At 68.7% G+C, this 54,697-nt stretch carries 58 protein-coding genes (2 of these 58 cut by a window edge); 23 read left to right on the top strand and 35 right to left on the bottom strand.

Annotation, left to right across the window (positions count from 1 at the left end; all coding sequences use genetic code 11):
- The 4 genes in view from E7T09_RS11260 to mqnE are tightly spaced (at most 2 nt apart) and all read right to left on the bottom strand, a layout consistent with a single transcriptional unit that may run on beyond the window.
- Positions 1-234: the start of a menaquinone biosynthetic enzyme MqnA/MqnD family protein gene (locus E7T09_RS11260; protein ID WP_136389272.1), read on the bottom strand. The gene continues 621 nt to the left of window position 1, outside the view; the window shows 234 of its 855 coding nt (coding positions 1-234); its start codon is at positions 232-234; its stop codon lies beyond the left edge, outside the window.
- Positions 231-806 (bottom strand): uridine kinase, encoded by a 576-nt coding sequence (locus tag E7T09_RS11255; protein WP_168734812.1) that lies wholly within the window; start codon positions 804-806, stop codon positions 231-233. Before E7T09_RS11255 ends, E7T09_RS11260 begins: the two co-directional genes overlap by 4 nt.
- Positions 803-1,195 (bottom strand): nuclear transport factor 2 family protein, encoded by a 393-nt coding sequence (locus E7T09_RS11250; protein ID WP_136389270.1) that lies wholly within the window; start codon positions 1,193-1,195, stop codon positions 803-805. The genes E7T09_RS11255 and E7T09_RS11250 overlap by 4 nt, the downstream gene beginning before the upstream one ends.
- 2 nt (positions 1,196-1,197) lie before the next feature.
- The gene (gene mqnE, locus E7T09_RS11245) at positions 1,198-2,340 is read right to left on the bottom strand and encodes an aminofutalosine synthase MqnE (RefSeq protein ID WP_136389269.1); all 1,143 of its coding nucleotides are present in this window, start codon (positions 2,338-2,340) and stop codon (positions 1,198-1,200) included.
- A gap of 415 nt (positions 2,341-2,755) precedes the next feature.
- On the opposite strand from mqnE, the gene E7T09_RS11240 reads away from it, so the two are divergent.
- The gene (locus tag E7T09_RS11240) at positions 2,756-3,382 is read left to right on the top strand and encodes a DUF1684 domain-containing protein (protein WP_136389268.1); all 627 of its coding nucleotides are present in this window, start codon (positions 2,756-2,758) and stop codon (positions 3,380-3,382) included.
- Between the two features lie 77 nt (positions 3,383-3,459).
- Here the strand turns inward: E7T09_RS11240 and E7T09_RS11235 are convergent, their stop codons facing one another.
- The 3 genes from E7T09_RS11235 to E7T09_RS11225 are packed head-to-tail and all read right to left on the bottom strand — an operon-like array spanning position 3,460 to position 6,918.
- Positions 3,460-4,140 carry an SMI1/KNR4 family protein gene (locus tag E7T09_RS11235; RefSeq protein ID WP_136389267.1) on the bottom strand — a complete coding sequence of 227 codons (681 nt, stop codon included), beginning with the start codon at positions 4,138-4,140 and terminating at the stop codon, positions 3,460-3,462.
- A 10-nt stretch (positions 4,141-4,150) separates the two neighbouring features.
- Entirely contained in the window at positions 4,151-5,500 is a 1,350-nt protein-coding gene (locus E7T09_RS11230) for a TldD/PmbA family protein (RefSeq protein WP_136389266.1), read from the bottom strand.
- A complete protein-coding gene (locus tag E7T09_RS11225; RefSeq protein ID WP_136389265.1) occupies positions 5,497-6,918 on the bottom strand; it encodes a TldD/PmbA family protein in 1,422 nt (473 codons plus the stop codon). The genes E7T09_RS11230 and E7T09_RS11225 overlap by 4 nt, the downstream gene beginning before the upstream one ends.
- A 317-nt stretch (positions 6,919-7,235) precedes the next feature.
- On the opposite strand from E7T09_RS11225, the gene E7T09_RS11220 reads away from it, so the two are divergent.
- Positions 7,236-8,234 carry a sensor domain-containing diguanylate cyclase gene (locus E7T09_RS11220; protein WP_168734811.1) on the top strand — a complete coding sequence of 333 codons (999 nt, stop codon included), beginning with the start codon at positions 7,236-7,238 and terminating at the stop codon, positions 8,232-8,234.
- 22 nt (positions 8,235-8,256) lie between these two features.
- On the opposite strand, the gene E7T09_RS11215 is transcribed toward E7T09_RS11220, so the two are convergent.
- Entirely contained in the window at positions 8,257-10,515 is a 2,259-nt protein-coding gene (locus tag E7T09_RS11215) for an HD domain-containing phosphohydrolase (protein ID WP_136389263.1), read from the bottom strand.
- A 136-nt stretch (positions 10,516-10,651) separates the two neighbouring features.
- Entirely contained in the window at positions 10,652-11,575 is a 924-nt protein-coding gene (locus E7T09_RS11210; protein WP_240741752.1) for an RluA family pseudouridine synthase, read from the bottom strand.
- Between the two features lie 84 nt (positions 11,576-11,659).
- On the opposite strand from E7T09_RS11210, the gene E7T09_RS11205 reads away from it, so the two are divergent.
- From E7T09_RS11205 to E7T09_RS11190, 4 genes are all read left to right on the top strand, one after another.
- Positions 11,660-12,271: an FMN-binding negative transcriptional regulator gene (locus E7T09_RS11205; protein ID WP_136389261.1), complete on the top strand. Its 612-nt coding sequence runs from the start codon at positions 11,660-11,662 to the stop codon at positions 12,269-12,271.
- A gap of 63 nt (positions 12,272-12,334) precedes the next feature.
- Positions 12,335-13,093: an FAD-dependent oxidoreductase gene (locus E7T09_RS11200; RefSeq protein ID WP_136389260.1), complete on the top strand. Its 759-nt coding sequence runs from the start codon at positions 12,335-12,337 to the stop codon at positions 13,091-13,093.
- On the top strand, positions 13,090-14,064 hold the full coding sequence (locus E7T09_RS11195; RefSeq protein ID WP_136389259.1) for a tRNA (guanosine(46)-N(7))-methyltransferase TrmB: 975 nt from the start codon (positions 13,090-13,092) through the stop codon (positions 14,062-14,064). The genes E7T09_RS11200 and E7T09_RS11195 overlap by 4 nt, the downstream gene beginning before the upstream one ends.
- A 32-nt stretch (positions 14,065-14,096) precedes the next feature.
- Positions 14,097-14,480: a hypothetical protein gene (locus E7T09_RS11190; protein ID WP_136389258.1), complete on the top strand. Its 384-nt coding sequence runs from the start codon at positions 14,097-14,099 to the stop codon at positions 14,478-14,480.
- A 132-nt stretch (positions 14,481-14,612) separates the two neighbouring features.
- On the opposite strand, the gene E7T09_RS11185 is transcribed toward E7T09_RS11190, so the two are convergent.
- Complete coding sequence (locus tag E7T09_RS11185) at positions 14,613-15,002, bottom strand: hypothetical protein (RefSeq protein ID WP_136389257.1); 390 nt, start codon at positions 15,000-15,002, stop codon at positions 14,613-14,615.
- Between the two features lie 176 nt (positions 15,003-15,178).
- Here E7T09_RS11185 and E7T09_RS11180 point away from each other — a divergent pair, with 176 nt between their 5' ends.
- From E7T09_RS11180 to E7T09_RS11170, 3 genes are all read left to right on the top strand, one after another.
- Positions 15,179-15,475 carry a hypothetical protein gene (locus tag E7T09_RS11180; RefSeq protein ID WP_136389256.1) on the top strand — a complete coding sequence of 99 codons (297 nt, stop codon included), beginning with the start codon at positions 15,179-15,181 and terminating at the stop codon, positions 15,473-15,475.
- Between the two features lie 60 nt (positions 15,476-15,535).
- Complete coding sequence (locus E7T09_RS11175) at positions 15,536-16,456, top strand: bifunctional 2-polyprenyl-6-hydroxyphenol methylase/3-demethylubiquinol 3-O-methyltransferase UbiG (RefSeq protein ID WP_136389255.1); 921 nt, start codon at positions 15,536-15,538, stop codon at positions 16,454-16,456.
- A gap of 83 nt (positions 16,457-16,539) precedes the next feature.
- Positions 16,540-17,034, top strand: coding sequence for a hypothetical protein (locus E7T09_RS11170; RefSeq protein ID WP_136389254.1), 495 nt, complete (start codon positions 16,540-16,542; stop codon positions 17,032-17,034).
- A 100-nt stretch (positions 17,035-17,134) separates the two neighbouring features.
- On the opposite strand, the gene E7T09_RS11165 is transcribed toward E7T09_RS11170, so the two are convergent.
- The 5 genes from E7T09_RS11165 to E7T09_RS11145 form a co-directional block, all read right to left on the bottom strand.
- Positions 17,135-18,478 (bottom strand): GH1 family beta-glucosidase, encoded by a 1,344-nt coding sequence (locus tag E7T09_RS11165; protein ID WP_136389253.1) that lies wholly within the window; start codon positions 18,476-18,478, stop codon positions 17,135-17,137.
- Positions 18,479-18,548: 70 nt separating this feature from the next.
- Positions 18,549-19,193 (bottom strand): phosphate signaling complex protein PhoU, encoded by a 645-nt coding sequence (gene phoU, locus E7T09_RS11160; protein WP_136389252.1) that lies wholly within the window; start codon positions 19,191-19,193, stop codon positions 18,549-18,551.
- 84 nt (positions 19,194-19,277) lie between these two features.
- Positions 19,278-20,204 (bottom strand): cell wall metabolism sensor histidine kinase WalK, encoded by a 927-nt coding sequence (locus E7T09_RS11155; RefSeq protein WP_136389251.1) that lies wholly within the window; start codon positions 20,202-20,204, stop codon positions 19,278-19,280.
- 59 nt (positions 20,205-20,263) lie between these two features.
- Complete coding sequence (locus E7T09_RS11150) at positions 20,264-20,953, bottom strand: response regulator transcription factor (protein ID WP_136389250.1); 690 nt, start codon at positions 20,951-20,953, stop codon at positions 20,264-20,266.
- Positions 20,954-21,022: 69 nt separating this feature from the next.
- A complete protein-coding gene (locus E7T09_RS11145; protein WP_136389249.1) occupies positions 21,023-21,730 on the bottom strand; it encodes an alpha/beta fold hydrolase in 708 nt (235 codons plus the stop codon).
- 251 nt (positions 21,731-21,981) lie between these two features.
- Here E7T09_RS11145 and metK point away from each other — a divergent pair, with 251 nt between their 5' ends.
- Entirely contained in the window at positions 21,982-23,193 is a 1,212-nt protein-coding gene (metK, locus tag E7T09_RS11140) for a methionine adenosyltransferase (protein WP_136389248.1), read from the top strand.
- Positions 23,194-23,334: 141 nt separating this feature from the next.
- Entirely contained in the window at positions 23,335-24,822 is a 1,488-nt protein-coding gene (locus tag E7T09_RS11135; RefSeq protein WP_136389247.1) for a hypothetical protein, read from the top strand.
- Between the two features lie 13 nt (positions 24,823-24,835).
- On the opposite strand, the gene E7T09_RS11130 is transcribed toward E7T09_RS11135, so the two are convergent.
- The 5 genes from E7T09_RS11130 to E7T09_RS11110 all read right to left on the bottom strand — a co-directional run bounded on the left by E7T09_RS11130 (position 24,836) and on the right by E7T09_RS11110 (position 28,384).
- A complete protein-coding gene (locus tag E7T09_RS11130; protein WP_136389246.1) occupies positions 24,836-25,501 on the bottom strand; it encodes a response regulator transcription factor in 666 nt (221 codons plus the stop codon).
- The gene (locus tag E7T09_RS11125) at positions 25,494-26,918 is read right to left on the bottom strand and encodes a sensor histidine kinase (RefSeq protein ID WP_136389245.1); all 1,425 of its coding nucleotides are present in this window, start codon (positions 26,916-26,918) and stop codon (positions 25,494-25,496) included. Before E7T09_RS11125 ends, E7T09_RS11130 begins: the two co-directional genes overlap by 8 nt.
- Positions 26,919-26,980: 62 nt before the next feature.
- Positions 26,981-27,499 carry a pantetheine-phosphate adenylyltransferase gene (gene coaD, locus E7T09_RS11120; RefSeq protein WP_136389244.1) on the bottom strand — a complete coding sequence of 173 codons (519 nt, stop codon included), beginning with the start codon at positions 27,497-27,499 and terminating at the stop codon, positions 26,981-26,983.
- Positions 27,496-28,077, bottom strand: a complete 582-nt coding sequence (locus E7T09_RS11115) for an RsmD family RNA methyltransferase (protein WP_136389243.1) — start codon at positions 28,075-28,077, stop codon at positions 27,496-27,498. The genes coaD and E7T09_RS11115 overlap by 4 nt, the downstream gene beginning before the upstream one ends.
- Positions 28,078-28,117: 40 nt before the next feature.
- Positions 28,118-28,384 carry a hypothetical protein gene (locus E7T09_RS11110; protein WP_136389242.1) on the bottom strand — a complete coding sequence of 89 codons (267 nt, stop codon included), beginning with the start codon at positions 28,382-28,384 and terminating at the stop codon, positions 28,118-28,120.
- A gap of 43 nt (positions 28,385-28,427) precedes the next feature.
- Here E7T09_RS11110 and E7T09_RS11105 point away from each other — a divergent pair, with 43 nt between their 5' ends.
- Entirely contained in the window at positions 28,428-28,697 is a 270-nt protein-coding gene (locus tag E7T09_RS11105) for a DUF3248 domain-containing protein (RefSeq protein WP_136389241.1), read from the top strand.
- Positions 28,698-28,733: 36 nt separating this feature from the next.
- Positions 28,734-29,255, top strand: a complete 522-nt coding sequence (locus E7T09_RS11100) for a DUF3809 domain-containing protein (protein WP_136389240.1) — start codon at positions 28,734-28,736, stop codon at positions 29,253-29,255.
- A gap of 48 nt (positions 29,256-29,303) precedes the next feature.
- Here E7T09_RS11100 and rsfS read toward each other — a convergent pair whose 3' ends face one another.
- The 5 genes from rsfS to cdaA all read right to left on the bottom strand — a co-directional run bounded on the left by rsfS (position 29,304) and on the right by cdaA (position 33,715).
- Complete coding sequence (rsfS, locus tag E7T09_RS11095) at positions 29,304-29,705, bottom strand: ribosome silencing factor (RefSeq protein ID WP_136389239.1); 402 nt, start codon at positions 29,703-29,705, stop codon at positions 29,304-29,306.
- The gene (locus E7T09_RS11090; protein ID WP_370293883.1) at positions 29,702-31,015 is read right to left on the bottom strand and encodes an LCP family protein; all 1,314 of its coding nucleotides are present in this window, start codon (positions 31,013-31,015) and stop codon (positions 29,702-29,704) included. Before E7T09_RS11090 ends, rsfS begins: the two co-directional genes overlap by 4 nt.
- Positions 30,943-31,509 carry a bis(5'-nucleosyl)-tetraphosphatase (symmetrical) YqeK gene (yqeK, locus tag E7T09_RS11085; RefSeq protein ID WP_136389485.1) on the bottom strand — a complete coding sequence of 189 codons (567 nt, stop codon included), beginning with the start codon at positions 31,507-31,509 and terminating at the stop codon, positions 30,943-30,945. The genes E7T09_RS11090 and yqeK overlap by 73 nt, the downstream gene beginning before the upstream one ends.
- A 344-nt stretch (positions 31,510-31,853) precedes the next feature.
- Positions 31,854-32,861, bottom strand: coding sequence for a hypothetical protein (locus E7T09_RS11080; protein ID WP_240741751.1), 1,008 nt, complete (start codon positions 32,859-32,861; stop codon positions 31,854-31,856).
- The gene (gene cdaA / locus E7T09_RS11075; RefSeq protein WP_136389238.1) at positions 32,858-33,715 is read right to left on the bottom strand and encodes a diadenylate cyclase CdaA; all 858 of its coding nucleotides are present in this window, start codon (positions 33,713-33,715) and stop codon (positions 32,858-32,860) included. Before cdaA ends, E7T09_RS11080 begins: the two co-directional genes overlap by 4 nt.
- 167 nt (positions 33,716-33,882) lie before the next feature.
- Here cdaA and E7T09_RS11070 point away from each other — a divergent pair, with 167 nt between their 5' ends.
- Entirely contained in the window at positions 33,883-34,563 is a 681-nt protein-coding gene (locus E7T09_RS11070; RefSeq protein ID WP_136389237.1) for a metal-dependent hydrolase, read from the top strand.
- A 70-nt stretch (positions 34,564-34,633) separates the two neighbouring features.
- Here the strand turns inward: E7T09_RS11070 and E7T09_RS11065 are convergent, their stop codons facing one another.
- On the bottom strand, positions 34,634-35,542 hold the full coding sequence (locus E7T09_RS11065) for an acetyltransferase (RefSeq protein WP_168734810.1): 909 nt from the start codon (positions 35,540-35,542) through the stop codon (positions 34,634-34,636).
- Positions 35,543-35,634: 92 nt separating this feature from the next.
- Here E7T09_RS11065 and E7T09_RS11060 point away from each other — a divergent pair, with 92 nt between their 5' ends.
- Positions 35,635-37,356, top strand: coding sequence for a dynamin family protein (locus tag E7T09_RS11060; RefSeq protein WP_136389236.1), 1,722 nt, complete (start codon positions 35,635-35,637; stop codon positions 37,354-37,356).
- Between the two features lie 36 nt (positions 37,357-37,392).
- Here E7T09_RS11060 and E7T09_RS11055 read toward each other — a convergent pair whose 3' ends face one another.
- Positions 37,393-37,755, bottom strand: a complete 363-nt coding sequence (locus E7T09_RS11055; RefSeq protein WP_136389235.1) for an immunity 8 family protein — start codon at positions 37,753-37,755, stop codon at positions 37,393-37,395.
- A gap of 27 nt (positions 37,756-37,782) precedes the next feature.
- Complete coding sequence (locus E7T09_RS11050) at positions 37,783-38,301, bottom strand: DinB family protein (RefSeq protein WP_136389234.1); 519 nt, start codon at positions 38,299-38,301, stop codon at positions 37,783-37,785.
- A 195-nt stretch (positions 38,302-38,496) separates the two neighbouring features.
- Here E7T09_RS11050 and E7T09_RS11045 point away from each other — a divergent pair, with 195 nt between their 5' ends.
- Together E7T09_RS11045 and E7T09_RS11040 are read left to right on the top strand one after the other, a co-directional pair.
- Positions 38,497-39,240, top strand: coding sequence for a ThuA domain-containing protein (locus E7T09_RS11045; RefSeq protein ID WP_136389233.1), 744 nt, complete (start codon positions 38,497-38,499; stop codon positions 39,238-39,240).
- Positions 39,237-40,280, top strand: a complete 1,044-nt coding sequence (locus E7T09_RS11040) for a Gfo/Idh/MocA family protein (protein WP_136389232.1) — start codon at positions 39,237-39,239, stop codon at positions 40,278-40,280. Before E7T09_RS11045 ends, E7T09_RS11040 begins: the two co-directional genes overlap by 4 nt.
- 47 nt (positions 40,281-40,327) lie before the next feature.
- On the opposite strand, the gene E7T09_RS22095 is transcribed toward E7T09_RS11040, so the two are convergent.
- Positions 40,328-40,984, bottom strand: coding sequence for a TetR/AcrR family transcriptional regulator (locus E7T09_RS22095; protein WP_205746994.1), 657 nt, complete (start codon positions 40,982-40,984; stop codon positions 40,328-40,330).
- A gap of 56 nt (positions 40,985-41,040) precedes the next feature.
- Here E7T09_RS22095 and E7T09_RS11030 point away from each other — a divergent pair, with 56 nt between their 5' ends.
- Positions 41,041-41,460 carry an ester cyclase gene (locus tag E7T09_RS11030; protein ID WP_136389231.1) on the top strand — a complete coding sequence of 140 codons (420 nt, stop codon included), beginning with the start codon at positions 41,041-41,043 and terminating at the stop codon, positions 41,458-41,460.
- A gap of 17 nt (positions 41,461-41,477) precedes the next feature.
- Here the strand turns inward: E7T09_RS11030 and E7T09_RS11025 are convergent, their stop codons facing one another.
- The gene (locus E7T09_RS11025) at positions 41,478-42,194 is read right to left on the bottom strand and encodes an IclR family transcriptional regulator (protein WP_136389230.1); all 717 of its coding nucleotides are present in this window, start codon (positions 42,192-42,194) and stop codon (positions 41,478-41,480) included.
- Between the two features lie 82 nt (positions 42,195-42,276).
- Here E7T09_RS11025 and E7T09_RS11020 point away from each other — a divergent pair, with 82 nt between their 5' ends.
- Positions 42,277-42,690, top strand: a complete 414-nt coding sequence (locus tag E7T09_RS11020; protein WP_168734809.1) for a c-type cytochrome — start codon at positions 42,277-42,279, stop codon at positions 42,688-42,690.
- 89 nt (positions 42,691-42,779) lie between these two features.
- On the opposite strand, the gene E7T09_RS11015 is transcribed toward E7T09_RS11020, so the two are convergent.
- Both E7T09_RS11015 and E7T09_RS11010 read right to left on the bottom strand, forming a co-directional pair.
- On the bottom strand, positions 42,780-43,823 hold the full coding sequence (locus E7T09_RS11015) for a M42 family metallopeptidase (protein WP_136389228.1): 1,044 nt from the start codon (positions 43,821-43,823) through the stop codon (positions 42,780-42,782).
- 251 nt (positions 43,824-44,074) lie between these two features.
- A complete protein-coding gene (locus tag E7T09_RS11010) occupies positions 44,075-44,860 on the bottom strand; it encodes an enoyl-ACP reductase (RefSeq protein ID WP_136389227.1) in 786 nt (261 codons plus the stop codon).
- 134 nt (positions 44,861-44,994) lie between these two features.
- On the opposite strand from E7T09_RS11010, the gene pgeF reads away from it, so the two are divergent.
- The 4 genes from pgeF to E7T09_RS10990 all read left to right on the top strand — a co-directional run bounded on the left by pgeF (position 44,995) and on the right by E7T09_RS10990 (position 50,333).
- Complete coding sequence (pgeF, locus tag E7T09_RS11005; protein ID WP_136389226.1) at positions 44,995-45,756, top strand: peptidoglycan editing factor PgeF; 762 nt, start codon at positions 44,995-44,997, stop codon at positions 45,754-45,756.
- Complete coding sequence (locus E7T09_RS11000; RefSeq protein WP_136389225.1) at positions 45,753-46,259, top strand: YqeG family HAD IIIA-type phosphatase; 507 nt, start codon at positions 45,753-45,755, stop codon at positions 46,257-46,259. Before pgeF ends, E7T09_RS11000 begins: the two co-directional genes overlap by 4 nt.
- Positions 46,260-46,390: 131 nt before the next feature.
- Positions 46,391-49,069 carry a type II/IV secretion system protein gene (locus E7T09_RS10995; RefSeq protein WP_136389224.1) on the top strand — a complete coding sequence of 893 codons (2,679 nt, stop codon included), beginning with the start codon at positions 46,391-46,393 and terminating at the stop codon, positions 49,067-49,069.
- A gap of 34 nt (positions 49,070-49,103) precedes the next feature.
- Positions 49,104-50,333 carry a type IV pilus twitching motility protein PilT gene (locus E7T09_RS10990; RefSeq protein WP_136389223.1) on the top strand — a complete coding sequence of 410 codons (1,230 nt, stop codon included), beginning with the start codon at positions 49,104-49,106 and terminating at the stop codon, positions 50,331-50,333.
- Positions 50,334-50,424: 91 nt separating this feature from the next.
- On the opposite strand, the gene lon is transcribed toward E7T09_RS10990, so the two are convergent.
- From lon to clpP, 3 genes are all read right to left on the bottom strand, one after another.
- The gene (gene lon / locus E7T09_RS10985; RefSeq protein WP_136389222.1) at positions 50,425-52,860 is read right to left on the bottom strand and encodes an endopeptidase La; all 2,436 of its coding nucleotides are present in this window, start codon (positions 52,858-52,860) and stop codon (positions 50,425-50,427) included.
- Positions 52,861-53,018: 158 nt separating this feature from the next.
- Entirely contained in the window at positions 53,019-54,230 is a 1,212-nt protein-coding gene (clpX, locus tag E7T09_RS10980) for an ATP-dependent Clp protease ATP-binding subunit ClpX (RefSeq protein WP_136389221.1), read from the bottom strand.
- On the bottom strand, positions 54,227-54,697 hold the 3' portion of the coding sequence (gene clpP / locus E7T09_RS10975) for an ATP-dependent Clp protease proteolytic subunit (RefSeq protein ID WP_168734808.1). The gene runs 141 nt beyond the window's last position; 471 of the gene's 612 nt are visible here — the last part of the coding sequence; its start codon lies off the right edge, out of view; the stop codon is at positions 54,227-54,229. Before clpP ends, clpX begins: the two co-directional genes overlap by 4 nt.

The raw sequence follows: 54,697 nt of genomic DNA, 5'->3' as shown, positions 1-54,697 counted from the left end.
CGAGTACACCGGCCCCAGCACCGCCACGCTGAAATCCGGCAGCGCCTCCAGCACGTCCGCATGCCGGATGAACTCCACCGCGCTGATGTTCGCGATATCCACCCGGCCCGACAGCAGCGCGTCGTTCATCTCGGTGGGCACGCCGGTGATCGCGCTCACGCCCTGGGGCAGCGCCAGCGAATCCAGAATCGGCGCGACATTCGTGAAATGAATCCAGCCCGCGCGGTAGGTCATGCCGAATCCCCCCGGACGATGGCGTCGGCGTACGCCTGCGGGCGCTCCTGCTGCTGGAACCACACCTCCGCTGCCTCCCAGCGGGCGGGCCATGCCGAATCGCCGTTCCAACCGCGCGCGTCCAGCCGGGCCATCCGCATGGGCGTGGGCGTGTCCACGTACACGATGAAGTCGTACAGCCCCCGCAGTTCCGGCCGCGTGACGTACGTTCGCTCCACGATCACGAAGGGGCTTGCCGGAACGTCCACCCAGGCTCCCAGGCCACCGCCCTGCTCCCAGTTGTACCGGCGGTACCGCGCCGGATGCCCCGCCTTCAGCGGCACGATCGCCTCGTCGCGCAGGCGGTCGTCGTCAAAGTACCGGCGGTACCCCTCCTCGGGCGTCAGCGCGGCGCGCTCCGGCTCCGGCATCACCCGGTAGAAATCGTCGCCCGTGACCACCACGCCGTCCAAGGCGGCCGCCAGTCGCTGCGCCAGGGTGCTCTTGCCACTGCCGCCCTGACCCTCGACGGCGATCAGGGCCGGGCGCCTGGGGAGCGCCCGAATCTTGGAGACCAGCGCGTCCACGGTCACGGCACCACCTGCACGCTCACGGCCTGCCAACTGCCGTCCCGGCGGGCGTACACGCGCAGGAAGCTCTGCACGCGCTCCCCGTTCGCGTAGAGCGTGCCGCGCGTGACGGCCGCGTCGCCATACACGCGGCTGGCGTGACGCTCAAAGACCAGCGTGGCGGGCGGGTTGCGGGTCATGCCGTCCAGCAGGTCGGACTTGAAGATCACCGTGCCATCGGGAAAGAAGGCCATCCAGTCGTCGGCCAGGACGCCCGCCATGCGGCCGGCATCGCGGTGGTGGTACGCGGCGTTCCACATCTCGTCAAGCATCAGCACGGCGTCCAGGTCGCTGACCTGCCCGTCGTGGAGCGGGGCGGGCTGGGAGGACGGCGCGTCGGACGGGGCCGCCATGCTCAGTCGGCGGCCTCCACGGTGGCCGGGAAGACCTCCAGCTCGTTGTAGTACGCGTCGCGCAGCACAGGCGTGCGCCCGGCGGCCTGGATCATGCGGATCATGCCCTGCTCGCTGAGCTTCATGGGACTGGTCGCCCCGGCCGCGTGCGCGATGTGCTCCTCCTGAATCGTACCGTCGATGTCGGACACGCCCCAGTCGAGCGACACCTGCGTGAGTTCCGAGCCGATCATGACCCAGTACCCCTTGATGTGCGGGAAGTTGTCGAGGTAGATGCGCGCCACCGCGAGGTTCCGCAGGTCGTCCAGCCCCGTCGTGAAATCCGTCTTGCCGAGGTTCTGCGCCAGGGAGTTCCCGAGCGGCTGGAAGGCCAGCGGAATGAAGGCGTGAAATCCCCCGCCGAAGCGCGCCAGCGAGTCGTCCTGCAGGGTGCGCAGGCGATCCATGTGATCCAGGCGTTCCTCCAGCGTCTCGATATGGCCGTACAGCATGGTCGCGTTCGTGCGCATGCCCAGCAAGTGCGCCTCGCTGTGGATCTGCAGCCACTTCTCCGCCTTCACCTTGTTCTTCGCCACCTGGTGCCGCACGCGATCCGCGAAGATCTCCGCGCCGCCGCCCGGCATGGCGCTCAGCCCCGCATCCTGAAGCTCGCGCAGCACCTCCAGCGTGGACTTCTTGGAGATCTTGCTCAGATGCTCGATCTCGGCCGCCGTGAAGGCCTTCACCTGCAGATCCGGGAAGGCCTCGCGCAGGTTGCGCACCATCTGCGGGTAGTACGCCCAGGGGTGGTTCGGATGGTGCCCGCTGCTCATGTGCAGTTCCGTGATGCCGGGCAGGTAGCGCCGCTGCACCTGCGCCACGACCTCCTCAGGCGAGTAGTCCCACGCACGCTCCTCGTTCTTGTGTGCCGCGAACGCGCAGAAGGTGCAGCCCACATAACAGATGTTCGTGAACTCCAGCCGCATCGAGTGCACGAAGTACACCTTGTCGCCATGCAGGCGCTCCTTGCGGTGGTTCGCGAGGCGCATCAGGGCGTTCAGGTCACGGGTGTGGAACAGGCTCATCCCCTCGTCGAAGGACAGGCGTTCCCCGGCCTCCACCTTGTCCACGACGGGGGAAAGCGCACGATCCGAAAGCCACTTCATGAGGGCAGGATACGCCCGCACTGGGGCAGAAAGTGTCCCGTCTGGCACATCCGGCAGCGTGTAAGGATGGCGTGAAGACCGTCGCCCTGGATCAGGGGTCGAGAGATCTTACGCATGGAAGCTCCGGGCATTTGGCGGCCTTGACGCGATCCCACAGCTTGTTGGGCGAGTGCGGCGTATCCCGTTTTTCCAGAATGGCGCACTCGCCCCAGCGATCTTCCAGTGGCCCTGTGGATTGTCCTTGCCAGTACGGGCAATACCACGTCTCGTAGTGACCGCTTTGACCGAGGCGGAGTGAGTAGCAGTAGAGCGTGTCAGATGGAATAAGCGCGAGTCGATCCACCTTCTTGATAGTAGGCCGCCCAGCCACCTGACGTCCCAGTACATCCGCCGTGATCTGCGTAGCATGGCCCGCATGACTCCTGACTCCACCTCTCCCGACGCCGATTGGCTCGACCTGCTCGACTGGCGGCGGCAGGTCGGGGCCCTGTACGCCCGCGTGCGCGAGGAACGGGAACGCGATCCTGTGGCCGCGCACGCGCTGTGGCAGGCGGAACGGAATCGGCTGTTCACAACGCACTCCCAGTCCCCGCTGCTGTCCGAGGCCCGCACCGGTTTCGACACCCTGCCGGTCTGGCCGTACGATCCCGCCCTGGCCTTCACCGCGCCCGTGGAGCCCTTGCCGCAGGAGCGCCTGACCGTCCCGTCCTCAACCGGGCAGGCCATGCCGCTGGTGCGTTTCGGACGGGTGAGCCTCCCGGTCGGGACGTTGGACGTGTACTGGATCGACGTGTATGGCGGCGGCGTGTTCCTGCCCTTCCGGGACGCCACCAGTGGCCGCGAAAGCTACGGCGGCGGCCGCTACCTGCTCGACACGGCCAAGAGTGCCGACCTGGGCAGCACGCTGGCTGGGGAACTTGTGCTGGACTTCAACTTCGCGTTCCACCCGTCGTGCTTCTACGACCCACGCTGGAGCTGCCCGCTCGCGCCGCCGCAGAACGTGCTGAAAGGGGCGGTGCGGGCGGGGGAGAGAGCGGGCTGAGGTGGACATGAATTCCACGACTTCTAAACATTCGCCAGCAGAGAGGACAGTCTCAGAAAGGTGATCTTGACCCGCTTCTACGGCATTTTCGCTGTTGCGCCGAACCACGGGAAGTAATCCGTCACGTTCCTGATGACTTCGGGAGGTCGACTTAACTCATCGTGAAGCATGACGTATGGAATGGGATGGTTATCGTAATGCTCAAGTGTGTATTGCTTCAGAAGCAGCCGTTGCAGGTATTCATCTAGAAAGTCGTGGAGCGAGTCTGCAAGCACATATTTGTGTTCAGCATTTCGTCCAAAACCTATGATTTGACCAGGCACTCCCGAAGGGGCAGGGGTGAAATCCAGTCCTATCGTGTCTCCGGCAGTGTCTGTGAGAAAACCTAGCCAGCCCGGCGTTGAGTACCTGAGCTGAATCGCGTGATGAGGCGTGGAGGTGAAATCTCCGAGATCATCCATTCCGGGCGAGGCTTGCTCGATGGAACGCCACATCTTCCACTCGCTCTTGACGCCTTGCAGACTCAGGAATCCGAGGCTGAACAGTCCGCCCATATTCCAGTTCTGGCCGTCATGCCAGCTGTATAGCGCTCGGAACGCCTCCGGGAGTGGAAACGAAATCAGCTGCTCAAGTTCATCAAGGGCAGTCTGTGTGGCTCCTGGCCTTAGATCGGCGAGTGCAGCTGGCGCTTTTGACCGTCCCCAGCGCTCAAGCTGGTGCAGCAGGTCTCGGGTGCTCGGCGCAGAACCTGTAGGCATCGAATCCCGCTTAGCTCCCACCCACGGCCAGTGCCTTCACGCGCACGGCGGGCGCCCCGGCGGCGTGCATCGTCCACTCGATCTCGGTGCCGACCGCCTGCACGTCTCGCAGGACGTCGAGGATGTTTCCGGCGACGGTGTAGACCTCCAGCGGGTGCGCGACGTGTCCGTCCTCGATCCAGAAGCCCTCGGCCTGGAGGCTGAAATCACCCGTGTACGGATCGGCACCTGCGTGTCCGCCGGCAATGCCGGTGAGCTGGACGCCCGTGACGCCCTGGGAGAGCTGATCCGGCGCGGTGGTGCCGGCGTGCATCAGCAGGTTGCTGTGGCCCACCCCCACCGTGCCCTGGTAACTGGAGCGGCTGGCGTGACCGGTGCTGCTTGTGCCGGCCCGCGCGGCCGTCTGGGCGTTGTGCATGAAGGCGCTCAGCGTTCCGGCGTCGATCAGCGTGAGCGGAAGGCTGGGATGGCCCTCGGCGTCGAAGGAGCGGGAGTTCAGGCCACGCGGCAACGTGGGGTCGTCGACCAGCGTGACGAGCGGGCTGGCGACCACGCGGCCCAGGCGGCCCGCCAGGGGACTCTTGCCTTCCTCGACCATCTTTCCGCTGAACATCGGGGCGAACAGCGCGAGCAGGCTGCCCAGGCACTCGCCCGTGATGACGGCGGGGAAGGTGCCGCTTGGGGCAGCTTGCGCGCCCAGCAGCGCGGCGCTCTTCCGGACAGCCTCCAGGGCGGTGCGGGTCGGGTCGAGTTCCGTGAATTCCCGCGTGAACTGCCACTCGCCCTTCATCTTGTTCTGGCCGTCCTCGCTGACCAGCGGCGCGACGTAGGTGAAGGCGTGCAGGGCTTTCTCGCCGCGCTCCAGGCCATACGTGTTCCCAAGCAGGGTGTCGGTGTCGCTGTCGGAGTACGAGCTGTAGGGCACGCTGGTCACGCGGGGATCGGCGGTGCGGGCGGCGGCCTCCAGCGCCAGCGCCGACTGCACCTTCTGCTCGACGCTCACGCCGCTCAGGCCCTCGCCGTGCAGGTCGAGGGCCGGCGGAGCGGGCCAGTCGGACAGCGCGGAGCCCGCCTCCGGGGCGACCAGGCTCGCGTTCTCGACAGCGGTATCCAGCGCGCGGTTCAGCGCCTGCCGGGAGAGGTTCTCGGTAAAGGCGTAACCCCACGCGCCGCCGACCAGGGCGCGCAGCCCCAATCCCTGACGGGCCTGGAGCTTGAACTCGCTGACCTCGCCGCCGAAGGCCTTGATGCTCGTGGAGGTGTCCCGCTCGGCGTACACCTCCAGCTCGACGTTCCGCTGCCGGGCGCGCTCCAGCAGGTAGGTGCGGGCCTCCGCGATGCTCAGCTGCTCGGCGGTCATGCGCGGCCTCCCACGGTGATCGCGCTGATCAGCAGGTGCGGCTGCCCCACGTCCGTCGGAATACTGCCCGACACGCTGCCGCACATGCCCTGCCCCAGGCTGAGATCCCCAGCCACGCCCACGATGTTCAGCAGATCCTGCGCGCCGTTGCCCACCAGTGAGGCCCCTTTGAGCGGCTCGGCGATCTGCCCGTTGCGGATCATGTACGCCTCGTTTACGGCGAAGTTGTAGTCCCCGGTGCCGGGGCTGACGCTGCCGCCGCCCATGGTGCGGGCGTAGATACCGTGATCCACGCTGCGGATCAAGTCGTCCGGGGTGCGGTCGCCGTTGTCGATGAAGGTGCTTCTCATGCGGCTCGCGGGAGCGTAGGTGTAGTTCTGCCGCCGACCCGAGCCGGTGCGGGCATACCCGGTCTTCTGCGCGCCCAGCCGATCCACCATGAACGACGTCAGGATGCCCTTCTCGATCAGCACGGTGCGCTGCGCGGGCATGCCCTCGTCGTCCACGTTCACCATGCCCCACGAGCCGGGCAGGGTGCCGTCGTCGATGGCCGTCACGCAGGCGTCCGCGATCTGCTGCCCCAGCTTGTCGGCGAACACGCTGGCGTTCTTCTCCACAGCGGTCGTTTCCAGGATGTGGCCGCAGGCCTCGTGGAAGATCACGCCGCCGAAGGCGTTCCCGATCACCACCGGTAGTTTCCCGGCGGGCGCGTAGCCGGCGCGCAGCATGGCGTTCGCGATGCGGGCGGCCTCGGCGCCGATGCTCTCGGGCGTGACCTCCTCGAAGAACTCCAGGCCGCGCGACGCGCCCGGCGCGTGGTACCCGCTCTCGCGCAGCGTGCCGTCCTGCGCGATGGCGTTCACGTACAGCCGGGTCTGCACGCGCTCGTCCTCGGCCCACAGCCCCTCGGAGGTGGCGATCAGCACGCGCTGTACCCGGTCGGTGTACGTGACGTCCACGGTCTGCACGTCGCCCACCCCGGCGGCGCCGCCGTGCGCGCGGCGCATCAGGGCCAGCTTGTCGCGCTTCGAGGTGGCCAGCGGGTGCTGGCGGGCCACGTACAGCGGTCTCGCGTCCACAGTCCGGAAGTCCAGCCCGCCCACGCCGTCCCGCGTGACCTGGCCGCTCCCTCCCTGCGCGCGGGCCACCGCCCCCGCCAGATCGCGCAGGCCGGCCGGCGTCACGTCGTTGGTGTAGGCGTACACCACGCGCGTGCCGTACAGCAGGCGCAGGCCCGCGCCGTACAGGTTCCCGCCGCCCGCGTCCTTCAATTCCCCCTGGTGCAGCCTGAGCTGGGTGCTCAGGGTGTCCTCCACGAACAGTTCGGAGAAATCCGCGCCACCCGCGCGGGCCAGGTGCAGCACCTCGGCGGCCAGTGTGGCGTCGAGCAGGGATGCATTCAGTGATGGTGAGGTCATGGCATTCTCCTTGGGCGTCATCCGGCACGCTTCGGCCATCGGTCGGGCCGGGTGCGGGGTCTGCGTGATGCGTTCCTGCCACTGTGGACGAAGGAGAGGGGAAAGGGAAGCGCAGATGCCGGGCGGGAGGGGATCCGTGTCCAGTCGTCTCGTGGCCGGAAACGACACCATCTCGGGCCTCCTTGGCGGGGCAGACGGCCGATGGCAGCGCGCCACGTGCCATGGTCACGTTCCCGGATTTGCGCGTTCTGGTGCCCGCTTTCTGGGTCGGTACCCGCTGGGTTGTGATTCCCCGGCGTGCGATACTGACCGCAGGCATGACCACGGCGCCCACTGACCTGAACCGTCAGATTGCCCGGTACCGTTCGCTGGTGCAGGTGGCCGCCACCCTGGCCCGCAGCGTCCGCACCGAGGAACTCGTGCAGTCCGTGCACCGCGAGGCCCGCACGCTGTTCACCGCGCCCGTCACGCTGCTCGCCACCCGCACGGCGGACGGGGGCTGGGCGACCCGCACCCTGGAAGGCGACACCAGCGTGAGCGAGCGTGTCCAGCCGCGCGACGACGGCCTGCTGGAGCGTGTGCTCGCCGGACGCCTGCGCCTGGAGAACGACCTGGAGACCTACCTGACGCGCGAACGGCTCACGGTGTTCCGCCTGAACGCCGAATCCGGCCGGCCAATCACCCGTTCCTGGATGGGCGTGCCCCTGCGGCCTGACAGCGCGCCAGTGTCGGTGCTGTCCGTGCAGAGCGACCTGCCGGGCGCCTTCACGCCCGAGGACCTGGAATTCCTGGAACTGCTGGGCGTCCACGTCAGCGTCGCGCTGGAGAATGCCGCGCTGCACGAGCGCGTCGAGCATGAGGCGCGAACCGATCCGCTGACCGGACTGCTCAACCGCCGCGCCTTCACTTCCCAGGTCGGCGCGATCCTGAGCCGCCCGCATGCCGTCACGCTGGTCGTCATCGACGTGCAGGACTTCAAGGGCATCAATGACACCCACGGCCATCAGGTGGGCGACGAGGTGCTGCACGGCCTCGGCGCGGCCCTGGTGACCCTGGCGTCCGGGAGCGGGCACGTGTTTCGGCTGGGCGGGGACGAGTTCGCTGCGCTGCTGCCGGGTTCCCTGGACGCCGCGCAGGGGCGCGTGCAGGCGTTCCTGCGGGACGTGCAGACGCGGGCCTGGCCGACGCCGGGCGCGCCGTACGTGAATGCTGGACTGGCCGAGGCGCTCCCGGACGACACCCTGACGGCCTGGGTGCGCCGCGCGGATCACCGCATGTACGCCGCCAAACGCCAGCGGACGCATCTGCTCGACTGACCGCTCGCCAGCGCGGTTCGGGTCAGGGGTGCGGGAAGCGGGGGGTGTCCACAGCGGCCTCTCTCACGTCGGGATCAGGGCCGATCAGCGTCACGAAGGCCTCCACGACCTGCGGGTCGAAGTGGGTGCCGCTGTGGGCGCGGATCTCCGCGACGGCCGCTCCGTGAGACCACGCGGCCTTGTACGGGCGGACGTGCGTCAGGGCGTCGTACACGTCGCACACCGCGAAGATGCGGGCGGGCAGCGGAATCGCGTCGCCTCTCAGGGCGTCGGGGTAGCCGGTGCCGTCCCAGCGCTCATGGTGACTGCGGATCACGTCTAGGGTGGTGGGCAGCAGGCCGGACAGGCGGTACGCGATCTCGTAGCCCCGTTCGGCGTGGTTGCGCATCACGTTCCACTCGCTCTGAGACAGCGGGCCGGGCTTGAGCAGGATGGCGTCCGGAATGACCAGTTTCCCGATGTCGTGCAGCGACGCGCCCTGCCGCAGCGCGTCGAGTTTCGACGCGCTCATGCCCAGGCGCGCTCCCAGCTGCCCGGCGAGTTCCACGACCCGTGCGGTGTGCCCGGCCGTTTCCAGGTCGCGTTCCTCCAGGGCCACGCCCAGCGCGAGCAGGCCACCCTGCAGGGCGGTGCGGACACTCTCGACCGCCTGCACCCGCTCGTAGGTGTGCCCCAGCCGGGAGGCCAGCGCTTCCAGCAGTCGCCGCGCCTGGGGCGTCACGACCCGCCACGAGCTGAAGTTCAGCAGGCCGACCAGGCCCATCATGCGGCCCCCGTAGCGCACGGGCACCATCACCACGCTCTTCAGGCCGCCCGCCACCCAGACGTCCAGCGCGTACTCCTCGGCGGGGTAGTCGTTGCTCCAGCGGGTGGCGCTCAGCGCGATGGCCTGCCCGGTCACGCCGTCGCCTGCGTGGTACAGGCGGCCCTCCAGGGCGGCGCGCGCGTCACCTGGAATCTCGCCGTCCAGCTGCCGCAGCATGAACCCGTCCCCGACGCGTTCCAGGGACACGCTCGCCTGGAAGTCCAGCACCGTGCGGGCCAGCTCCAGCCCCTCGCCCAGCACCTCCTGCGGCGTTTCCAGCTGCTCCAGCCGGGACGTGAATTCCTCGACGGTCACGCCCACCCGCGCGCCCTGGCCGAGCCGCGCGACGTCCACGCGCTGCCGTTCCTTGTGCTCGTACATGGCGGCGTCCGCCAGGGCCAGCACCCGTTCCAGCGAGGTCGCCTCCGGCACGTGCGCCGCACCGTACGCGAAGGGCGGCAGGGGATCACCGGACGTTTCCAGCAGCGTGCTGGCCCGCTCGGCGAGGTGGTGGGCGCCCTGCACGCTCACGCCCGGCAGCAGCAGCACGAACTCGTCCCCCCCCCAGCGGGCCGCGAGGCCGTGCGGCTGGCTGACCTCCAGCAGGGCCAGCGCCACGCGGCGCAGGTGCGTGTCCCCGGCGGCGTGCCCGCCGCTGTCGTTGATGGCCTGCAGGCGGTTGAGGTCGAGCACCAGCACGCTCAGCGCCCCCCTGGCCGTCCAGCGGGCGAACAGGCGGTGCAGTTCCTGGCGGTTCCACAGGCCGGTCAGCGGATCGCGGTTCTCGCGCTCGCGTTCCTCCTGGCGTTCCCGCTCGTGCACCTGGGCGGCGCGCCGGTTCTGCCTGAGCCGCTCGGCCAGGACGCCCACCGTGACCAGGGAGCACAGCAGCGTCATCACGCTCAGGCCCACCGCCAGCATCACGGTGCGGCCGGCCTCGAGCGCCCTGGTTCGGCGCAGATGGGCGGTCACCTCGTTCAGGCGGGTGGCCAGGGGATCGACGCGCGTTTCGTCCAGCCCGCGCCCACCCGTCCGGTCGCCGATGCGCAGCAGGAAGAACTCTCCGTCCGTGGCGCGCAGGTACTCGCCCAGCAGGCCGATGACCGTGCCCAGGGAGGGCGCCGTGGGCTGGGCCCGCCGGCCCTGGATCCAGCCGCCCAGACCGGCGGTTTCGGCCGCCTGAGCGCGTTGCAGTGCCTGGAGCAGGCCGGTGAGGGTGGCCCGGCTGGCCTGCACCTCGACCCAGAACGCGGGCTTCAGGGTCGTGCTGCCGATGGCCTGCCATTCCAGGGCGCTGTACCGGTTGGTGCCGGCGGTCGTGTCGGCCAGCAGCAGCAGGGTCTGGCGCTGGTGATCCGCCGTGCGGATGAACACGCTGCACAGCAGCACGCTCAGCAGGGTCAGCGGCAGCAGCAGAACCAGCCAGCCGGACGTGCCGGCCAGCAACGACCGGTCGGGCCCCAGGAACGGCGTCACGGCCGGCTCCGCTGCGAGACCATGACAGCCGCGCGGGACGGCGAAGCGTCCCGATTCCCGCGCGGCCGCCCTTCCCTCATGTCACCGGATCACGGTGCCCGGGGAACCCGTGCCGACTTCCGACTTTCTTGTGGCATTACTCACATTCACTATCTTGCCGTGTTTCGCCCGTTCGTGCCAGTACGCCAGGTAGGGGGGCGAGCACCGTGACCACGGCACCCGTCCGGGGATGCGTGAACGACAGCTGCCACGCATGCAGGTGGTATCCCAGGTCGCCCGGCAAGCCCGGAAGATCCGGCAGGACGCCACCGCCCGGTGCGTACAGCGGGTCGCCCAGCAGCGGGTGCCCGGCGAACGCCGTATGGACGCGGATCTGATGCGGCCGCCCGGTGTGGATGTCCACGTCCAGCAGTGTTGTGGTGTCCGGTCGTCGCTCGACGACCCGCAGGTCTGAACGTGCCGCCTTGCCGCCGGGGGTGGCCGCGTGCACAGTGCCCAGCCGGGGATGCCTGACCGGGCCGATGGGGGCCGTGACCGTCAGGGCGTTCGGCCCCACCACGCCCGAGACGAGCGCCCGGTAGGTCTTGCGGACTGCGTGATCCCGCCAGTCGCGGGCCAGCGCCGATCCTGCCTGCCCATCCAGCGCGAACAGCACCACACCGCTCGTCCCGCGCCCCAGCCGGTGGAGCGGCGACGCGCCGGGCACATCGCGGCGTACCAGACTGAGCAGCGTGTGCTCCAGAAAGCCGCCCCCCGGCAGCGTCGGCAGACCCGACGGCTTATTCACGGCCAGCAGGCCGCCGTCCTGGTACAGCACGCCGTAGTGCAGGGGCGCGTCCTCTTCCCGCCAGGGGGGGCGACGCCACACGATCACCTGCCCGGCCCGCAGCACCTCGGATCCCCACACCTGCACCCCGTCCAGGGCCACCTCGCCCGCCGAGAGCCGCGCGGCCCAGGTGGCCCGATCCGAGTGGGTGTAGTGGGCCGTCAGGAACTCGAGCACCGTCTGTCCGCCGCGCTGCACGGTGGACGGGTAGGCGTAGCCGCCATTGAGGGTCACGCCGTCCAGTATGTGCGGTGGTCTGCCCGGCGGACGAGGAAGTGGCCCTGTCGCGATTATGGCCCATGGCTTTAGCCTCGGGGTATGTACGTGCCCGCCCACTTTCGTAACCAGGATCAGGCCGAGCTGCTCGCGTTCATGCGCGCCCACCCCTTCGTGATGCTCGTGACCGCGCCGGGCGGCGTGCCCTTCGCCACCCATCTGCCCATGCTGGTCGAGCCGGACGCGGACGGCGGCGTGTTCCTGCGTTCGCACCTCGCGCGGGCCAATCCGCAGTGGCAGCACTTCGGGTCTGGACGCGACGTGCTGGTGATCTTCCACGGGCCACATGCGCTGATCGACCCGGCGTGGTACGCCTCCGCGCCGAACGTCCCCACCTGGAACTACGCGGCCGTGCACGCGACCGGCCCCGCCCGCGTGGTAGACGGTGACGAGACGCGACGGATCGCCTTCTCGCTGGTCGCGCAGTTCACGCCGGACATGGCCGCCATCCCCCCGGACTTCGAGCGGCGGATGCTGGCAGGCGTCGTGACCTTCGAGGTGCGGGTGGCGCGGCTGGAGGGCAAATTCAAGCTCAGTCAGAACAAGACCGCGCAGGATCGAGTGAATGTCCACGCCGCGCTGGCCGTCAGTGGGCGCGGTGAGGAGCGGGAAACGGCCGCCCTGATGGCGCAGGCCGAGGCCGGACGACACTGACCAGGCGGTACGGGCCCGCCGCCGGAAAAGTGCCCCTGACCGGCTGGGCTACACTTCTGGGCGATGTTCGGCCCTCAGTCTCAACATGGACGCGCTCCCCGCAGCCGCCCGCAGCCCGGCCACCTGTACGACGTCGCCGTCGTCGGGGCCGGGTTGGCGGGGACGGAACTCGCGTGGCGGCTCGCGCTCGCCGGGCGGGACGTGCTGCTCGTCTCGCAGGCCCTCGACCATCTGGGCACGCTGTACCAGCCGACCACGGGCGGGGCGGATTTCCCGCCAGACAGCGTCTTCGCCCTGGTGCAGCGGTGCGTTGCGCCCGACACGGACGGCTGGACCTTCCACCGGAACCTGAAAGCCGAGATCGAGGCCACCAGCGGGATTCACCTGTTGCAGAGCACGGTGACTGCCCTGGACGAGGAGCATGAGCAGGTCGTGCTGGCCACCTGGGAAGGCCCGCAGCTGCACGCGCGGCAGGTGGTGCTGGCGGTCGGCGCGTTCCTCAAGGGCCGCCTGCTGATCGGAGACGGCATGGAGGAGGCCGGGCGGCTCAGCGAGGTCGCCTACGACTTCCTGGCCGACGACCTCGCGCGCAGCGGCATCTGGCTGGTCGGGGCCGAGCGAACCGCCGCCAGCGTGGACGGCGCCCCCGCCTACGACGTGCGGTTCCTGACCCCCGCACCGACCGAACTGAGCGGCTTCCGCGTGAACCGCCTGGAACGGGTGTGCATGCTGGGCCAGTGCACGCCGGGCGATCACACCTACGCCAGCGTGCTGACAGATGCCGCGCGCCTCGCCGCCGACCTTCTGGAGGGAGACGCATGATCTATCGCCTGGGCGACTTCCACTTTCCGGACGCTCCAGCCCGGCTGTACCCGGACACGCCGGGGCGACCATGGATGCTGGAGATCGGCTTCGGTGACGGCCGCTTCTGGCCCCACTACGCTCCCACCTTCCCGGAGACGCCGAACTACCTGGGCGTGGAACTCTCCGGCGTATCCCTCCTGAAAGCCCACCGACGCCTGACGGAGGCGGGCCTGGGCAGCGGCCTGCTGACCAAACTGCCCGCCGACGTGCTGCTGCGCAAGGTGATCCCGCACGGCGCACTCGACCGGATCATCGTGAACTTCCCCGATCCGTGGCCCAAGGCCGGGCACACGGAACACCGCCTGCTGCGCGCGCCCTTCTTCCGGCTGGCCGCCAGTCGCCTGAAGCCCGGCGGCGAGGTGCTGCTCACCACGGATCACGACGAGTACTTCGACTTCGCGGTGCAGGAAGCCCACGCGAGCGGTGTCATGGCCGTGCAGGTCGGCCCGCCGCCCGCCGCCGCTCTGGAAACGAAGTACGCCCAGAAATGGCGCGACCTGGGCCTCGATGCCCACCACGCCCGCTTCACGCCCACCGCCCACGCGCCCGTGCCCCACGGCGATCTGCGCCCCTACCCGGAGGACGAATCCACTGTGCCGCACGCCGTTCTGACCCTGCCCGCCACGTTTGCCCCCACTGACTTCGACAAGGTTACGGTTCGCAGTCCGCATGGCACCTGGACGGTCATCCTGCTCGATCTGTACGGCAGTCTGCGCCGCGACGGCTGGGTGACCCTGGCACACGTCGTCGAGGGGGAACTCACGCAGGAAGTCCTGATCGGCATCACCGGCCGTGAGGACGGCACGCATCTGGTGCGGCTCGCGAAGTTCGGCGGCCCGATCATCACGCCGGGCGTGAAGGCCGCCGTGGGCGCGGTCACGCAGTGGCTGGAGGCGCAGGGAGCAGTGGTTAGGCACCGGGGGTACTGAGAGTTTAGTATATCTGGTACTAAAGTATCTTCATGAAAAACATTTCCCTGGTGCTCGTCGAGGACGGTATTCAAATCCTCAAGCTCGACTTTCCCACTGAGGCAAGCGCTGAAATGATTTGGGAAACTGTACAGCCCCTGCGTTCAAGTCGTGGACGAGGTGAGGTCAGAGTGTCTGGAAAATACGGCAGACTCACTAAATATTTTAGTGATATTAAGGAATGTAGGATTCAGATGTCTTTTGCCGACGTTAGGAGAGCTCATGGCTCCGATCTGCCGGCGTCTGCCGCGATTTATCGGGCTTGGTGGGCGAATGATCCGAATCATTCACAGGCTAAAGCCTGGTTGTCGTCCGGCTGGCGGTCGAAAGAAGTTGATATGGCGACCCAGCAAGTCATTTTTGAGCGCGACGGTTAAGTACCTCGCAGCTACCATTGCTCTTTATTCCAGAGAGTGGGAGAAAGCTCCATTCCCGCTGCGACGCACTTCTCTCGGTTGATCTTTAGAGCAGCTTAGACTTGCTGTGAACCACACGCTAGCCTAGGCATATCAATCCAGTTCATCCATCAATTCCCGGTAGGCCGCCTGTACCAGTTTCAGGCCGGGCGCCAGGGCCAGAGCGCGCAGGAGCGCGCCTTCAATGCGAAGTGTGCCGTCGGTCATGGCCGCCACGACGTTCAGGTCGCCGCGCCAGAAGCGGTGCGCGCCGGGGCCGCGCAGGTGGAAGGTCAGGTCGGCCGTGCCTGACCGGGCAAGCAGTCCGGTGGTGATGACCGACGCGCCACTCCGTCCGTCTACCAGCACGCAGGCATCCGGATCGGTGTGCAGGAAGCGCAGGCGCAGGCGCGCGTGGGCCGGGCCGGGATCGGCGGCCTTCAGGAACACGCGGGTCAGCAGCACTTCAAGTTGCAGACCAGTGAGATCGGGGCGGGAGGTCACTTCGTCAGGCCAGTGCAAACCCTGCCCGATCACCGTAGCTCTCCCCTCAAATTCCGTGCCAGGACGGTATTTTTCTTACACTTGGCATGCTTCATGAAGCGTGCAGGCCTACACTTCGCAGCCTGCCGGGATGATCTGCTGGCCGGGCAGGACAACCCAGTTTCAGGAGGTCAACCATGAACGAACAGCTCAAGCAGACCATCGATGCCCTTTCGGGCGGACTTCAGGGCGTGCCCGCCAGTGCGGCCGTCGCCAACGTCACCTCGTGGCACCAGACGCTGGACGGCGTGCCCGGTGCCGAGACCGTCGTCGAGCACCTCGCCAGCCTGAAGGCCGCCCTGGAAAGCGGCGATCTGGCCGGTGCCGCCGCCCTGCTCCCGAATCTGGGTGCGGCCACCGAGAGCCTCGCCCCGGCTGCCCCGGCGGCCGACCAGGACGGCCTGCGTCAGCTCGCCGCCGCGCTCCAGGGCTAACTTCGGCACCCGCCCGAGCCCATTGTCCGTGAACCCCGTCTATGCTGGCGGGGTTTTCTCATGCCCACTTCCTTTGCCTTTACCCTCGACCCCCTGTCCACCATCCTTCCCCGGCTGCGCCGGGCGCTCCGTGATGCCGGAGAAGTGGCATTCACCGTGCCCGACCCGGACGCAGGAGTGGGCCTGTACGCGGGCGAGGTCACCCCGCACGGCGTCCACCGCCCGTGGGCCGTGTGGGTCGAGGTGGCCGACGCGCTGAGCGCCCACCTGCTCACGCCGGAGCGGATGGAACCCGGCCGGGTGCGCGTCCGCCTGCGGGCCTTCGGCCCCACCCCGGAGCCCGACGCCGCCGGGTACGGCGCGCAGGGCGACTGGGCGCGCGTGGACAAACTCGAAGACCCCACCTTCCTGCTGACCTTCGTGGAGGCCCTGCGGCGCGTGAATCCCCCGGCAGGCGGGCGGGTGCTGGCACTCGGCGTGAACCGGGCGCGGGAATTCGACGCCCTGGCGCTGGCCTTCCCGGAGCGAACCTTCGACCTGCATGGCGTGGACGTGGACGCTTCGGCGCTCGGTACGGCTCGGCTCCGCTTCCCGCAGGCCACCTTCCACCAGAGCGACGTGACGACCCTGCCCTGGCCGGAACTGGGCCGCTTCGATCTGGTGATCACCCTGAGCCTCCTCCAGAGCCCCGGCATCCGGCAGGACGTGCTGCTGGCCGCGCTGCGCCGGCACCACCTGACGCCCACCGGCGGCCTGATCCTCGGGTACCCGAATGCCCGCTACCGGGACGGCACCCTGAGCCCCGGCGCGCGGGTGCGGAACTTTGCCCGGCCGGACTCCAGCCTGCTCATGGCCGACGTGACCGATGCCCGGCGCGGCCTGCACAAGCACGGCTTCAAGGTCTTCGTGACCGGCCGGCACGAGATCCTGGTGACGGCCATTCCCGCCGGACTCCCCACGCCACGCGGCCTGGAACTGTGAGCGGCGCCCAGGCCCACCACCCGCTGGGGGAGGGTGGTCAATGTCGCTCACATCGCCCTCCTGCCGTCCTTACAGTGTCGGGCATGAGATTCTCCCTGCTGGCCCTTGTCCCCGCCTTCCTGCTCGCCGCCTGCGCCCCCTCCGCCACAGGGAGTTCCACCGCCCAGACTGCCGCCCCGACAGGCCTGATCCGACAGGGCGACACCCTCACGATTGGCGGCCGGGATCAGTTCAATGAGCCCATGAACGGCACCATCGTCCTGAAGAGCGCTCCGGTCTACAACAGGGTGAGCGACTCCTGGAAATTCGACACGGACACCTACTACGTGTACGTGAGCAGTCCCGCTGGAACGGGCACCAGCCAGTTCTGGGACAACAGTGACCCCAAGCGGGAGAAGGCCTGTATCGTCTTCGGCGGCGTGGCCAAGGACGGCCCTGGTGGAGGGCGCGTGCTCAAGACGCCGATCACAGGTGTGGGCATCAGCGGCAGCGAGGCAGAACTGAACGCCGTGTTTGCCAAACTCGATGGAACGGGCGTCAAGCTCACGGGTGGCACCTGCACGGTGACCGTCAAGTGACCTGAGCGTCACCCATAGGCAGGATATTTCCACCGGTGTCGTGAATGTGCCCGACACCGGTAATCATCATCCGGAACGCCAACACTCCTGAATCCGTGCGCTACGCCTGATCGCGCAGGAAGTTCTGGAACCAGCGGTAACTGTCCTTGGGAGTCCGTACCTGCGTGGCGTAGTCCACGTGTACCAGGCCGAAGCGCTGGCTGTACCCTTCCGCCCACTCGAAGTTGTCCATCAAGGACCACGCGAAGTACCCGCGCACCTCGGCGCCCTGCGTGATCGCGTCCTGGACAGCGTCGATGTGGGCCTCGTGGTACCGGATGCGGAAGTCGTCGCGTACGCGTCCATCCTGATCCACCACGTCGTTCACGGAGCAGCCGCTCTCGGTCACGTACAGGGGCGGGCAGGTCTCGCCGTAGCGGGCCTTCAGGCCGGTCAGCGTCTGCGTGAGGCCCTCCGGCACGACCGGCCAGCCGAAGGCCGTGTAGTCCCGATCCGGAAGGCGGCCCAGTTCGATGCCGAAGGTGGGAGAGGCCGGGTTAGCCTTCACGTAGTCCGGCTGGTAGTAGTTCACGCCCAGGAAATCCAGCGGCGCGGCCATGACCGCCAGGTCGCCCGGCAGGATCACGTCCAGCAGCGCCGGATCGGTGCCCTGCACGATGTCCAGGGCCAGCGCCGGATACTCGCCCCGGAGCAGGGGATCGGTGAAGAGGTGGTTGTGCAGCGCGTCCACGCGGTTGGCGGCGTCCAGATCGGCGTCCCGCTCGCCAGCCGGCCACACCGGCGCGAAGTTGTTCGCGATGCCGATGCTCCGCGCGCCCGCCTCTCGCAGCGCCCGCACCGCCAGGCCGTGCCCGAGGAGCTGGTGGTGCGCGGCCGGGAAGGCGTGCAGGCCCAGCGTGCGCCCCGGCGCGTGCTGGCCCAGCGCGTATCCGAGCAGGAAGTGGATGTACGTCTCGTTCAGGGTCATGAAGCCCGTCACGCGATCCGCGAGGCGCGCGCCCACCAGGAACGCGTACTCCTCGAACCGGTGCGCCGTGTCGCGGTTCAACCACCCGCCCGAGTCCTCCAGGGCCTGCGGCAGATCCCAGTGGAACAGGGTGGCCCACGGCTGGATGTCCGCACCCAGCAGTTCATCCACCAGGCGGTCGTAGAACGCCAGACCCGCCTCGTTCACGCGCCCACGACCATCGGGCTGCACGCGCGGCCACGCGATGGAGAAGCGGTACGCGTTCAGGCCCAGGGCCTGCATCAGGGCCACGTCCTCGCGGTAGCGGTGGTAGTGGTCACAGGCGACGTCGCCGGTCTCACCACCCTTGATCCGCCCTGGCGTGTGCGCGAAGGTGTCCCACACGCTCGTGCCGCGCCCACCCTCCTGAACCGCGCCCTCGATCTGATACGACGCGGTCGCCGCGCCCCACACGAACCCGGAAGGAAAATGCGCCATATGCCCTCCATTGTGCGCCACACACGCGGTCGGGGCGGCCAGCACGCGCCAGCCGCCCCGACCTGCCCGCTCAGGCCTCGCGCTGCCCGGTCACCCAGTACCGCACACGTTCGGACACGTTCTCCATGTGGTCGCCCACGCGCTCCAGGCTGCGGCCCACCCGCATCAGCATCAGCGCCTTGCTGATGTTCCGGGGGTCTTCGAGCATGTACGTCACGAGTTCCCGCTGGATCTGCTCGTAGAGGTCGTCGACCTCGTCATCCATCTCGGTGGTCGCCTCGGCCTTTGCCACGTCGCGCTCGGCGATGGCGGTGCGGAGGTTCTGGCTCATCTCGCCCAGGCGTTCCATCATCCGCGAGAGGTTCACGTAGCGTTTCAGCGCCGGGGCCTGCGCCAGTTCCGCGCCGTCCTTGGCCACGTGCACGACGTAATCGCCCATCCGCTCGATGTCCGAGAGGCTCTTGAGGATCAGCGCGACCATCCGCAGGTCCCGCGCGACCGGCTGGTGCAGCGCGATGATCCGCAGGCATTCGGCCTCGATCTGCGCTTCCTGCGCGTCCACCTCGCGGTCCAGGGCCTTGACCTCGTCCACGCGTTCCACCTGCTCGCGGAGCAGCACGTCGGCGGCCACGGGCAGCATCCGCTCGACGGTGGCGAGCATGTTCAGGGCGCCGTTCAGCACGGCTCTCAGGTCGGTTTCAAGGGCTTCACGCATGGGGACTCCTGTGGTGAACGTACCACCCGGAGGTGGGGAAAAGGTCAGCGCCCGGTCAGCGGGACGTGGTGGGTGTTCGGCCGCTCAGCCGCCGAGTCCGGCGACGCCCGGCAGGGTGAAGCAGAAGGCGTTGCGCTCCCCGCGCCGCTCGGCCCAGGTCTGCCCGCCCCAGCCCTGCACGATGCTCCGCACGATGTACAGCCCCATGCCGCTGCCCTGCCCGGTGGCCGACACGCCCCGCGTGTGCGCCCGGAACAGGCCGTCCGTGTCGGCCAGGGGCGAGCCGTCGTCCAGCACGCAGACCTCCACCCAGGTGCCCCGCTCCGCCGTCTGCACATCCACCGGATGCCCGGCCGGGCCGTACTTCAGGGCGTTCTCCACGAGGTTCAGCAGCACCTGGAGCAGCTTGTCCGGATCGGCCCGCACCAGATGATCCGGCCCGAAGCTGACGGTCGCCTGCCGGGCCAGCAGTTCCGGCGCGAGCAGCCGCTCGGCCCGCGTGAAGGCCTCCGCGAGCGGCAGCGTGCGCGCCCGCGTGGGCCGGAAGCCCACGGCGAGGTCCTCGACCAGGCGCGCCAGCCGCTCCGTTTCCTGCAGGCCCTGGCGCACGAAGTTCTGCGAGAGTTCCTGCGGCATGTCGTACTCCAGCGCCTCCAGCACGCCCCGCAGCGCCGCCACCGGCGTCCGGAATTCGTGGCTGAGCACCGCCGTCGCCTCGCGCAACTCGGCCTCCCGGCGACGGTGATCCGTCACGTCCTCCACGATCAGGGCCGATTCTGCGGCGTCGCGGGTGGCCGTGCAGCGCAGGGTGCGGCCCGACACTTCCAGTTCCAGCTCGCCGCCGCGCTCCAGCAGCGCCTCCAGCGTGTGTCGGCGCACGACTTCCAGCACCGGGCGTCCGGCGGCGCGTTCCTGCGATACGCCCCACAGCCGCGCGGCGGCGGCATTCACGCGCGTCACCACGCCCCCCCGGGTCAGCAGCACCGCCTGCGGCAACGCGTCCATCCACATGATCCACTCCTCCGGCCCAGCCGGCGATCCCGCATGGCCCGTCGGAACGCCCCGCGCGGTCACGCGGACGCCGCCCACGGCCGCATGCGGTAGCCCTTGCCGCGCACCGTCTCCAGGAAGCCCGGCCGGCCCGGATCATCCCCCAGGTGCGCGCGCAGTTGGGTGACGTGCTGGTCCACCGTGCGCTCGCCGCCCAGAAAGTCCGCGCCCCACACCTTGTCCAGCAGCTCCGTGCGCGAGTACACCCGGCCCACGTTCTGCGCCAGGAACGCCAGCAGATCGAACTCCCGGCGGGTGAGGTTCAGGCGGCTGCCGCTCACCCGCGCCTCGGCCGCGCCCATGTCCACGCTCAGCGGCCCGTTCGCCAGCACCGCCGGCACTTCCGGTTGCGAGCGACGCAGCAGCGCCCGCACGCGCGCCACGAGTTCCGCCGCGGAAAACGGCTTGGTCAGGTAGTCGTCCGCGCCGGATTCCAGACCCTCGACCCGCTCGGCCTCGGCGGCGCGCGCCGTGAGCATCAGCACCGGCATGCGCCGCAGCTCCGCGTCGCCCCGCACCCGGCGCAGGAAGCCCAGGCCGCTCTCGCCGGGCAACATCCAGTCCAGCACCAGCACGTCCGCGCTCTCCAGGGCCTCCAGCCCGCCCGCCGTGGACGGCAGCGCCGTGACCGTGAGTCCTGCGCGCTCCAGGTGGAAGCGGAGCACGTCACGCACCGTTCCCTCGTCCTCTATGACAACGACGTGGCTCATCCCTTCCATTCTGCGGCGGCAGGTCAGGGGGATGTCAGGGGCTCGGGGAGGTTCCGGAGCGCCAGAGACTCAGGCGGACGTGACCTGCGCTTCGAGCAGTTCGGCCAGCGCGGCCGGGGACGTCCACATGGGCACGTGTCCGGAGGCGAGATCCTGAACCGTCCAGCCAGCCTCCCGCGCGCGCCGGGCTGCCGCGAGGATCGCGGTGTCTTCCGGGGAACCAGACTTCTCGGTGCAGAGCACATACGTCCGGGGCAGCGTCACCGGCGGCAGCGAGACCGGCTCCAGGTAGGGCAGCCACGGCATGGCCGTGTGCCGACCCCGCGCTTCCCGGTCATCGATACTGCCCGCTTCTGGCTCGATCCTGGGCACGAACCAGCCCTGGCCCGCCGCGTCCACCCACGCCTGAATCCCGGCGGTGAAGGCGGAATCGAAGGCGTCCACAGTACGCTGGCCATCCTCGATCATCACGGCGTCGAGCAGCACCAGCCGGGCCACCTGCTGAGGTGCGTGGGCGGCCACCGCTTGCCCCAGCGGGCCGTTCAGGCTGTGGGCGACCAGCACCACGTCGGTGAACTCCCCGTAGTGCAGGACGCCCAGCACGTCGTCGACAAGGGTCGAGAACGTGACGTCCTGGCGAAGCAGATGGGTACGTTCGCCGTAGCCGGTCAGCGTCGGGGTCGCCACCTCATGGCCCGCCCGCCGCAGGATCCGCGCCACCTCGTTCCACACCCAGCCACCGGACCAGCCCCCATGCAGCAACACGAACGTCGCCATAGCCACCTCCCAGAGGGTCGGGGAGTCCTGTCGGAGCCCGACATCACCAGTATCCAGTATGGGGCCGGCCGACCTCGTCCCCGACGGATGCGTCCTCCTCGGGCAATGGCAGTCTGCTTCCTTCCGAACACTCCGTCCCTGCGTTACCCTGCGTTCCGTTGCGTCCCTGCGTTGGGGGCGCGGCGGGCCGGGCCGGTCGCATCCCTCTCCAGGTCGTTCTGCGAGACGCCGCCCACCCGCGAGGAGCTTGCATGCGGAAGTACTACACGTCGGAATCCGTCTCGGAAGGCCACCCGGACAAACTCGCGGACTTCATCTCGGACTCGGTGCTGGACGAGTTCCTGCGGCAGGAGCCGGGCAGCCGCGTGGCCGTCGAGACGCTGCTCACCACCGGCATGGCGGTCGTGGCCGGTGAGGTCACGGCCCAGCACGCGCACGTGGACGTGCAGAAGACGGTGCGCGAGGCCGTCAAGACGGTCGGGTACACCCGCGCGAACTTCGGCTTCGATGCCGAGTACAGCGCCGTCCTGGTGTCCATCCACGAGCAGAGCCCGGAGATCGCCGGGGGCGTGAACCACAGCGAGGAGTGGCGCGCGATGACCGCCGAGGAGCGCGCCCGCCCGGAGAACGCGCACTCGGAGGTCGGCGCGGGCGACCAGGGCCTGATGTTCGGCTACGCGACCGACGAGACGCCGGAGCTCATGCCGCTGCCGATCTCGCTGGCGCATCAGCTCACGCGGCGCCTGGCGGAACTGCGCAAGGCGGGCACATTGCCGTACCTGCGGCCGGACGCGAAGGCGCAGGTCACGGTCGTGCGGTACGGCGAACCGCACGAGGCCACGGAGACCTCGGTGGACACCATCGTGATCAGCACCCAGCACGCTGAAGACATCTCGCAGGAGCAGATCCGGACGGACATGATTGAGCAGGTGATCCGTCCGGTGATCCCGGCCGCGTACCTGACGCCGCAGACGAAGTTCTTCATCAACCCCAGTGGGCGCTTCGTGATCGGCGGACCGCACGGCGACACCGGCCTGACCGGCCGCAAGATCATCGTGGACACCTACGGCGGCGCGGTGCCGCACGGCGGCGGAGCGTTCTCCGGCAAGGATCCCACCAAGGTAGACCGCTCGGCCGCGTACTACGCCCGGTACATCGCGAAGAACCTCGTAGCCGCCGGGCTCGCCCGCCGCGCGCTGGTGGAGGTCGCCTACGCCATCGGCCGCGCCAGCCCCGTCAGCCTGCGCGTGGACACCTACGGTACGGGCACCGTCAGCGACGAGCGGCTGGCTCAGCTCGTCTCCCAGCACTTCGATGCGCGCCCACAGGCGATCATCGCGGAACTCAATCTGCGCCGCCCCATCTACGCGCAGACCGCGGCGTACGGGCACTTCGGGCGCGCGGAGTTCCCGTGGGAACAGACGGACAGGGCGGGGGCGCTCAGGGCGGCCGCGCAGGGCTGAACACGCTGCACATCGGGGAGGCCGGCGGACACGTTCCCCGGCCTCTGCCCCTTGGCCCTCCCCGGTCATGCCCCGATCACGGCCGGGCCGCATGCTGATCCCACGTGCCCTGCCCGACCGCCCGGCGCGCCGGAGGGACGCATGCCGCACTCACGCGCCGCGACGACCATTCTTGGCCTGGCCCTGTGCGCGGGAAGCACGGGGCTGGCCTTCGACACCGGCCACCACGCCGACCTGACCCGGGAGGTGCTCGCGGAGGCGGGCCTGAACGACACCGCCATCCGCGCCGCGCAGGTCGAGAACTGGCTGGTGGACTACTACTCGACCAGTCCAACGTCCTTCGGGGAGGTGCGGTCGGCCGCCGAGAAACTGCACGCGGACAACCTGTTCTCGCTTCCGGCCGTCACGAACTACTGGAACCGGTACGTGACCAACGCCAGAACCGCCTTCCGGGAGGCGGCGACCCGGAACGATCCCCGGCAGGTCGTGGCGCTGCTGGGCATGAGCCTGCACACTGTGCAGGACTTCTACTCGCACTCGAACTGGGCGGAGTTGCAAGCCCCACCGGCCGGCGTCGATTACGCCACGCTGACGTGGTTCGACGCCTCCGACGCGCGCCGGGCCGGGGTGAAGACCGGTAGAGCCAGCACCAGTGGCGACACCACGCAGGTGCCCCACGGCGGGTACACCAGCGGCATGAACCACGATTCCTACGTGCGCCCGAACTGGGACCGGGCCTACGTCCTGGCCTATGCGGGCTCGCGGCAGTGGGTCAACCAGGCCCGGCTGTGGGTCTCGGAGGTCGACCCTGCCGTATGGAACGCCGCGCAGGCATTGACCCTGGATACCGGGGACATGGAACGCCTCGGCAAGGATCAGGAGGCCCTGTACCGCCTCTCCGAATGGGTCAAGAGCGGCCCGGAGGACGGGCACTGGAAGGGTAACGGCAGCGGCGACCTCCCGGACTTCCTGGCCTTCTCCGCGACGTGGGTGGCCTTCAGGCTCGACTCGGTGTTCGCGGAGGACTTCCAGAACCGCAGGTGGCACCAGCTCTTGGCGGGCGGCCTGCGCGGCTCGCTCGACCTGAACGTGAACGACCCGCCGCCCGCCCCGCCCCCGGCCGTGACGCGCCTTGCGCTGAACAGACGCGCCGTGTTCTTGCGCACCGTGGCTGCGCGCGACCTGAACAGCGCCGACGGCGTCTTTGGCGTGGGCGGCCACGCGGATCTGTATGCCCGCATCCGCGTGCAGAACCAGGAGTTCATTGAGGCCATGCAGCTCGACCGGGACAGCATCCGGCCGGCGTGGACGACCATCCGCTTCATCGACCCAGACATTCCCACCGTGTCCGTGCACTACGAACTGTGGGACGAGGATGGCGGGCTGCACGGTGCCGACGACCACCTGGACATCCACCCGGACGGCCGGTTCAGGGATCTGGATGTCCTATTCAATGTGAACACCCACCAGACCAGCGGGATCGGGATCGAGGGCATCTTCGACTCGGACGCGCGGCTACTGACCGTGCAGGGCACCGCCTTGAACCGTGCTCAACTCCAGATGTTCATGACGTCCAAGGCGCTGGCCGCACCGGAGTGCGACCCTTTCCCGGCCGCCCGCCAGTGCTGACGCCGGCCAGTTCCTAGCGGCCTGCCTCGCGCTGGGCGAGCAGGGCGGCCTCCACGCGGTTGCGTACCTGGAGCTTTTGCAGGATGTTCGTCATGTAGTGCTTCACGGTCTTCTCGGTCAGCTCCAGGTCGCGGCCGATCTCCTTGTTGCTGCGCCCCGACGCGACACCCTCCAGGATCTGCCGTTCACGCGGCGTGAGGTCGCTGAGGGGATGGTGCGCGCCGCGTCCCGGCGTGGCCATCTCGACCAGCACCCCCGCCGCGAGGGACGGCGTGATGTACACCTCACCCGCGTGCACGGCCTTCACGATGCGCCGCAGTTCCCGCCCGGACACGCCCTTGAGGATGTACCCGCGTGCCCCGGCCTTCAGGGACGACAGCACGTCGGCCTCCTCTTCGCTGAAGGTCAGCATCACGATCTTCGTGACCGGGCACGCGGCCGTGACCTCCCGCGCCGCGTGCATCCCGCCGCCCGGCAGGTTCAGATCGAGCAGCAGCAGGTCCGGCAGCAGCGACGTGCACAGCCGCAGGGCGTCGTCGGCGCTGCCACCCTCGCCGACCACCTCCAGGCCCGGCTCGGCGCCCAGCGTGGCGGCCACGCCCTCGCGGAACAGCGGGTGGTCGTCCACGATCACGATCCGCACGGCATCGGGCTGAAGATCGGGGGTCGGGTCAGGCATCGTGGTCCTCCGGGTGCAGCGGCAGGTGGGCCTCCACGCAGGTGCCGCCCCCCTGCCGGGCGGTCACGGTGAAGGTGCCGCCCAGGCTCTCGGCCCGCTCACGCATGCCCACCAGTCCCAGGTGCCCCTCCTGCGCCTCGCCGCTCCACGTGAAGCCCGGCCCGCGATCACGGATCTGCAGCAGGAGCCAGCGGCCCTCCTGACGGGCGTGCACGCCCGTTTCGCCGCCCGGGGCGTGGCGGGCCGCGTTGGTCAGCGCCTCCTGCACGATCCGGAAGGCCGTGATCTTGACCGGCAGGGGCAGGTCGGTCGGCAGGTCGCCGACGTGCAGGGTGACCTCCACGCCGGACCGGCGGCGATGGTCGCGCAGCGCCCGTTCGAGCGCCTCGTGCAGGTTCAGGCCCAGCAGGTCTGGCAGCCTCAGGTCCGTGGCGATGGCCCGCACCTCGCGCAGCGCGGATTCCAGTGACTGCTCCACGTTCCGCAGCGCTTCCTCCTGCGCGGGCTGTCCGGCGGCGTGCGCGGTCAGGCTGTCCAGCCTCAGCAGCGCGTAGCTCAGATCCTGCGCGGGACCGTCGTGCAGGTCGCTCGAGACCCGCATCAGGAAGCGCTCGCTGTGGGCGGCGGTGCGGGCGGCAGCGCGGCTCACCCGGCCGTGCAGCTGCGCGTTCTGCGCGAGTAGGGTCTCGAGCGCCCCCACCTGCTCGCGCAGCGTGCCCTCCTGCCGCCGGATGGTGTCCGAACCCCGGCGCACCAGCCCCGAGAGCAGCAGGTACGTGAGCAGCGTGGTCAGGCCCACGGCCGCCCACGAGCGCCGCTGCGCCTGCGCGATCTCCGCGTCGAGCGGCCCGGTCGTCTGGTAGAACTCTGCCACGGCGATCACGCGATCCGAGCCCTCGATCCGCATGGGCACGTACGTCTCGATCAGGCGGTGGAACCGGCCCCGCTGCGAGGCGTTCTCCTGGTCACTCAGGTTCGTGATCTCCGAGGACACCGCGCCGGCCCAGGCGCGTTCCAGATCCTCCTTGACCGGGAACACCTGCCCGGCGTTCTCGCCGTACACGACCCGTCCGCCCGGCGCCCAGATCTTGATGGACACGATCTCCCGGCCCAGCGGGGTGGTCGCCAGCAGCTTCTCGATGGCCGCCTTGCGAACCGGGGACAGCCACGCGGCTGAACCCAGTTCCTGAAGTTGCGTGACCAGGAAGTTCTCCACGTACAGCGCCGCCGTGGCCGCCGTGCGGTGGATCACGCCCTGCCGGATCTGCTCGCCCACCCACCAGCCGGTTACTAGCATGCTGACCAGCAGCACCAGCAGGCTCGCCAGGTTGAACCGCGTGGCCAGGGTCAGCGCCTTCCAGCGCCAGGGCTGCGCTCCCGCTGGGCCGGTACGCCGGGAGGGGTTGGACAGGGCCATGCGGCATTATCGGCCCGCTCCGGCCTGCCCGACAGCGGACTAAGGTCGGGCGCTGGCGCTCCTTAGCCCGCGCTGATCTGGCCGGCCTCCCGCTCGGCGTACACGTCCTCGTGCTTGCGGCGGAGCGCACTGGCGCTGGCGCGGGGCACCATCTCCGAGACGTCGCCGCCGTAACTGGCGATCTCGCGCACCATGGAACTGCTCACGAAACTCCAGCGGGTCGCGGCCATGATGAACACGGTTTCCGCGTTGCCGATCTGGCGGTTCAGGTGTGCGATCTGCAACTCGTACTCGTAATCCGAGACGGCGCGCAGGCCGCGCAGGATCACGCTATCCGGCTGCCGGGCCATGTAATCCACCAGCAGGCCGCCGAAGGTGTCCACGCTGACGTTCCCGAAGTGCGCGGTTGCCTCGCGCAGGATCGTCAGGCGTTCGTCGAGCGTGAACAGATGGCGGCCCTGCTTGCGGGCGTTGTGCATGACCGTCACGGTCACGTGGTCGAAGATCTTCACGGCCCGCGTGAGCACGTCCATGTGCCCGCTGGTGATCGGATCGAAGGAGCCGGGAAAGACGGCGTTCATGTGTCCTTGATGGTATCCCGCGCGCCGTCCTGCGAGACGTCCGTGGTCACGTCACGGAAGTAGAGGGTCAGGCTGTTGCTGCCGTACCGTCGTTCCTCGCGCACGAATCCCGCGTGCTCCGGCAGGTGCAGCCGATCCGGGTGCTGGCACACCAGCAGCCCGCCGGGCTTGAGCGCCGCGCTGCCCAGAACCTGCCGGGCCAGGGCCGGGATGTCCGCCTCGTAAGGCGGATCGCTGAACACCACGTCGAAGGAACCCAGGCGCGGCAGCAGGCTGCCCGAGTCGCCCTTCACGATCCGCACGCGCAGCTCCAGGGCGCGGGCGTTCGCCTCCAGGGCCTTCAGGGCCCGCAGATCTGTCTCGACCAGCGTCACGTCGTGGCCCCGGCTGGCGGCCTCCAGGCCGATGGCGCCGCTGCCCCCATGCATATCCAGGAACGCAGGGAAGCGGGCGGCGGGAGCGCGGGCGGCCAGCAGGTCGAATAGGCTCTTGCGGACGCGCGCGCCGCTGGGCCGGGCGCTCTCGGGCACGCGCATCTCCCGGCCCTTGGCCACGCCACCCAGAATCCGGACGCTCAAACGGGGTTCCTCATGCGCGCAGCCTACGCCGAACCCGGTCTCAGGGCAGCGCCGCGTAGGCCGGGAAGGTGTCCAGCGTGCCGGGGCTCAGCTGCCAGTCCTCCTCACTCCGGGTCGCCTGACCCGCCTGCACCAGCCGGTTGAGTTCCGCCTCGACCCGCTGCTGCACGCGACGCAGGGGCAAGTCGGCCGCTCCCTCCACGCCGCGCCAGGTCAGGAACGCCCGGTGGAAGGTGGGCAGCTGATCCAGGCCCACGCGGGTTTCCAGGGCGCGCCAGCTCAGGGAGTCCGGGGGAGCGGAGGTCATGCTGCCTGTTCTACCCCCACGTCCCGCCGCGTACAATGCCCGCATGACCGACCTGCCCGGCGACCCTGACGCCCCGGTGCCCGCGGACGCGGCCCTGCTGCCGGCGGAACTGGCGCGGCACCTGGAGGCGCTGGGTTCTCAGCTGGTGTGGCGGATCGGCAAGGATGAACTCAGTGACGAGGTCGTGGTGCGGCTGGGCTTCGCCTCGGCCACGCCCCGCTTCGCGCACCTGGCTCGGCTGCGCAGTGCCGGCGACGCGGAACTCCAGGCGGCCCTGACGGAGAAGCGCGTCGTGATCGAATGGGTGGACTGAACCCGGTGGCGCAGGTGTTCGGGGCAGGCAGGCTGCGTGGTCATTGAGTCCGCCCAGGCCTTCACCCTGACCTTCCCCGGCACCCCGCAGGAGGCCCTGGCCTTCGTGCAGTCTCCTGCGCGGGCGCTGGCCCGCGTGGGCTTTCTGCGCCACCTGAAGGCCGACCAGGAGGGCGTGCAGGGCGAACTGCTGGTGCAGCTGCCCGTGCTGGGTCAGGCCGACCTGCCCTTCCGCAGTCAGCTGCTGCTCACTGAAGGCGGCGCGGCGCTGGAACCGCAGCTGCTCACCGGCGAGCGCGCGTGGGTGGAGGTGCAGGGCACGGCCCGGCTGGACGAAGGCACCGGGCTGGTCGAGGGCACCGTCCAGGGCGTGAACCTCGTGTTCGCATTCCTGTTCCGCGCGCACCTGGCCCTCCCGGACGGCGGTGGCTGGGGCGGCGACGCCTTCACGAAGATGGTGCAGGCCGCCGCCGGGCGCACCCTGCAGCGGGTCGCGCAGGAATTGCCGGCCGGCATCGCCGCGGCGATGCCCGATCCATCCGGCACGCAGGAACCATAGGCAACGCGCCGCCCGCTTGCCGGGCGGCGCGTTCCGGCCAGGCTGGTGTCAGTGTTCGGCTTCGGGGAAGTCCAGGAGGCGGGCGTCGCTCCACAGGCCCTCCAGGTCGTAGTACTCGCGGGCGTCCTTGGTCATGATGTGCACGACCACGCTGCCCCCGAAGGCCAGCAGCAGCCAGCGTTCGCTGGGGCCTTCGACGCTGGGACGGGGCAGGCCGGCTTCCATGGCCTTCTGGCGGATGTTCTCCTGCACGGCGTTCAGCTGGAGTCCGGCGGTCGCGGTGCAGATCACGAAGTAGTCCAGGGTGGAGCTGACATCGGTCAGGTCGAGCACGACGACGTCCTCGGCGCGGCGTTCACGGGCGGCGTCCACGATGGCGCGCAGCTGCGCCCGGATGCCGGGCTGCCGGGTGGGCGGCGTGGGGGTGGTGCGTTCAGGGTCTGTAGTCATGGGGTCTCCGGGGTGGGGCTCAGGTGTTTCAGGGCCGCCAAGTGCGCTGTCGCGTCGGTGCCGAGCAGGATGCCGACCTCACCGGGGCTGACCGGGAAGCGTTCGCCCTGCAACCTGGGGAGGTCGAGCGCATCGGCCAGGGCGCTGGCCTGCGCGACATCCTGCTGGGTGAACACCTGGCTGGGTTCACGGCTTGCGGCCACGGTCTCTAACTGTACGTCACGGTAGCCCATCGCTTGCAACGCGGCCTTCAGTCCCGTGCCCAGGGCATTGCCGCTGGCGTCCGCGATATGCACCTTCACATCGGGCGTGGTGGCGGGCGCCGTCTTGCCCCACACCTGGGCCAGCCGGTCGCGGTTCACGGCGAGGTTGAAGGTACCGGGAATGGTGTCGGTCGGCAGGGTCGCGAAGGCCAGTTTCAGCTGGGACAGATAGGGTTTCAGGGCCAGCAGCAGGTTCGGATCGGCGTTGGTCTCCACGCCGTTGCCGATGCCGCCCAGGATCACGGGCAGCGCCGCGAGCCCCTGCGCGGTCTTGAGCTTCCCGGCCAGCTGCGTCAGGGCCTGCTTCTGGTGGTCGATGCGGCCGTAATCATCGCCGAAGCCCTTGCGGACACGCAGGAACAGTACGCCCTGCTGGCCGTCCAGGTGGTGGTCGCCGGGCGCGAGCTTGAGGTTCACGCCGGCCGCGTTGTCGATCCACTCAATGCCGGGTTCGGGCACGCTCACGTCCAGGCCGCCCAGCGCATCGATCACGCGCTCCACGTAGTCCGTGCGCACGATCACGTACGAGTCCACGCGCTCTCCGGTGATGGTCTCCACGGCGCGCGTCAGGGCCTGCGGGCCGCCGTCCCAGTACTGGCTGTTCACCTTCTGCGCGGCGATCCCCAGCCGGGGGTTGAAATCCCCGACGTTCGTGTCGCGCGGAATGTTCAGGACATGCACGTTCACTCCGTCCACCTTCACGAGCATCAGCGTGTCGGTGTTCGGCGGCTGGATCACGTTCTCCCGCTGACCCTGGTTCTTGCACGGCTGGTGGTAATAGCAGTAGATGATGTCCCGCCCGGCGATCAGCACGCTGAAATGCGGCGCCTGCCCCTGCGGCACGCTCAGGGGCGGGGCCTGCCCCCCCGCGTGGCTCACGACGGCCAGCCCGCTCAGGGCCAGGGCGGCGACGCTGAGGCCGAAGACCTGCAGGGCGCGCAGGGCCGCCAGCCCGCGCCCGCTGGGAACGCGCGTCACGCGTCCGGGGTCAGGGTCGCGCTGTTCAGGGAACTGGTGATCGATGTCGGGGAGGGGAGGGCGCTGCACGGCAAGGCATGATAGGCCCGCAGGGTGCGCGGATGCACCTGAATGCCCTTGCCCTGCAGGTACGTGACCTTCGACACGATGGCGCGTTCCAGCGCGGCGTGCAGATCCAGCAGCGCCAGTTCCCGGATGTCGGCGTTCACGCCGCGTCCCGGCTCGGACACGTCCGCAATGTAGACGCAGGCGGACACGTCGTTCCCGCCGCGCGGTCCGGTCGTGTGATCCTCCACGGCCTCCAGCACCACGCTGTCGCGGTAGCCCCAGCGCGTCAGCAAGGTACGGGCGGCGCGGCCGTGAAGGGCCAGCGGGTGGGCCGCGTCGATGGCGCATTCGGGCGGCGCGAGGCGCAGCAGTTCGTCATCGGGCAGGTCGCGGGCGATGTCGTGCAGGATGCCTGCCGAGTAGGCCCGCTGTTCGTCCAGCCCGTTGTTTGCCGCAATCTGGGCAGCCAGGTCGGCCACCCGCAGCACATGTTCGTAGCGCCTGGGGCGAACCATCAGGCGGACGCGCTGCTCCCACCAGCCCCAGTCGGACGCGGTGATGACCGCGCTGGACGCCGAGGGCAGGACGTAGGCAATCACAGTGGTATGTGGTCGATTCCCCACATCATTGGCCAACTATACGCCCGGGAAGAGCCCCACATCTGATCGGCCCGTCACGGTCTGACGGCATTCCCGGACGGCCGGCAGACCGTCCCCCGGAGCACAGCGTGAAAAACCCGTCAGGGCAGGAAGTTCCGGATCGGCCCCGCCATCTGTGTACCCGGTTCAGACTTTGCGGGCCCTCTCGGGACTGCAACCGGTCAACTGGAAGCGGCGTGCCTCCGGGAGCGGGGTCACGCTCACGGCGTGGTGGCGGGTTTCACCGGGGTCGCCTGGACGGGTACCGCTTCCACCGTCAGCCGGACGCTCACGTTCTCCAGCACCTGCGCTCCGGCCGGCACGCCCAAGGTCACGGGCGCCGTGTACGTGCCCACGTGGTATTCCACGCGCCCGGCGACCTCCCGCAGACGGCCCAGCAACTCTGGAGCCGCCACCACGCGCACGGCGCTGGGCTGCACGCTCACCGACCGCACCCGCAGGGTCGCCGGCGGCTTTGTCAGCACCACCGGCAGCGTCCGGATGGGCAGCACCCCGGTATCCAACCGCCGGATCATGACCGTGGCTGGCCGCAGCACCACGCCATCGATCGGGTCGCCCACCGTGTCGAGCGCGATCAGGCGCGCTTCCCGTTCGCCCCCGGCCGGCACCAGCACCGGGCTGGTCACCACCTCCTTCACGGTGGTCACCACCCGGCCCGGGCCGCTCACGCTGGCGTCGGTGGGCACCACCACGTAGCGCGGCAGGCTGGTCTCGGAGGGCGTGGCCACACTCAGGGTGATCGGCAGGGTGCGCACCACCTGCGTATCCACGAAGCCCTGTACCCGATCCGGCGTGCGGCGCGTGACGGTCGTCCCCGTGGGCGCCGTGACGCTCACCACCGCGTTGAAGCTGCCTTCCGGCTGCCCGGTCACGTCCACGATCGCCTCGATGCTCTCCGGCCGCAGTTCCCGCAGCCGATCCGGACGGCCCGAAAGGGTCACGCGCACCGTCGCGGGATTCAGGTCGCTGAAGGCCCGGGTGCCCTCCCCCCGCCCGCCGGTCGTGTCGCGCACCGTGACGGGCACATCGAAGCCCTGCTCGACGTTCGCGCGGCGGTTCGAGGTCGCCAGGAACCACAGGGTCAGCGCGATCAGCAGCGACAGCAGCTTGGGCCCCAGGTTGTGTACGGCCCGCATCCACACGTAGCGGGGCTGTGCCCAGCGCCGACCGGCCTCCAGGCCCGAGCGCCAGGCCGAGGGCCCGGTCACGCCTTCTCCTTGACCGTGACGGCCTCGGAGGGCTGAGGTGCACCCGTCGCCGCTGGGGCCGAATCACCCGGCACGGGTGCCCCCGGACTGTCCGGCAGGCCCTGGCCACTGCGCTCGTAGATCAGGCTGCGCAACTGGTCGCGCAGTTCCGCGCCGTTCAGATCCGGGCCGAGCCGGCCCCCCAGCGCGATCCGCATGCTGCCCCGCTCCTCACTGACCACCAGCACCACGGCATCTGTGGCCTCGGACAGGCCAATCGCAGCGCGGTGTCGGGTGCCGTAGCGGCGGTACGTGCCGTCGCTGGACTGCAAGGGGAACAGGCAGCCGGCCGCGACCACCCGCGAGCCCTGAATGACCACGCCCCCATCGTGCAGCGGCGCGTTGCGGGCGAACAGCGCCTCCAGGAAGGGCACGCTGACCACGGCGTCCAGGGTCACGCCCGTCTCGGCGTACTCGCCCAGCGGCGTGCGGCGCTCGATGGCGATCAGGGCCCCAATCCGGCGTTCCGCAAGCCGTTCCATGCTGCGCGCCACCGCCTGCAACGCGGCCACACCCGCCGAGAGGTCACGGCTGCGCGGTCGGCCCACGCGTTCCAGCGCGGCCCGCAGTTCCGGCTGGAACAGCACCACCAGCGCGAACAGGCCCACCGTCCCCGCCCGGCCCAGCAGGTAACTGAGGGTTGTGAGGTTCAGCAGCAGCGCCGCCACCCACACGCCCGCGAACACCACGATGCCGCGTACCACGTTCACGGCCCGCGTGCCGGCCACGAGCAGGTACCCCTGGTACACCAGGAAAGTGACCAGCAGAATGTCCAGGACATCCCGGAAACTCACCTGACCTAGAACCGTGGACATGGGGTGGAAGGAAGCTCCTTTCGGCCGGGACGGAACCCGGCACACAGGGGGCGGGAAGCGGCGGACGCGTGCGCGCCCACTATACGGCGTGGAGATGTGTGCCCGCTGCCACAGCGTGGCCCGCGCCCGGCCCTAGACTCGGCACGTCCATTCCCCGGAGGTCACGCATGAACATCCGTTTTCTCGGTCACAGCGCCTTTCTCCTGCAAGATGGCGAGCACCGCCTGCTTCTCGACCCGTACATCACCCACAACCCGAAGAGTCCCACCACGCTCGAACAGGCCCTGACGTGGCCTCTGAGCGCCGTGCTGGTCAGCCACGCGCACGGCGACCACTGGGGCGACGCGCTGGCCTTCGGGAAGGCGGGCACGCCGATCATTGCCACGGCCGAGATCGGCGGGTACGCGCAGAAGCACGGCGCGGCGCAGGCGGTCGGCATGAACATCGGCGGCACGTACCGCGCGCCGTGGGGCAGCGTGTCCCTCACGCCCGCGTGGCACTCCAGCTCCTTCCCGGATGGCACGTACGGCGGGATGCCCACCGGTCTGGTCATCGAGCTGGGCGGCAAACGCGTGTACTTCGCGGGCGACACCTGCCTGTTCAGCGACATGCGCCTGATCGGCGACCGTGGCCTGGATGTCGCGATCCTGCCCGTCGGCGACCACTACACCATGGGCCCGGAGGAAGCCGGACGCTGCCTGGAACTGCTGCGCCCGAAGGTCGCCATTCCCATGCACTTCGGCACCTTCCCCGGCCTGAGCGGTGATCCGCAGGTCTTCGCCGCCGCCGGACAGGCGCAGGGCGTGGACGTGCGCGTGCTGCACCCCGGCGATACGACGGAAGTGTAAGGACATCCGACGCAGAGAGCCGGGAGGATGTTGCCCCGGCTCTCTGCGTGTCCTGCGCTTTTTTCCCTGTTTACCCCTGCTTGACCACGCGGCCCGGTGTGATCGGCGCGTCGCGTTCGTCGGGCAGGCGGGTCTGGCCGGGCGTGGGCTGCGGGAACTGCGGGTTGGCCTTGCGGCCCTCGTCGTGCGGGTAGATGCGTGAATCCACCTCCACGTCCATGCCGGGCCTCACCTTGAAGCGGCTGGTGCGCGCCGGGACGCCCATGGCGATGCCGTGCGGGGGAATGTCGTCGCGCAGCAGGGCATGTGTGGCGAGCATGGCGTCGTCGCTGACCACGGCGCCTGCCAGGATGGTGGAGTGGTACGTGATCCGCGCGCCGCGGCCCACGACCGTTTTCTTCAGGGTGACGTCCGGGCCGTCGAGCACCGAGTGCGTGTGGCTGTAGATGTTCACGTAATCGCTGATGCTGGCATCGTCGTGCAGTTCGATCCCGCCGATGTCATCCAGCAGGACGTTGCGGTGCACGACCACGTTGTCGCCGACTTCCATGTTGTAGCCGACGCTGAATTCCACGTTCTGCCAGCATTTGAAGTCCGCGCCTACCCGCCGGAAGATGTGGCCCGCCAGCACCCGGCGCACCGCGATGCCCAGCACCGGGTTCTGCCCGATGGGCGTGAGATCCAGGGACTTCCACAGCCACAGCAGTGGCTTGACCTGCGCGAACTTCTCCTGATCCGTCGCCATGTAGTACTCGGCCTCGAAGGTGACATTGCGTGAGTCCAGGTTCAGTGCGGCCAGCGGCGCGTCGGCGACCAGGGCCTCGTAGGTTCGGCCGTACATGGCCTCGGCGAGGATCTCGCGGGCCAGCACACTCCGATCCGTGTTGGGGTCGGCGAGCCTGCCGTCCAGATCGCGGACGAACTCACCAAAGGTCGCTTGGGCACCCGCGTCGATATTCACCGGTATGAGCCACGTCACAGCCGACACTGTACCGCCCCGCAGTAGAAAATAAAGTGCCCCGTTCATCCTGCCGCTCCGGCGCAGGCCGGGCAGGCTCTACACTGCCTGTCATGCTCCATCCTGGGCTCGTCTCCGATCACGTGCAGGCGCTGCTGACCCGTGAACGCAGCCTGCTGGCCGACCTCCAGGCGTTCCTGGAGACCCAGGGGGCGCCGCCCGAATCGATCGAGCACGCCCGAACCGCCGCCCGCGCGCTGGACGAGACCTTCCTGCTGGTCGTGGTGGGCGAGTTCAATGCCGGGAAGAGCAGCTTCGTGAATGCCCTGCTGGGTGCGCCGGTGCTTCCGGAGGGCGTCACACCCACCACGGACCGCATCTACGTGCTGGTGCACGGCGAGAAACCCGGCCAGATGGAAGCCACCCGCGACCCCTTCGTGAGCCGCCTGACCTACCCGCTCCCCAGCCTGGAGGGCGTGGCCCTGGTCGACACGCCCGGCACGAACGCCATCATCCGGCAGCACCAGGCGCTCACTGAGGGCTTCCTGCCGCGCGCCGATCTGGTGCTGTTCCTGACCAGCTCCGACCGCCCGTTCACGGAGTCCGAACGGCAGTTCCTGAGCCTCGCCGCAAAGTGGGGCCGCGCCGTGATCATGGTGGTGAACAAGGCCGACCTGCTCGAAACGCCTGAGCAGAAGGCCCAGGTGCGCGAGTTCGTGGAGACCGGCGCGCGCGGCGTCCTGGGCCTCACCCCGCCCGTGTTGCTGATCAGCGCGCGGGCCGAACAGCGGGGCCAGCCGACCGGCCAGCACGACCCCGGCTTCCATGCCCTGCGCGAGGTGCTGAAAATGCGCCTCTCCGAGCAGGGGCGCACCCGCCTGAAACTCCAGGGGCCGCTGAACACCGCCGCCGAACTCCTGAGCGGCGAGGACACCCGCGCCGACGCCGCCCGCGTCACCCTCAAGGAAGACCTGAGTATCCTGCGTGACCTCGAAGCGCAGCGCGAACGGCACCGTGAATCCATGACCGGCGAACTCGACGGGCAGCTCAACCGCGTCTCCCGCCTGCTCGCCGAGTTCGAGGTGCGCGCCGACCGCTTCATCGACGACAAACTCCGCTTCTCTAACATCCGTGGCTTGCTCAACCCCCGCGACCTGGAGGAGGCCTTCCGACGCGAGGCCGTGGCCGACCTTCCCGACGCCATCGACCGGCAGTTCGGCAGCATGATCGACCGCTTCGTGGAAGCCAACCTGCACTTCTGGGAGGACGTCCAGGCCTTCCTGATCCGCCGCCAGCCCTCCGGTGAGGTCGCCCGCACCCGCTTTTCATACGACCGGGGCGCGCTGCTGGAAGGCATCGCCGGCAGCGCCCGCGAGCACCTGGAACTCACCACCGAGCAGGAACTCGGCCGGCAGCTCTCCCAGGACGCCGAGGACGCCATGAAGGGAGCCGTGGGCGGCCTTGCCGGAGGTATCGGCATCGGCGCGACCCTGGGCGTGCTGATCGGCGCGAGCGCGCTGGACTTCACCGGCGGCATCCTCGCCGGGCTCACCCTGGGCAGCCTGGGCCTGTTCGTCCTACCGAACAAACGCCTCCAGGCGCACCGGCAACTGCGCGCCAAGGTCGCCGACCTGCGCGAGGCGCTGGAACGCATCGTGCGGCGCGAGTACGAACGCGAACAGGAACGCGCCGACGCGAGACTCCGCGACGCGATCAGCCCCTACACCCGCTTCACCGAACAGGAACAGGCGAGGCTTGACGGAGCGCAGACAAGGGCGGCAGCGTTAAGGGCGCAGTTGGATGGATTGAAGGCGGACGTTGGGGGCCTGGGATAGGGGAGAGGCTTCGGATCACGCGATGGAGTGACCTGCTCACGGAGTTCTGCTCCCGTAGTTATCAAACTCCCAGATCGCGACCCGGCTGACGTGAGCCACCACCTCTGGCCAGTCGGCTCCGTGGCAGGTGGCGAGATACCGCTCGATCACTGATCTGATCGTTGGCAGATCGAAATCCTGCACGATCAGCAATCCCCTTCCCCATATCGGTTCGGGCCACTCCCGGTTCAGATGGTCGGGCGTGCACACGAAGAGCTCGAAGGCATCTGAGGCGTTCTCGCCAGCAGGCCCGATATCGAGGCGCAATGAAATGCCGAAATCTACGCCGTTCTCCGGACGAAATTGTTCGACGGGGGGAGTGACTTCAAGAATGACCATCGCCTTCAGTTCAGCGCGCACCTGTCCTCCTCCAAGGAGCGCCGCGGTTCACCCTTCCAGCTCCCATCTTGGCTGGCTGACCCAGCCCGGCGTGTCGTCCACGCGCTGGCGCAGGAGCAGGTAGAGCTGCGCCGCGTGGTGCTGTACGTGCTTGGTGTTGAAGATCACGAGATGCAGCAGACTGAAGTCCCTGTACTCGCCCTCGAAGCGCTGCGCGGCCTTTTCCGGTGTCAGGCTGCGGATCAGGGCGCGGTTTTTCTGCATGACGTGGTCGAGGTAGGTCAGCAGTTCGTCCTTGCGGTACACCCGCTCCGGGAACACGCCCGCCGGGTCGAGTTCGCTCAGGGTGAAGGGGGCAGGCGGGTGGAAGCCCTGCGTGGAATCGCTGCCGTAGTAGTCCGCCATGAACAGGGTGTGGTACGCGATGTACCAGAATTCCTGGAAGCCGGCCTGCGTGCCCCAGACCTCCGGTGGGCACGCGACGATGGCGGACTCCAGCATGTTCAGGGCACTGCCGAATTCCGTCCAGAGGAGCTGTGGCAGCGTTTCCGGGTGGGGGGTGGGCATGGTTCAGGGTACGGGCGCTGGGCCTGAGGAGCATCGGCCGCATGGCGGGGGTGTCCCGACCAGGGAGATGGTCACGGTGTCGTCCGCTCCCGTTGTCCGCTAGCATCGGCGGCGCATCTGACCTACACAAGTTCATCCGTTCTCACCTGTACGCTCTAGGCTGAATCGATTCAGAGCACCGCTCCAAGGAGACCCATGACCCAGTCCACGCAGCCCCGCATTACCGTCTGGCACGAGTACCGTCACGAGCATGAGAACCCGCTGGTGGCGTCCGTCTATCCCCAGGGCATGCACGTCGCCATGGCCGACGGCCTGAAGGCCCACGGCTTCACGAACGTCGGCACCGCGACCCTGGACGAGCCTGAGCACGGCCTGACCGACGAGGTGCTGAACAACACCGACGTCCTGCTGTGGTGGGGCCACAAGGCGCACGGCGACGTGAGCGACGCCATTGCCGAGAAGGTCGCGCAGCGCGTGTGGGACGGCATGGGGCTGATCGTGCTGCACTCCGGGCACTTCAGCAAGCCCTTCAAGCGCCTGATGGGCACGTCCTGCGACCTGAAATGGCGCGAGGCCAGCGACAAGGAGCGCCTGTGGGTCGTCGATCCCAGCCACCCCATCGCGCAGGGCGTGGGCGAGTTCATCGAGATCGAGCAGGAGGAGATGTACGGCGAGCACTTCGACATCCCCACGCCGGACGAACTGATCTTCGTGAGCTGGTTCACGGGCGGCGAGGTCTTCCGCAGCGGCTGCACCTTCCGCCGGGGCTCGGGCAAGATCTTCTACTTCCGCCCCGGCCACGAGACGTACCCCACGTACTTCCACGACGGCGTGCGGCAGGTCATCTCGAACGCCGCCCGCTGGGTGGCCCCGACCGCCAGCGCGCCCCGCGCGTTCGGCAACCGCCAGCCGCTCGAACCCCTGCCGGAGCGCAAGTGACCGCGTCCAGCAAGGTCGTGAGCGCCGCGATCGTCGGCGCGGGCGGCATCTCCAAACGGCATTACGAGGGTTACAAGCAGGCGGGCGTGAATGTGGTGGCCATCGCGGACGCCAGCGAGGCCATCCGCCAGCTGCGCGAAAAGGAATGGGAGGTGCGCGCCTACGCCACCTTCGAGGAGCTGCTCGCGAACGAGGACGTGCAGGCCGTCAGCATCTGCACCCCGAACGCCTTCCACGCGCCCGCCACCATCGCCGCGCTCGACCGGGGCATCCACGTGCTGTGCGAGAAGCCGCTGTCGCTGGATCTGGACGCCTGTGACGCCATGATTGCCGCCGCCCGCCGCAACGGCGCGGTGCTCCAGACGGGCCACCACCTGCGCTCGAACCCGCTGGCCCGCACGGCCAAACGCCTGATCGACGAGGGCCGCATCGGGCGCGTGACGTTCATGCGGCTGCGGCAGGCCCACGACTGGGGCGGCGCGGAGCAGGTGCGCGGCGTGTTCGGGAGCCTCGCGGCGTCCGGCGGCGGCACCCTGCTCGACAACGGCTGCCACATGATGGATCTCGCCCGCTACTTCGGCGGGGACGTACGCAGCATCTACGCGCGCATGGCAACCCTCAAATTTCAGATTGAGGTGGAGGACACCAGCGTCGCCACGCTGGATTTCGAGAGCGGTGCCATCGCCAGCGTCGAGAACGCCTGGACGGCCACCGGCTGGGAGGAGAGCTTCTTTGTGTACGGCACGCAGGGCGCGCTGGAGTGCAGCAACCGCCTGGGCAAGGCCCGCCTGCGCTTCCTGAACCGCGAGTTCGGGTACGCCGACTGGGGCGCGGGCGACGAAACGTGGTACGACTTCGCCACCGTCGACAACGCGCACATCCGCAGCGTCGTGCACTTCATCGAGTCCATTGAGCAGGGTTCGCCCGTGGTGTGCAGCGGCGAGGACGGCCGCGAGAGCGTGCGGCTGGTCCTCGGCGCCTACGAGAGCGCCCGCACGAACTCGCCCGTGCCCCTCACCCTGGCCCCACAACTCGGCTGAATCCCACCTGGAACGCGCGCCGGAGGCTCAACCCGGCGCGCGTCGTCTTAGTCGACGTCTGTCCCTCGGGTTGCGGCGCGGGCGGCGGCCGTCCGGCACTCCAGTACCTCGGCGTTCAGGTGCCCCAGCAGCCAGGCCTCGTACTCGTCGGGCGTCCAACCCGACCCGCCGACGAGTTCCAGATAGACCTCCGCGTGGGTCAGGGCCAGATACGCGGCATTGAAGCGCGCGGCGTCCAGGTGCGCCTCCTCGGCCCATGCCCGGACGATCCGGCCGATATTCGTGCGCCGCCCATTCAGCGCGGTGCCGAGTTCCAGCGCCGCCTCCGGATCCGACGCGGCCGCCGCCGTGTAGATGGCCATCATCCGGGCACCGAGTTCCCACTGCCGGCGGGTCGCGTGCGCGGCGAGGCGCAGCCGATCCGCGAGCTCCGGCTGCTCGCCGGCCAGCCGGTAGGTGTCACGCTGACCGGTCGCCTGGTGCCATGCCTCGCGGATGGCCGCCAGCAGGGTGCGCTTGTTGGTGAACGCGCCATACACGGTACTCACGGCCACCCCGGCACGCAGGGCGATGGCGTCCATGGTGGTACCGGCGTACCCCGTCTCCAGGAACAGGTCGGTGGCCGCCTGGACGATCAGGGTGCGGGTCGCCTCGGCCTGTCGCTGGCGGTGGGTCGAGCGGGTGGGCGCGTTGCTTTCCGGCATCCACCGGAGTATAACTGATCTCACTGTAGTACAACTACACTCAGCGGAGGCCCACTATGACCCAGGATGCAGACGTGACCGTCGTCAGTGACATGATCGAGCGGGCCTTCAACCGGGGTGACCTGAGCGCGGTGGACGACCTGCTGTTGCCCGCCTCGACCGACCACCAGGAGGCGCCCGGCGTGAACTTTCCCCAGCACCTCAAACAGGTCGTCACCATGCTCAGGACGGCCTTTCCCGACCTGCACTTCGAGATCAAGCACCTCATGTCCAGCGGTGACATCGTGGCCATGCACTCCGTCATGACCGGCACCCATCTCGGCCCCATGCGCGACCTGCCCCCGACCCAGCGTCGCGTGCACGTGCGGCACATGCACTTCGTGCGTGTCGAGCAGGGGCGTGGCGCGGAACTGTGGCACGTGTGGGATACCGCCTCCATGATGCGGCAACTGACCGGGCCGGCCCCGACTCCCTGACCGGCCCGCGCCGACCGCTACACCCCCTCGGCTTCCCTCACGATGCCCAGCACGCGCTCGCGCACCTGACGTTCCTCGCGCAGGTACCGCTGGGCGCTCATTTGCACGCCGATCGCGGCCACGACGCTGCCGCCGCGCTGGGCGTCCGGCGCGTGGTACGGCACGCCCAGCGTGCACTGCTCCGGAATCCATTCCTCGATGGAGTACGCGTACCCGAGCTTCTTGACCTTGGCGACCTCGGTGCGCCACTCGTCTTGCGAGGTGATCGAACTCGGCGTGCACTGCGCGAAGGTGCGGGGCGTGATCTCCGCGTGCGCGTACAGGATCTTGCCGCTGGCGGTGGCCGTGGCCGGCAGGTACACGTCGAGCGGCAGGTCGATGTCGGCGTCCGGATGGCGTTCTCGGATCGCGGCCACGACCTCCTCGCCCTCCAGAATGCACAGGAAGGCCACGGAACGCACCTCCAGGGCCAGCCGGGTGATCAGCGCGCGGGCTTCCGGGAACCACGGCAGGGCGGCCGTGAGCTGCGCGCCCATCTCCGCGAGGTGCCACGACAGGCGGTACTTGCCGGCCGGGGTGCGGCGCAGGAACCCGGCCTCAGTCAGACCAGCGAGATAGGCGTGGGCGGTGGCACGCGGCACGTTGAGGTGCGCGGCCAGGGCGCGCACCCCCCACTCGGGCTGCTCGGCACTGAACGCCCCGAGGATGGTCGCTGCTTTCTGGAGGGACAGCACCCGTCCAGCCTACAGGGACGAGTACCGATCTGTACATGGTGACCTTCTTAAGCCTGACGTTCCCTCCGTACACTGGCCCCAGATGTCCCGTCTGTCCTGGCTGTGCGCGCTGCTGGTGCTGGCCCCGCTGTGCGCCCTGGCCGCGGCGGCGCCGCCGGATGCCGTACCGGGCACCGCGACTGCGGCGGCTGCCCAGGTGAAGCGCGGCGAGGTGCTGTACTTCCAGGCGTGCGCCATCTGCCACGGCGACCGCCTGGAAGGTCAGATCGGTCCGGCCCTGAGCGGCGACGACTTCCGCGCGACCTTCGGAGGCGGGCAGGTGGCCGCGCTGCACACCCTGATCACCACGACCATGCCGGACGACCGTCCCGGTTCGCTGAGCGCCCAGGAGGCGCTGGACGTAACCGCTTACCTGCTCGTCCTGAACGGCCTGCCCCGGCCCGCTGCAGAACTGAAGGCCGGAACGCTCGAGGCCCCGGCCCTCCGCACACCTTGACGCTGGGCTTCGTTGTCGCTCCCGTCGGTGCTGAGGCGGTCAATTCCTACGTCCACAGCGGGTGAAGACCGGAGTCCCGCCCTGGCCCTTCAGCCTTCAACGCGCACATAGGCGAGCATCAACGCTCCCGTGGCCGTCAGGGCGTCCGTGTGGGTGCGCTCGTAGGCGTGGCTGGCATCCACCCCAGGCCCGATCAGCGCCACCGGGTAATCCCCGCCCGCCCGCCACGCCGCCGTGCCGTCCGAGGAATAGTAGGGGTACAGGTCGACCCGCAGTTCCAGGCCCGCGTGCCGCGACGCCGCGCGCAGGCGGTTACCGAGCGCATGATCGTAGGGCCCGCCGCTGTCGGCCACGCACAGCGTCACGTGATGCTCGCTGCTCTGCTGGTTCTCCCCCACGGCGGCCATGTCCACGGCGATCAGCTCGTCCGTGTGCGGTGGAATGCCGGTGGCCGCGCCGTGCCCGACCTCCTCATAGGTGGTCACGTGGAAGGCCGTGGTGTGGGCGGGGGCGTCCTCCAGCAGGGCCTTCGTGACGCCCAGGAACACGGCCACCGCCGCCTTGTTGTCCAGATGCCGGGCCTTGACGTAGCCGCTCGGCGTCACGCGGGGTCTGGCGTCGAAGCTCACGAAATCGCCCACCGCGATGCCCAGGGCGCGGGTCTGGTCGGCCGTCCCGGTCGGTTCGTCCAGGCGCACTTCCATGACTGACTGCTCGCGTTGCAGGGTCCGCAGGGCCGCGCCGTGCACGTGCGTGCTCTGGCGGATATTCACGACCGTGCCCGTGATCACCCGCCCCGACTGCGTGTGCAGGCGCACATCCTCACCCTCTACGGTCGCCCAGTCGTAGCCGCCCAGCGCCGACAGGGTCACGCGGCCCGTGCGCTTGATGAACTTCACCATCGCGCCCAGGGTGTCGACATGCCCGCTGAAGGTCACGTGCTTGCGACCGTCACGGTGGCCCGGCACCTCCCAGGTCAGAGCGCCCTTGCGGGTGCGAACCGGCGTGACGCCCAGCGCCCGCAGTTCCGCCTCGACCAGCGCCACCGCGTCCTCCGTGAATCCGGTCGGGCTGGGCGTGTCCAGCAGCCGAATCAGGACCTCCAGAGTGAACGGCAGGTCGATGGCCGTCATGCGTCTGCTCCGGCCAGCAGGATCACGCCGAAGCCCGCCGCCTGCGCCGGGGCCTCCACTTCGTGTCGCTGCGCAGGCAGCAGAGGGGCCGTGGCCGTCAGGGTCATAGCGCGGATGATAGCGGCTGTGCCGACGCAAACCTGGACGAACCCAGCCTGTCTCGGCCCAATCCTTCTAATGCCAGCAGCCCTTCATGGCGCAGCGTCTGTCCAGTCGGCCCGACAGCCGTGAAGGGGAGCGACCGGCCGCGATCAGTCCTCTTTCACCGTCATGATGCTCAGGCCCGCGTCCACGTACACGGTCTGCCCGGTCACGCCGCTTCCCAGGTCGCTGAGCAGGAACAGCGCGAGCTTGCCGACCTCCTCAGGCGTGGCATTGCGGCCGAAGCTGGCGTTGCGCGCGCCCTTGTCGTACAGGCCGCCGAACCCCGGAATGCTGCGCGCGGCGATAGTCCGCATCGGCCCGGCGCTGATGGTGTTCACGCGGATCTCGCGCGGGCCGAAATCGGCGGCCAGGTAGCGGGTGGCGGCCTCCAGCGCGGCCTTGGCCACGCCCATCACGTTGTACTTCGGTACGACCTGCTGCGACGCGTGGTACGTGAGGCTCACGATGCTGCCGCCGTCACGCAGCAGCGGTTCTGCATGCCGTGACGCCGAGACCAGCGTGTAGGCACTGACGTGCAGCGACGTGTTCCAGTCCTCGGGCGAAGTGTCGAGGAAGCGGCCTTCCATGGCGGTGCGCGGCGCGAAGGCGATGGCGTGCACGACGTAATCCAGGTGCCCGAACTCCTGCTTCACGCGGGCGAACAGCGCCGTCAGGTCGTCCTCACTGGTCGCGTCCGCCTGCTGCGACCACACGCCCTCCTTGCCGGCGAGCAGCTTGTCCAGTTCGCCCTTCAGGCGCTCGCCCTGGTAGGAGAAGCCCACGCGGCACCCGGCCGCGAGCAGTTGCTCGGCGATCGCCCAGCCCAGGCTGCGGGCATTCGCCACGCCCATGACCAGGGCCGTCTTGTCGGAAAGGTTCACGCTGACACTCATGTTTCGACTCTACCAACCCTGGGACGGCCACGCTTGAAGCCGGTGCAAGCATTCACCGGAACCGACGCCGCTGTGACCGAATGCGACCCGTCTTCCCGCGCCGATCGGCACAGACCGTCAGAATCCGGTGAGAGATGCCGGGGGATACTACACACCTGATGTTCCTCCACGCGCCGATCCTCACCGCGCCGCACGCCTTCACCACGCGTGCTGGCGGCGTGTCGACGGGTGACTTCCGGGGGCTGAACCTCGACGACCGCCAGGACGATCCGCAGGCTGTGGCCCGCAACCGCGCTCTGCTGACCGGCTCGTTGGGCTTCGAGGCGGCCAGTGTCGCGCGGCTCACGCAGGTGCACGGCACAGCGGTCGTGAGTGTCACGGCACCTGGCGTCTGGGAGGGCGACGCCCTGGTGACCGCGACGCCCGGCGTGCTGCTGGCCATCGGCACGGCCGACTGTTACCCGCTGCTGCTCCAGGATGCCGACGCGGGCGTGATCGGCGCCGCACACGCCGGCTGGAAGGGGACGCTAGGACGCATCGCGGAGAAGACCGTGCAGGCCATGACCGCGCTGGGGGCCGACCCGGCCCGCATCCGTGCGGCGGTCGGCCCCGGCATCTGCGGCGCGCAGTACGGAGTCAGCCCGGATCTCGCCGGGCAGTTCCGTAACGCGGGCCTGGGCGACTTCGTGCTGAGCGGCCCGGCCCAGCCGCACCTGGATCTGGCTGGAGCGAACCGGGCCGTGCTGCTGGAGGCCGGCCTCCCGGACGCCCAGGTGTGGGTCAGCGGGCGCTGCTCCACCGAGGCCGACTTCTACTCGTACCGCCGCGACTCGGGCCGAACCGGGCGCATGTGGGCCGTGATCGGCCTGCCGGCCCCGGCCGGAGTGAGCGCGTGAGCCTGCTGCGCCCCCGCGACGTGATCGACCACGTCACCGACATCACCCCGGGGTTCCTGACCTCGCGCGGCCTGCACGGGCTGCTGATCGACCTCGACAACACCCTGGTGCCCTACGGCAGTTACGCCGACGAGGAAGCCGCCGGCATGATCCGCTGGGCCCGCGACCTGCAACAGCTCGGCACGAAGCTGTACCTCCTGAGCAACGCCACCGGTAAACGTGCCGCGTACTGGCTGGAACGCCTGGAATTCAACGGCGTCGGTCTGGCCGGCAAACCCAATCCGCGTGCCTACCGGCGTGCCCTGACCAGCCTGGGGCTCGCCCCCCGGCAGGTCGGCATGGTCGGCGACCAGCTGTTCACGGACGTGCTGGGCGGCAACCTCGCCGGACTGCACACCATCCTCGTGAGGCCGCTTCAGGGCAACGCCCTCCCGCACACCCGCGCGGCCCGGCACCTCGAGCGCGTCGTGCTGCGCCGGTACGGCCATGACTGGAGAACCTGACGTGAGTCGCTGCAGTCCCCCTCACGCAGGGTCATGGTTCGCCCCGCCCGGAGTCCACCCTTCCCATCATCCCGCACCACTCCGGCCTGCCCGGCCCCCGCACCACCTGCACCCGCTCAAGGAGGAAGATCATGGCTCTCTCAATCGGTGACCGGCGCCTCGGCGCGATCCTGCTCGAACAGGGGTACGTGAACGACGCGGACCTGCAAAAAGCCCTGGTGCGGCACGCGGAGGTCGGCGGTCGGCTCGCGGAGATCCTGATCGGCTCGGGCATGGTCGGCGAGAAACGCATCGCGCGCGCCATCGAGGAAGCGCTCGGCATTCCGCTGGTGAACCTCACGGTCGTGAATCCCGATCCGCAGGCGATCATGGCCGTGCGCGCCCAGACGGCCCTCAGTTCCATGGCCTTTCCCTTCGCGCTGGAGGGCGGCACGCTGCGCGTCGCGCTGGTCGATCCCCTGTCCAGCGTGTCCATCGAGGCCCTGGAGGACGACTCCGGCCTGATGATCGAGCCGTACCAGGCGCTGCGCGACGAGATCAACTGGGCGATCGCCACGCACTACCCGGAACTGGGCCTCACGCCCGTGGCCCCGATCGACGCGGTCGAGGGGCCTGGCGGCGGCAAGCTGGGCCAGCGCCTGATCACACGCGGTTTGATCACCGACGCGCAACTCCAGGTCGCGCTGGATGCCCAGCAGCAGACTGGTGAGCCGCTGGGCGCCACGCTGTACGCGCAGAAGGCCATCTCGGAAGACCAGCTGTATGAGGTGCTGGCCGAGCAGATCGGCGCGGTGTACCTGAAAAACCCGCGTGACTTCAAACCCAGCGAGGAGGTGCTGGGCACCATGCTGCGCGCCGACGCCCTGCGCCTCACGGCCGTGCCGGTCGACGAGAGCGGCGGCAGCGTCACCGTGGTCGCCAGCGATCCCCGCAAGCGCGAGGACATCGAGGCGCTGATCGGCCGGCGCACGCAGTTCCTGCTCGCCAAACCCCGCGATGTCGAGTCCCTGATCGAACGGTACTACCCGCAGCGCGGGCGGCTGGGCGAGCAGATGGTGCAGCAGGGCACGCTGTCGCGCGCGCAGCTGCGCGAGGCGCTGCAGGTGCAGGCCCGCGAGGGCCGCGTCAAGCCGCTGGGCGAGGTCATCATCGAGCTGGGCTTCGCCGGGGCCGACGAGATCGACTCCGCCCTGCAGAAGCAGAATTCCGGCGGGGGCCGCCTGGAAGACACGCTGGTGCAGTCCGGGAAGCTCTCGCCGGAGATGCTGGCGCGCTCGCTGGCCGCGCAGCTCGGCTACGAGTTCCTCGATCCCGTCCAGAACCCGCCGGATCCCAAGGTCGCGCTGATGATTCCCGAGGCGACCGCGCGCCGCTACGCCGTGGTCCCCGTGAGACTCCAGGGCGAGTCGCTGGTCGTGGCCATGAAAGATCCGCGCAACGTGTTTGCGCTGGACGACCTGAAGCTCATCACCGGACGTGAGGTCATGCCGGCCGTGATGGCCGAGAAGGACATCATCCGCCTGATCGAGCGGTACTTCGGCAACAAGGACATGGCCGACCTGAACCAGCGCCTGGTGCAGGAAAGCAACAAGCGCGAGAAGGACAGCAAACGCGCCGACGACGTCGATATCTCCGCCGGCCTGGACGACAACGCCGTGGTGCGTGTGGTCGACAACCTGATCCGCGAGGCCGCCCTCCAGGAAGCTTCCGATATCCACATCGAACCGACCGAATTCGACGTCCGGGTGCGCTACCGCGTGGACGGCGTGCTGCGCGAACAGAACTCCCTGCCCAAGGGCGCGGCGCAGAGCATGCTGGCCCGCATCAAGATCATGGGGCAGCTCGACATCAGCGAGCGCCGCGTGCCGCAGGACGGCCGCGTGCGCTTCAAGAAGGGCAGCATCGATCTCGACCTGCGACTCTCCACGCTGCCCACCGTGTACGGCGAGAAGGCCGTGATGCGTCTGCTGCAGAAAGCCAGCAACATCCCGGAAGTCGAGCAGCTGGGCTTCAGCGAGCATAACTTCCAGCGCTACCTGGACGTCATCCACAAACCCAACGGCATCTTCCTGGTGACCGGCCCCACCGGCTCCGGTAAGTCCTTCACGTCCTTCTCCACCCTCAAACGCATCGCGGTGCCCGAGAAGAACACCACCACCATCGAGGATCCGGTCGAGTACGAGATTCCCGGCATCATCCAGTCGCAGGTGAACCCGGTCGCCGGCCTGACCTTCGCCCGCGCGCTGCGCGCCTTCCTGCGCCAAGATCCGGACATCATCTTCGTGGGGGAAATCCGCGACACCGAGACGGCGAAGATCGCCGTGGAGGCGGCCCTGACCGGTCACCTGGTGCTGGCCACGCTGCACACCAACGACGCGCCGGGCGCCATCGTGCGCCTCGAAGAGATGGGCGTGGAGCACTTCAACATCGGCGCGGCCGTGGTCGGTGTGGTCGCGCAGCGCCTGGTGCGCAAGGTCTGCCCGGACTGCAAGGCGCCCACCAACGCCGACCCGGACGTCCTGCGGCGCCTGGGCATCACCGAGCGTGACCTGCGCGGCGCGCAGCTGATGCGCGGCGCGGGCTGCCCCCGCTGCGGCGGCACCGGCTACAAGGGCCGTATGGGCATCCACGAGCTGATGGTCATCGACGAGCCGCTGCGGATCGCCATTGGCTCCGGCAAGAACGCCACTGAGATCAACGAGATCGCCACCACCCAGAGCGGAATGAAGACCTTGCGTCAGGACGGCATTGCCAAGGCCCTGCAGGGGATCACCACGCTGGAAGAAGTCCTGGCCGTCACCAGCAAGTAACCGCGTCCCGCCCGTACTCCCCACGAGGTATTCCATGACTGCACCCAGCGCCGATATCACCGACATCCTGCGCCTCGCCGCCGAGAAGGGCGCGTCCGACGTGATCCTGACCGTCGGGCTGCCGCCCCAGTTCAAACTGCACGGCGAGTACGACTCGCAGGGCTTCAGCGAACTCGTCGGCACCGAGACCCGCCGCCTGATGTACTCGATGATGAACGAAAAACAGCAGCGCACCTTCGAGGAAAAGCGCGAGCTGGACTTCTCCTTCGCACTGGGCGAGAAGGCCCGCTTCCGCGTGAACGCGTTCATGCAGCGTGGCCACGTGGGCGGCGTGCTGCGCCTGATCCCGACCAAGATCAAGAGCGCGCAGGAGATGGGCCTGCCGCAGAACGTGATCGACATCGCCAGCGCGCCGCGCGGTCTGGTGCTCGTCACCGGCCCCACCGGCTCGGGCAAGTCCACCACGCTGGCCGCCATGATCGACCACATCAACACCAACAAGAAAATGCACATCATGACCATCGAGGATCCGATCGAGTTCATGCACACGCACAAGCAGTCGATCATCAACCAGCGTGAAGTCGGGTCGGACACCATGGACTTCGAGCACGCCCTGCGCGCCGTGCTGCGCCAGGCCCCGGACGTCATCCTGGTCGGCGAGCTCCGCGACTTCGAGACCATCAAGGCTGCCGTGACCGCCGCCGAGACCGGGCACCTGGTCATGGGCACCCTGCACACCAACAGCGCGCCCGAATCCATCGACCGCATCGTCGACGTGTTCCCGGAAGAGCAGCAGGAGCAGATCCGGGTGCAGCTCGCGAACAACCTGGTGGCCGTCATGACCCAGCAGCTGCTGCCTAAGCTCGAGGGCGGCGGACGCATCCTGGCCTACGAGCTGCTGGTCGCCAACCCCGCCGTGCGCTCCCTGATCCGCGAGGGCAAGACCTACCAGATCGTGTCGGTCATGCAGACCGGTGCCCGCGAGGGCATGATCACCATGGACGCGTACCTCGCCAACCTGTACCGCCGCCGCCTGATCTCCTTCGACATCGGTGTGGAGCGCGCCGTGGATCCCAAAGAATTTGCCCGGCTCGCCAACGACCCGACCGTGGGCAACTCGCTGCCGCCCGGTGCCATGCCGAGTGGAACCGGCGCCGCGGGTGCAGGGGCCGTCAACCGGGAGATGCCGCCGCGTCTCGGAGACACCTCGGTCAGCCGGCCCTCGACGCCCGCTGGCGGGTCATCCTCGTTCGGCCGCCGCTGAAGATAAGGGCCAAAACTGAACAGCTGAGTCGAAAGCAGGAGTGCCGCCCCCGTTCAGCGGGGGTGGCACTCCTAGCATTGGGGGCTGCGGCTTACGCGCCGGGCTGGGCGGGCTTGCTGCCCTGCGTGGGCGGAATGGTCGGCTGGACGGGTTCGGGCTTGGGCAGCAGCAGCAGGCTCAGCACCTCGCCCACGCGTTCCACCGCGTGGATCTTCAGCTCGCCGCGGATCGATTCCGGCACGTCCTGCAGGTGCGGCTCATTGTCGTGCGGGAAGATGACCTCGCGGATCCCGCCCTGGTGCGCGGCGAGCAGCTTCTCCTTGAGGCCGCCGATGGGCAGCACGCGGCCGCGCAGGCTGATCTCGCCGGTCATGGCGACGTCCATCCGCACCGGGCGGCCGGTGATCGCGCTGATGACGGCCGTGGCGATGGTGATGCCGGCGCTGGGGCCGTCCTTGGGCGTGGCACCGTCGGGGAAGTGCACGTGCAGATCCATGGTCTTGTGGAAGTCCGGATCGGCGCCGTACTCGCTGGCGTGGGCGCGCAGGTATGCGATGGCCGCGCCGACGCTCTCCTTCATCACGTCCCCCAGCGAGCCGGTCATGACGATCTTGCCGCTGCCAGGCGTCGCCAAGGCCTCGACGAGCAGCATGGTGCCGCCCACCGAGGTCCACGCCAGACCCTGCGCCACGCCCACCTGGGGTTCTTTCTCCATCTTGTCCGGGCGGTGCATGGGCACGCCCAAGTAGTCCGGCACCTGCACGGCGTCGATCACCTTGACGCCCTCCCAGGGCTTCTCGAGCAGTTCGCGGGCGGCCTTGCGGGCCAGCTTGCTCACCTGGCGGTCGAGGTTGCGCACGCCGGATTCCTGGGTGTACTCCTCCACGATCCGGTTCAGGGCGGCGTCCGTGATCTCCAGGCGGCCAGTCAGACCATGGCTCTTGACCTGTCTTGGCACGCGGTAGCGCTTGGCGATCTCGACCTTCTCCGGCTGGGTGTAGCCCGGGATCTGGATGACCTCCATGCGGTCGAGCAGCGGCCGGGGAATGGTCTGGAGGGTGTTCGCCGTCGTGATGAACATGACCTGCGACAGGTCGTACGGCACTTCCAGGTAGTGATCCTGGAAGGTGTGGTTCTGCTCGGGATCCAGCACTTCCAGCATGGCGCTGCTGGGATCGCCGCGCCAGTCGCTGCTCATCTTGTCGATCTCGTCGAGCAGGATCACGGGATTGGTCACGCCCGCGTTCTTCATGGCCTGGATGATCCGGCCAGGCATGCTGCCGATGTACGTACGGCGGTGACCGCGGATCTCGGCCTCGTCACGCACGCCGCCCAGCGCCATGCGGACGAACTTGCGGTTCAGGCTGCGGGCGATGCTCTTGCCCAGCGAGGTCTTGCCAACGCCGGGAGGGCCGACCAGCACCAGGATCGGGGCGCGCAGTTCGGCGTCGTCGGTGCGCTCCTCGGCGGTGCGCTCCTTGCGGGCCTCCTCGGTCTCCTCAGGCTTCTGCGTCAGCTGACGCACCGCCAGGAATTCCAAGATGCGGTCTTTCACGTCGTCCAGTGCGTAGTGGTCGTCGTTCAGGATGTCGCGGGTGCGCTGGATGTCGAGGATCTCCTCGTCGCGCTTGCTCCACGGCACATCCACCAGCCAGTCGATGTAGTTGCGCACCACGGTGCTCTCGGGGCTGCCGCCGGGCGTGCGTTCCAGGCGCTGGAGTTCCTTGAGGGCCTTGTCCTTGACGCTCTCGGGCATGCCCGCCTGCTCGATCTTCTCGCGCAGCGCCTCGACCTCGGCCGGGCCGTCCTCGCCGCCGCCGAGTTCCTTGCCGATGGCCTTCATCTGCTCGCGCAGGTAGTACTCGCGTTGGTTGGCGTCCATCTGCTCTTTGACGCGCCCCGCGATCTTCTTGTCCAGGTTGAAGCGCTCAGTGTCGCGCGACAGGAACTTCAGCGTGGCTTCCAGGCGGGCTCGCAGCGGCACTGCCGCGAGCACCTCCTGCTTCTCCTCGGGCGTCCAGGTGGCGTGGTGCGTGACCTGGTCGGCCAGCGTGCCGGCGTCGTTCAGGGCCTTGAGTCCCTCGAGCTGGTAGTTGTCCAGGCGCAGGTTCTTGTTCTGGCGCTGGTATTCCTCGAAGGCCGACTTGACCTCCTGCACCAGCACCGCCACCTCGCGGCTCTCGTCGGCGGGCACGGTCTGCGTTTCGGCGCGCACGCGCATGTAGGCGCTGGGCACCTCGTCGGTGACCAGGGCGCGTTCCTGCGCCTCGACCAGCACCTGGTAGGTGTTGTCGGGCATCCGCACGACCTGCTTGACGACGGCCAGAACGCCCATTTCGTACAGTTCGGCGCGGGTGGGGTCGTCGGTGCGGGCGTCGCGCTGCGTGAGGAGCAGCACGCGGCGGTCGCTGGCCTGCGCCTCATCGACGGCGCGCTTGCTCTTGGGGCGGCCCACGTCGACGTTCATGGTAACGCCGGGCAGGATGACTATATTTCTCAGTGCAACGACGGGAAGTTCCCAGATCATGCTTGCTCCTTGCGGGCCGCGGCCCCGGGTACGGCTCGGAATGGGGCGCGGTAATACGAAAGTCTAACGCGTCGGAGGAGACTGAAAACACCCCCGACCACCGGGTACTCGGGCAGTCTAGGGGTGGGGGGACTGGGGTGCTGTAATCTCTGTTGCGTTTAGGCAGACTTCTTGAGTCCCTTAGACTCAAGTAGGCCCAGGGGCGAATCGATGTGCGCCTTGTCGAAGTGCAGCTCCTTGAGGCCCTCGACCGGCAGCTCGAACAGCAGATCCGTCATGGCCTTCTCCAGCACCGCGCGCAGGCCACGCGCACCGGTCTTGCGTTCCCGCGCCCGGTGCGCCACGTCGCGCAGCGCGCGCTCGGTGAAGCTCAGATCCACGTTCTGGAAGCCGAACAGCGCCTGGTACTGCTTGATGATCGCACCCTGCGGCTCGGTCAGGATCCGCACCAAGGCATCCTCGTCCAGATCCTGGAGCTGCACGACCAGCGGCAGGCGGCCCACGAACTCTGGAATCAGGCCGAACTTCACGAGATCCTCGGGCAGGAAGCGCAGTTCCGCCTTCTCCTCGCCCTTGTGCTCGGCCCCGAAGCCCACGGCGCGCACGTTGGTGCGGCTGCGCGCGATGTCCGCCATGCTCTCGAAGGCGCCGCCCACGATGAACAGGATGTTCTTGGTGTTCACCTGCACGAGTTCCTGCTGCGGGTGCTTGCGTCCGCCCTGCGGCGGCACCTGCGCGACCGTGCCCTCGATGATCTTCAGCAGGGCCTGCTGCACGCCCTCACCCGACACGTCACGCGTGATGGAGGTGCCCTCGGACTTGCGGGCGATCTTGTCGATCTCGTCGATGTAGATGATCCCGCGCTCGGCCGAGGCCACGTCGTACTCGGCGGCCTGGAGCAACCGCACGATCACGTTCTCGACGTCGTCGCCCACGTAGCCCGCTTCGGTCAGCGTGGTCGCGTCGGCGATCGCGAACGGAACCTCCAGCATCTCGGCCAGCGACTGCGCCAGCAGCGTCTTGCCGGTGCCGGTCGGCCCGATCAGCAGGATGTTCGACTTCTGCAGGTGCACGTCCGGGTGCGCGAGACGCTGGTAATGGCTCACGACCGCCACCGCCAGGGCCTTCTTCGCCTCGTCCTGCCCGATCACGAAATCGTCCAGGTACGCCTTGATCTCCTTCGGGCTGGGCAGTTCCTCCAGCCGGAACTCGCTCCCGGCCTTCTTGTTCTGTTTGACCAGCTCGTGAGCGCGGTCCGTGCACTCGTTGCAGATGAACGCCGCCCGTCCCGGCGCCTCGATCAGCTGCGCGATCTGTGGATGCTGTCGCCCACAGAACGAGCAGCGGTCCCCACTGCCTGATTTGGTCATGCGCCACCCCCCACCAGTTCCACTTCACGCGTGTTCTCGATCACGCTGTCGATCAGACCATACTGCTTGGCTTCCTCGGCCGACATGAAGTAATCGCGTTCCATGTCCCGCAGCAGCTTCTCGTGCGGCAGATCCGTGTGCTTGTGGTAGATGCTCACCAGACGGTCGCGCAGGTGCAGCACCTCCTTGGCCTGCACCTCCAGATCCGGCGTATTCCCCCGGAAGCCCGCCGAACCCTGGTGGATCATGATCCGCGAGTTCGGCAGCGCCAGCCGCTTGCCCTTGTCGCCAGCCATCAGCAGCACGGAGCCCATGCTCATGGCGATGCCTACACAGATGGTGCTGACCGGCGCCTTGATGTAGCGCATGGTGTCGTAGATCGCCAGCCCGGCGTACACCTCGCCGCCGGGGCAGTTGATGTACATCTGGATCTCCTGCTCGGGGTTCTGCGAGTCGAGCAGCAGCAG

The sequence above is a fragment of the Deinococcus sp. KSM4-11 genome, assembly GCF_004801415.1.
Classification (GTDB): Bacteria; Deinococcota; Deinococci; order Deinococcales; family Deinococcaceae; genus Deinococcus.
This window is presented reverse-complemented; position numbering and strand designations above follow the sequence as displayed.

Bases quoted from the DNA above. Each gene is read 5' to 3' on its own strand.
- E7T09_RS11250 (WP_136389270.1), bottom strand. From the start codon at position 1,195: ATGGCGGCCCCGTCCGACGCGCCGTCCTCCCAGCCCGCCCCGCTCCAC.
- mqnE (WP_136389269.1), bottom strand. From the start codon at position 2,340: ATGAAGTGGCTTTCGGATCGTGCGCTTTCCCCCGTCGTGGACAAGGTG.
- E7T09_RS11240 (WP_136389268.1), top strand. From the start codon at position 2,756: ATGACTCCTGACTCCACCTCTCCCGACGCCGATTGGCTCGACCTGCTC.
- E7T09_RS11235 (WP_136389267.1), bottom strand. From the start codon at position 4,140: ATGCCTACAGGTTCTGCGCCGAGCACCCGAGACCTGCTGCACCAGCTT.
- E7T09_RS11230 (WP_136389266.1), bottom strand. From the start codon at position 5,500: ATGACCGCCGAGCAGCTGAGCATCGCGGAGGCCCGCACCTACCTGCTG.
- E7T09_RS11225 (WP_136389265.1), bottom strand. From the start codon at position 6,918: ATGACCTCACCATCACTGAATGCATCCCTGCTCGACGCCACACTGGCC.
- E7T09_RS11220 (WP_168734811.1), top strand. From the start codon at position 7,236: ATGACCACGGCGCCCACTGACCTGAACCGTCAGATTGCCCGGTACCGT.
- E7T09_RS11205 (WP_136389261.1), top strand. From the start codon at position 11,660: ATGTACGTGCCCGCCCACTTTCGTAACCAGGATCAGGCCGAGCTGCTC.
- E7T09_RS11200 (WP_136389260.1), top strand. From the start codon at position 12,335: ATGTTCGGCCCTCAGTCTCAACATGGACGCGCTCCCCGCAGCCGCCCG.
- E7T09_RS11195 (WP_136389259.1), top strand. From the start codon at position 13,090: ATGATCTATCGCCTGGGCGACTTCCACTTTCCGGACGCTCCAGCCCGG.
- E7T09_RS11190 (WP_136389258.1), top strand. From the start codon at position 14,097: ATGAAAAACATTTCCCTGGTGCTCGTCGAGGACGGTATTCAAATCCTC.
- E7T09_RS11180 (WP_136389256.1), top strand. From the start codon at position 15,179: ATGAACGAACAGCTCAAGCAGACCATCGATGCCCTTTCGGGCGGACTT.
- E7T09_RS11175 (WP_136389255.1), top strand. From the start codon at position 15,536: ATGCCCACTTCCTTTGCCTTTACCCTCGACCCCCTGTCCACCATCCTT.
- E7T09_RS11170 (WP_136389254.1), top strand. From the start codon at position 16,540: ATGAGATTCTCCCTGCTGGCCCTTGTCCCCGCCTTCCTGCTCGCCGCC.
- E7T09_RS11165 (WP_136389253.1), bottom strand. From the start codon at position 18,478: ATGGCGCATTTTCCTTCCGGGTTCGTGTGGGGCGCGGCGACCGCGTCG.
- phoU (WP_136389252.1), bottom strand. From the start codon at position 19,193: ATGCGTGAAGCCCTTGAAACCGACCTGAGAGCCGTGCTGAACGGCGCC.
- E7T09_RS11155 (WP_136389251.1), bottom strand. From the start codon at position 20,204: ATGTGGATGGACGCGTTGCCGCAGGCGGTGCTGCTGACCCGGGGGGGC.
- E7T09_RS11150 (WP_136389250.1), bottom strand. From the start codon at position 20,953: ATGAGCCACGTCGTTGTCATAGAGGACGAGGGAACGGTGCGTGACGTG.
- E7T09_RS11145 (WP_136389249.1), bottom strand. From the start codon at position 21,730: ATGGCGACGTTCGTGTTGCTGCATGGGGGCTGGTCCGGTGGCTGGGTG.
- metK (WP_136389248.1), top strand. From the start codon at position 21,982: ATGCGGAAGTACTACACGTCGGAATCCGTCTCGGAAGGCCACCCGGAC.
- E7T09_RS11135 (WP_136389247.1), top strand. From the start codon at position 23,335: ATGCCGCACTCACGCGCCGCGACGACCATTCTTGGCCTGGCCCTGTGC.
- E7T09_RS11130 (WP_136389246.1), bottom strand. From the start codon at position 25,501: ATGCCTGACCCGACCCCCGATCTTCAGCCCGATGCCGTGCGGATCGTG.
- E7T09_RS11125 (WP_136389245.1), bottom strand. From the start codon at position 26,918: ATGGCCCTGTCCAACCCCTCCCGGCGTACCGGCCCAGCGGGAGCGCAG.
- coaD (WP_136389244.1), bottom strand. From the start codon at position 27,499: ATGAACGCCGTCTTTCCCGGCTCCTTCGATCCGATCACCAGCGGGCAC.
- E7T09_RS11110 (WP_136389242.1), bottom strand. From the start codon at position 28,384: ATGACCTCCGCTCCCCCGGACTCCCTGAGCTGGCGCGCCCTGGAAACC.
- E7T09_RS11105 (WP_136389241.1), top strand. From the start codon at position 28,428: ATGACCGACCTGCCCGGCGACCCTGACGCCCCGGTGCCCGCGGACGCG.
- rsfS (WP_136389239.1), bottom strand. From the start codon at position 29,705: ATGACTACAGACCCTGAACGCACCACCCCCACGCCGCCCACCCGGCAG.
- yqeK (WP_136389485.1), bottom strand. From the start codon at position 31,509: ATGGTTCGCCCCAGGCGCTACGAACATGTGCTGCGGGTGGCCGACCTG.
- cdaA (WP_136389238.1), bottom strand. From the start codon at position 33,715: ATGTCCACGGTTCTAGGTCAGGTGAGTTTCCGGGATGTCCTGGACATT.
- E7T09_RS11070 (WP_136389237.1), top strand. From the start codon at position 33,883: ATGAACATCCGTTTTCTCGGTCACAGCGCCTTTCTCCTGCAAGATGGC.
- E7T09_RS11060 (WP_136389236.1), top strand. From the start codon at position 35,635: ATGCTCCATCCTGGGCTCGTCTCCGATCACGTGCAGGCGCTGCTGACC.
- E7T09_RS11050 (WP_136389234.1), bottom strand. From the start codon at position 38,301: ATGCCCACCCCCCACCCGGAAACGCTGCCACAGCTCCTCTGGACGGAA.
- E7T09_RS11045 (WP_136389233.1), top strand. From the start codon at position 38,497: ATGACCCAGTCCACGCAGCCCCGCATTACCGTCTGGCACGAGTACCGT.
- E7T09_RS22095 (WP_205746994.1), bottom strand. From the start codon at position 40,984: ATGCCGGAAAGCAACGCGCCCACCCGCTCGACCCACCGCCAGCGACAG.
- E7T09_RS11030 (WP_136389231.1), top strand. From the start codon at position 41,041: ATGACCCAGGATGCAGACGTGACCGTCGTCAGTGACATGATCGAGCGG.
- E7T09_RS11020 (WP_168734809.1), top strand. From the start codon at position 42,277: ATGTCCCGTCTGTCCTGGCTGTGCGCGCTGCTGGTGCTGGCCCCGCTG.
- E7T09_RS11015 (WP_136389228.1), bottom strand. From the start codon at position 43,823: ATGACGGCCATCGACCTGCCGTTCACTCTGGAGGTCCTGATTCGGCTG.
- E7T09_RS11010 (WP_136389227.1), bottom strand. From the start codon at position 44,860: ATGAGTGTCAGCGTGAACCTTTCCGACAAGACGGCCCTGGTCATGGGC.
- pgeF (WP_136389226.1), top strand. From the start codon at position 44,995: ATGCCGGGGGATACTACACACCTGATGTTCCTCCACGCGCCGATCCTC.
- E7T09_RS10995 (WP_136389224.1), top strand. From the start codon at position 46,391: ATGGCTCTCTCAATCGGTGACCGGCGCCTCGGCGCGATCCTGCTCGAA.
- E7T09_RS10990 (WP_136389223.1), top strand. From the start codon at position 49,104: ATGACTGCACCCAGCGCCGATATCACCGACATCCTGCGCCTCGCCGCC.
- lon (WP_136389222.1), bottom strand. From the start codon at position 52,860: ATGATCTGGGAACTTCCCGTCGTTGCACTGAGAAATATAGTCATCCTG.
- clpX (WP_136389221.1), bottom strand. From the start codon at position 54,230: ATGACCAAATCAGGCAGTGGGGACCGCTGCTCGTTCTGTGGGCGACAG.